The organism is Flavobacteriales bacterium, assembly GCA_016712535.1.
In the GTDB taxonomy this organism is placed as follows: Bacteria; Bacteroidota; Bacteroidia; order Flavobacteriales_F; family PHOS-HE28; genus PHOS-HE28.
In genome coordinates this window covers 1,730,148-1,787,818 of sequence record JADJQW010000002.1, presented here as the reverse complement: position 1 = coordinate 1,787,818, position 57,671 = coordinate 1,730,148, and the positions used below count along the sequence as shown (strand labels likewise).

General features: G+C 61.7%; 54 protein-coding genes (2 of these 54 cut by a window edge). 24 read left to right on the top strand and 30 right to left on the bottom strand.

Annotated elements, in window-relative coordinates; translation table 11 throughout:
* From IPK70_07345 to IPK70_07325, 5 genes are all read right to left on the bottom strand, one after another.
* A protein-coding gene (locus IPK70_07345; protein MBK8226975.1) for a tetratricopeptide repeat protein crosses the window boundary here: on the bottom strand, positions 1-429 show its beginning. It extends 495 nt beyond the left edge of the window; only the first 429 of its 924 coding nucleotides appear in the window; it begins with the start codon at positions 427-429; the stop codon falls past the left edge of the window.
* Positions 430-473: 44 nt separating this feature from the next.
* Positions 474-1,184, bottom strand: coding sequence for a TPM domain-containing protein (locus tag IPK70_07340; GenBank protein MBK8226974.1), 711 nt, complete (start codon positions 1,182-1,184; stop codon positions 474-476).
* Positions 1,185-1,309: 125 nt separating this feature from the next.
* Entirely contained in the window at positions 1,310-1,729 is a 420-nt protein-coding gene (locus tag IPK70_07335) for a TPM domain-containing protein (GenBank protein MBK8226973.1), read from the bottom strand.
* 23 nt (positions 1,730-1,752) lie between these two features.
* Entirely contained in the window at positions 1,753-2,343 is a 591-nt protein-coding gene (locus IPK70_07330) for a LemA family protein (protein MBK8226972.1), read from the bottom strand.
* A gap of 108 nt (positions 2,344-2,451) precedes the next feature.
* Positions 2,452-3,495, bottom strand: a complete 1,044-nt coding sequence (locus IPK70_07325) for a hypothetical protein (GenBank protein MBK8226971.1) — start codon at positions 3,493-3,495, stop codon at positions 2,452-2,454.
* A 100-nt stretch (positions 3,496-3,595) separates the two neighbouring features.
* Between IPK70_07325 and IPK70_07320 the strand changes: the two genes are divergently transcribed.
* Complete coding sequence (locus IPK70_07320; protein ID MBK8226970.1) at positions 3,596-4,216, top strand: carboxypeptidase-like regulatory domain-containing protein; 621 nt, start codon at positions 3,596-3,598, stop codon at positions 4,214-4,216.
* A 4-nt stretch (positions 4,217-4,220) separates the two neighbouring features.
* Here IPK70_07320 and IPK70_07315 read toward each other — a convergent pair whose 3' ends face one another.
* From IPK70_07315 to IPK70_07295, 5 genes are all read right to left on the bottom strand, one after another.
* The gene (locus IPK70_07315; GenBank protein MBK8226969.1) at positions 4,221-4,901 is read right to left on the bottom strand and encodes a hypothetical protein; all 681 of its coding nucleotides are present in this window, start codon (positions 4,899-4,901) and stop codon (positions 4,221-4,223) included.
* A 233-nt stretch (positions 4,902-5,134) separates the two neighbouring features.
* Entirely contained in the window at positions 5,135-7,102 is a 1,968-nt protein-coding gene (locus IPK70_07310) for a VCBS repeat-containing protein (GenBank protein MBK8226968.1), read from the bottom strand.
* A 104-nt stretch (positions 7,103-7,206) separates the two neighbouring features.
* The gene (locus IPK70_07305) at positions 7,207-8,070 is read right to left on the bottom strand and encodes a hypothetical protein (protein MBK8226967.1); all 864 of its coding nucleotides are present in this window, start codon (positions 8,068-8,070) and stop codon (positions 7,207-7,209) included.
* The gene (locus IPK70_07300) at positions 8,067-9,947 is read right to left on the bottom strand and encodes a sulfatase-like hydrolase/transferase (protein MBK8226966.1); all 1,881 of its coding nucleotides are present in this window, start codon (positions 9,945-9,947) and stop codon (positions 8,067-8,069) included. Before IPK70_07300 ends, IPK70_07305 begins: the two co-directional genes overlap by 4 nt.
* 23 nt (positions 9,948-9,970) lie before the next feature.
* Positions 9,971-11,437, bottom strand: coding sequence for a DUF2029 domain-containing protein (locus tag IPK70_07295; GenBank protein MBK8226965.1), 1,467 nt, complete (start codon positions 11,435-11,437; stop codon positions 9,971-9,973).
* A 134-nt stretch (positions 11,438-11,571) separates the two neighbouring features.
* On the opposite strand from IPK70_07295, the gene IPK70_07290 reads away from it, so the two are divergent.
* The 3 genes from IPK70_07290 (at position 11,572) to IPK70_07280 (ending at position 15,121) form a co-directional block, all read left to right on the top strand.
* A complete protein-coding gene (locus IPK70_07290) occupies positions 11,572-13,608 on the top strand; it encodes a dehydrogenase E1 component subunit alpha/beta (protein ID MBK8226964.1) in 2,037 nt (678 codons plus the stop codon).
* A 218-nt stretch (positions 13,609-13,826) separates the two neighbouring features.
* Positions 13,827-14,711: a T9SS type A sorting domain-containing protein gene (locus IPK70_07285; GenBank protein MBK8226963.1), complete on the top strand. Its 885-nt coding sequence runs from the start codon at positions 13,827-13,829 to the stop codon at positions 14,709-14,711.
* 32 nt (positions 14,712-14,743) lie between these two features.
* A complete protein-coding gene (locus tag IPK70_07280) occupies positions 14,744-15,121 on the top strand; it encodes a hypothetical protein (protein ID MBK8226962.1) in 378 nt (125 codons plus the stop codon).
* A gap of 327 nt (positions 15,122-15,448) precedes the next feature.
* On the opposite strand, the gene IPK70_07275 is transcribed toward IPK70_07280, so the two are convergent.
* The gene (locus IPK70_07275) at positions 15,449-16,258 is read right to left on the bottom strand and encodes a hypothetical protein (protein MBK8226961.1); all 810 of its coding nucleotides are present in this window, start codon (positions 16,256-16,258) and stop codon (positions 15,449-15,451) included.
* A gap of 20 nt (positions 16,259-16,278) precedes the next feature.
* Positions 16,279-16,506: a hypothetical protein gene (locus IPK70_07270; GenBank protein MBK8226960.1), complete on the bottom strand. Its 228-nt coding sequence runs from the start codon at positions 16,504-16,506 to the stop codon at positions 16,279-16,281.
* A 130-nt stretch (positions 16,507-16,636) separates the two neighbouring features.
* Here IPK70_07270 and IPK70_07265 point away from each other — a divergent pair, with 130 nt between their 5' ends.
* The 8 genes from IPK70_07265 (at position 16,637) to IPK70_07230 (ending at position 24,218) form a co-directional block, all read left to right on the top strand.
* A complete protein-coding gene (locus IPK70_07265; protein ID MBK8226959.1) occupies positions 16,637-19,219 on the top strand; it encodes a metallophosphoesterase family protein in 2,583 nt (860 codons plus the stop codon).
* A 63-nt stretch (positions 19,220-19,282) separates the two neighbouring features.
* On the top strand, positions 19,283-19,687 hold the full coding sequence (locus IPK70_07260; GenBank protein MBK8226958.1) for a TfoX/Sxy family protein: 405 nt from the start codon (positions 19,283-19,285) through the stop codon (positions 19,685-19,687).
* Between the two features lie 14 nt (positions 19,688-19,701).
* The gene (locus IPK70_07255; protein MBK8226957.1) at positions 19,702-20,565 is read left to right on the top strand and encodes a lamin tail domain-containing protein; all 864 of its coding nucleotides are present in this window, start codon (positions 19,702-19,704) and stop codon (positions 20,563-20,565) included.
* A gap of 74 nt (positions 20,566-20,639) precedes the next feature.
* Complete coding sequence (locus tag IPK70_07250) at positions 20,640-21,416, top strand: beta-lactamase family protein (GenBank protein MBK8226956.1); 777 nt, start codon at positions 20,640-20,642, stop codon at positions 21,414-21,416.
* Positions 21,359-22,144 carry a DUF3471 domain-containing protein gene (locus tag IPK70_07245; GenBank protein ID MBK8226955.1) on the top strand — a complete coding sequence of 262 codons (786 nt, stop codon included), beginning with the start codon at positions 21,359-21,361 and terminating at the stop codon, positions 22,142-22,144. The genes IPK70_07250 and IPK70_07245 overlap by 58 nt, the downstream gene beginning before the upstream one ends.
* A 58-nt stretch (positions 22,145-22,202) precedes the next feature.
* A complete protein-coding gene (locus IPK70_07240) occupies positions 22,203-22,517 on the top strand; it encodes a hypothetical protein (protein ID MBK8226954.1) in 315 nt (104 codons plus the stop codon).
* A gap of 4 nt (positions 22,518-22,521) precedes the next feature.
* Complete coding sequence (locus IPK70_07235; protein MBK8226953.1) at positions 22,522-23,487, top strand: DUF368 domain-containing protein; 966 nt, start codon at positions 22,522-22,524, stop codon at positions 23,485-23,487.
* Positions 23,484-24,218, top strand: coding sequence for a shikimate dehydrogenase (locus IPK70_07230; GenBank protein MBK8226952.1), 735 nt, complete (start codon positions 23,484-23,486; stop codon positions 24,216-24,218). The genes IPK70_07235 and IPK70_07230 overlap by 4 nt, the downstream gene beginning before the upstream one ends.
* Here the strand turns inward: IPK70_07230 and IPK70_07225 are convergent.
* The 7 genes from IPK70_07225 to IPK70_07195 form a co-directional block, all read right to left on the bottom strand.
* The gene (locus tag IPK70_07225) at positions 24,215-24,685 is read right to left on the bottom strand and encodes a DUF2569 domain-containing protein (protein MBK8226951.1); all 471 of its coding nucleotides are present in this window, start codon (positions 24,683-24,685) and stop codon (positions 24,215-24,217) included. The genes IPK70_07230 and IPK70_07225 overlap by 4 nt on opposite strands.
* Complete coding sequence (locus tag IPK70_07220) at positions 24,570-26,621, bottom strand: DUF3857 domain-containing protein (protein ID MBK8226950.1); 2,052 nt, start codon at positions 26,619-26,621, stop codon at positions 24,570-24,572. Before IPK70_07220 ends, IPK70_07225 begins: the two co-directional genes overlap by 116 nt.
* A 216-nt stretch (positions 26,622-26,837) precedes the next feature.
* A complete protein-coding gene (locus IPK70_07215) occupies positions 26,838-27,080 on the bottom strand; it encodes a hypothetical protein (GenBank protein MBK8226949.1) in 243 nt (80 codons plus the stop codon).
* Positions 27,081-27,087: 7 nt separating this feature from the next.
* Complete coding sequence (locus IPK70_07210; GenBank protein MBK8226948.1) at positions 27,088-27,249, bottom strand: hypothetical protein; 162 nt, start codon at positions 27,247-27,249, stop codon at positions 27,088-27,090.
* Between the two features lie 226 nt (positions 27,250-27,475).
* The gene (locus tag IPK70_07205) at positions 27,476-28,864 is read right to left on the bottom strand and encodes an MATE family efflux transporter (GenBank protein ID MBK8226947.1); all 1,389 of its coding nucleotides are present in this window, start codon (positions 28,862-28,864) and stop codon (positions 27,476-27,478) included.
* A 114-nt stretch (positions 28,865-28,978) separates the two neighbouring features.
* Positions 28,979-29,944, bottom strand: a complete 966-nt coding sequence (locus tag IPK70_07200; GenBank protein MBK8226946.1) for a hypothetical protein — start codon at positions 29,942-29,944, stop codon at positions 28,979-28,981.
* Positions 29,919-31,355, bottom strand: a complete 1,437-nt coding sequence (locus tag IPK70_07195; GenBank protein MBK8226945.1) for an MBOAT family protein — start codon at positions 31,353-31,355, stop codon at positions 29,919-29,921. The genes IPK70_07200 and IPK70_07195 overlap by 26 nt, the downstream gene beginning before the upstream one ends.
* A 207-nt stretch (positions 31,356-31,562) precedes the next feature.
* Between IPK70_07195 and scpA the strand changes: the two genes are divergently transcribed.
* From scpA to IPK70_07175, 4 genes are all read left to right on the top strand, one after another.
* Complete coding sequence (scpA, locus tag IPK70_07190) at positions 31,563-34,817, top strand: methylmalonyl-CoA mutase (protein MBK8226944.1); 3,255 nt, start codon at positions 31,563-31,565, stop codon at positions 34,815-34,817.
* Positions 34,818-35,589: 772 nt separating this feature from the next.
* Positions 35,590-35,955, top strand: coding sequence for a helix-turn-helix transcriptional regulator (locus IPK70_07185; GenBank protein MBK8226943.1), 366 nt, complete (start codon positions 35,590-35,592; stop codon positions 35,953-35,955).
* Positions 35,949-37,259 (top strand): type II toxin-antitoxin system HipA family toxin, encoded by a 1,311-nt coding sequence (locus tag IPK70_07180; GenBank protein MBK8226942.1) that lies wholly within the window; start codon positions 35,949-35,951, stop codon positions 37,257-37,259. The genes IPK70_07185 and IPK70_07180 overlap by 7 nt, the downstream gene beginning before the upstream one ends.
* A 95-nt stretch (positions 37,260-37,354) precedes the next feature.
* Positions 37,355-37,909: a DUF523 domain-containing protein gene (locus tag IPK70_07175; GenBank protein MBK8226941.1), complete on the top strand. Its 555-nt coding sequence runs from the start codon at positions 37,355-37,357 to the stop codon at positions 37,907-37,909.
* A 156-nt stretch (positions 37,910-38,065) separates the two neighbouring features.
* Here the strand turns inward: IPK70_07175 and IPK70_07170 are convergent, their stop codons facing one another.
* The 8 genes from IPK70_07170 to IPK70_07135 form a co-directional block, all read right to left on the bottom strand.
* Positions 38,066-39,334 (bottom strand): hypothetical protein, encoded by a 1,269-nt coding sequence (locus IPK70_07170; protein ID MBK8226940.1) that lies wholly within the window; start codon positions 39,332-39,334, stop codon positions 38,066-38,068.
* A gap of 50 nt (positions 39,335-39,384) precedes the next feature.
* Entirely contained in the window at positions 39,385-39,819 is a 435-nt protein-coding gene (locus tag IPK70_07165) for a PIN domain-containing protein (GenBank protein MBK8226939.1), read from the bottom strand.
* A gap of 95 nt (positions 39,820-39,914) precedes the next feature.
* A complete protein-coding gene (locus IPK70_07160) occupies positions 39,915-40,178 on the bottom strand; it encodes a hypothetical protein (protein MBK8226938.1) in 264 nt (87 codons plus the stop codon).
* A 73-nt stretch (positions 40,179-40,251) separates the two neighbouring features.
* Complete coding sequence (locus tag IPK70_07155; protein ID MBK8226937.1) at positions 40,252-40,803, bottom strand: hypothetical protein; 552 nt, start codon at positions 40,801-40,803, stop codon at positions 40,252-40,254.
* A 33-nt stretch (positions 40,804-40,836) separates the two neighbouring features.
* Positions 40,837-42,177, bottom strand: coding sequence for a signal recognition particle protein (gene ffh / locus IPK70_07150; protein ID MBK8226936.1), 1,341 nt, complete (start codon positions 42,175-42,177; stop codon positions 40,837-40,839).
* A 189-nt stretch (positions 42,178-42,366) separates the two neighbouring features.
* Entirely contained in the window at positions 42,367-43,740 is a 1,374-nt protein-coding gene (locus IPK70_07145) for a hypothetical protein (GenBank protein MBK8226935.1), read from the bottom strand.
* Positions 43,737-44,606 carry a hypothetical protein gene (locus tag IPK70_07140; GenBank protein MBK8226934.1) on the bottom strand — a complete coding sequence of 290 codons (870 nt, stop codon included), beginning with the start codon at positions 44,604-44,606 and terminating at the stop codon, positions 43,737-43,739. Before IPK70_07140 ends, IPK70_07145 begins: the two co-directional genes overlap by 4 nt.
* The gene (locus IPK70_07135) at positions 44,603-45,358 is read right to left on the bottom strand and encodes a hypothetical protein (GenBank protein ID MBK8226933.1); all 756 of its coding nucleotides are present in this window, start codon (positions 45,356-45,358) and stop codon (positions 44,603-44,605) included. The genes IPK70_07140 and IPK70_07135 overlap by 4 nt, the downstream gene beginning before the upstream one ends.
* A 431-nt stretch (positions 45,359-45,789) precedes the next feature.
* Between IPK70_07135 and IPK70_07130 the strand changes: the two genes are divergently transcribed.
* The 6 genes from IPK70_07130 (at position 45,790) to IPK70_07105 (ending at position 51,646) form a co-directional block, all read left to right on the top strand.
* Positions 45,790-47,289, top strand: coding sequence for a beta-lactamase family protein (locus IPK70_07130; protein ID MBK8226932.1), 1,500 nt, complete (start codon positions 45,790-45,792; stop codon positions 47,287-47,289).
* Positions 47,290-47,534: 245 nt separating this feature from the next.
* On the top strand, positions 47,535-49,163 hold the full coding sequence (locus IPK70_07125) for a serine hydrolase (GenBank protein MBK8226931.1): 1,629 nt from the start codon (positions 47,535-47,537) through the stop codon (positions 49,161-49,163).
* 31 nt (positions 49,164-49,194) lie between these two features.
* Positions 49,195-49,689, top strand: coding sequence for a nuclear transport factor 2 family protein (locus IPK70_07120; protein ID MBK8226930.1), 495 nt, complete (start codon positions 49,195-49,197; stop codon positions 49,687-49,689).
* Positions 49,690-49,720: 31 nt separating this feature from the next.
* Positions 49,721-50,611, top strand: a complete 891-nt coding sequence (locus IPK70_07115; GenBank protein ID MBK8226929.1) for an SH3 domain-containing protein — start codon at positions 49,721-49,723, stop codon at positions 50,609-50,611.
* A 26-nt stretch (positions 50,612-50,637) separates the two neighbouring features.
* A complete protein-coding gene (locus tag IPK70_07110) occupies positions 50,638-50,838 on the top strand; it encodes a hypothetical protein (protein ID MBK8226928.1) in 201 nt (66 codons plus the stop codon).
* A 196-nt stretch (positions 50,839-51,034) separates the two neighbouring features.
* Entirely contained in the window at positions 51,035-51,646 is a 612-nt protein-coding gene (locus tag IPK70_07105; protein MBK8226927.1) for a GyrI-like domain-containing protein, read from the top strand.
* A gap of 124 nt (positions 51,647-51,770) precedes the next feature.
* Here IPK70_07105 and IPK70_07100 read toward each other — a convergent pair whose 3' ends face one another.
* Positions 51,771-52,235 carry a DUF1801 domain-containing protein gene (locus IPK70_07100; GenBank protein ID MBK8226926.1) on the bottom strand — a complete coding sequence of 155 codons (465 nt, stop codon included), beginning with the start codon at positions 52,233-52,235 and terminating at the stop codon, positions 51,771-51,773.
* 115 nt (positions 52,236-52,350) lie between these two features.
* Here IPK70_07100 and IPK70_07095 point away from each other — a divergent pair, with 115 nt between their 5' ends.
* Together IPK70_07095 and IPK70_07090 are read left to right on the top strand one after the other, a co-directional pair.
* Positions 52,351-53,313, top strand: a complete 963-nt coding sequence (locus tag IPK70_07095; protein MBK8226925.1) for an NAD(P)-dependent alcohol dehydrogenase — start codon at positions 52,351-52,353, stop codon at positions 53,311-53,313.
* A gap of 164 nt (positions 53,314-53,477) precedes the next feature.
* Positions 53,478-56,021 carry a glycoside hydrolase family 3 C-terminal domain-containing protein gene (locus IPK70_07090; protein ID MBK8226924.1) on the top strand — a complete coding sequence of 848 codons (2,544 nt, stop codon included), beginning with the start codon at positions 53,478-53,480 and terminating at the stop codon, positions 56,019-56,021.
* A gap of 5 nt (positions 56,022-56,026) precedes the next feature.
* Here the strand turns inward: IPK70_07090 and yaaA are convergent, their stop codons facing one another.
* On the bottom strand, positions 56,027-56,839 hold the full coding sequence (yaaA, locus tag IPK70_07085) for a peroxide stress protein YaaA (protein ID MBK8226923.1): 813 nt from the start codon (positions 56,837-56,839) through the stop codon (positions 56,027-56,029).
* A gap of 54 nt (positions 56,840-56,893) precedes the next feature.
* A protein-coding gene (locus IPK70_07080) for an O-antigen ligase family protein (GenBank protein ID MBK8226922.1) crosses the window boundary here: on the bottom strand, positions 56,894-57,671 show its 3' portion. It continues 572 nt past the right edge of the window; 778 of the gene's 1,350 nt are visible here — the last part of the coding sequence; its start codon lies off the right edge, out of view; the stop codon is at positions 56,894-56,896.

Sequence of the window (57,671 nt, the reverse complement as noted above, 5' to 3'; positions counted from 1 at the left end):
GTCGGCAGCGGCTTCCGCATAATGCTTCCGTTCTGCACGCGCCTCTCCGCGCACATTGAGCGCCTTGGCCTTGCTGCGGTCGTTTCGCGCATGCTCAATGGCCCGGGCGCCATGGAACTCGGCCCGGTCGCTATCATTGGCCTGCAACGAATAGATGCCGCGCTGGAAGTGCGCTTCACCATTGGTGCTGTCCATGCGGAGCACGCGGTCGATGTCCTGCACGAAGCGCTCCATGCGATCGAGCTTGTAATAGGCCCGGGAACGGGCAAGCAAGGTGGCAGGCGTAGCCTCGCGCTTCACGGCCTGATCGAAGATGTCGAGCGCGCGCTGGGGCTTATCGGCGTCCAAGAGCGAATCGCCGCGGATCAGCAGCAGCTGCACGCTCTGGGCGCCGGCAAGGTGCGAAAAGGCCACCGAAATGGCGAGCATGGAAGCCAGAAGAACAGGACGCGCGATTGAGCTGCCGTTGTGCATCATCCGGCGGCTAATGTACAGGAGGGAGCCGCCCGCCTCCGATGGATCACCAACTGCCGCCGGCCCCACCGCCGCCGAAGCTTCCCCCACCGAAGCCGCCGAAACCGCCACCGCCCCTGAAGCCACCGCCGGTGAACCCGCCCGAGCGATGCCCTCCACGACCGCGATTCATCTGGCTCAACAGCCACATCGCCGTCCAGAAATCGACCCTGTTGGTGCGGGCATAGCGCTTCACGCCGCTGCGCCAGGAGACCGCCATGATCACCAAGATCCCGATCACCACGAGCACGGCGCCCCATGGCACATGCTTGCGGCCATAGCTGGCGTGGTCGATCACCTTTGGCCAGCGGGAAGATCACGTTCAAGGCAGCATCGATTCCTTGCGCGAATTCACCTTGCTTGAATCGGGGGATCACCTCGTTATCGACGATCCTCCGGCAGGTCGCGTCTGGGATTGCGCCTTCGAGTCCGTAACCGGTAGCGATGAAGACCTTGCGGCTGCCTGCGCTGCCCGTGGGCTTGATCAGGATGACAATCCCATTGTCGAAGCCCTTCTGCCCGATGCCCCAGCGCTCGCCGATGCCGAATGCGAAGTCCGCAGGCTCTTCGCCGCAGAGGGTATCCACGATCAGCACGAGGACCTGATTGCTGGTCTCACGGGCGAACGCCACGAGCCGGTCGTTGATGCGCTGCTCCTCCTCGGCATCCAACAGCGGAGCATAGCTCCAGAGCAACTTGTCCTGTTGGCGCTTCCTAGGGACCTCTGCATCACAGGGAAAACGCGAGGCCTCCGCAACAAGGGATGCCAGCACCAGAACCGTTGCCAGAAATGCCCTCATCGCCCAATGCTCACTTCGTTGCTCAGTTCGTCGGCGTCGTTCCGCTGGTAAGGGTGATGGTCGCGGAGCTTCTCTCCCACCATGCTGGCGGCCTCGCACAGCCCATCGGCATGGCGGCCTGCGGCAAAGTGGATCTGCATCACGCTCAGCACGTCGTGCCAGAATCTCGGCGGCACACGGTCGTTGATGCCGCTATCGCCGATCACGGCAGCCTTGCGGTCTGCGACGCTCACGTATATGAGAACGCCGTTGCGGTCCTTGGTTCGCTGCATGCCGAGCTCATTGAAGATGAAGGCTGCATGCTCGAGCACATCCTCTTCGATGTGGTCCTCGATATGCACGCGGATCTCGCCGCTGGTGCGCTGCTCAGCCATGCGAATGGCCTCCGCAACGCGCTTGCGGTCCGCTTCGGGCAGGAACTCCTCGGCGGTGCGCGCGCTCACTTGAAGGAGATGTCGGGGGCGTTCTCGGTGCCTTCCGCGGCTTGGAAATAGCCCTTCTCAGCGAACCCGAAGAAGCCCGCAAGCATATTGCCCGGGAAGCGCTTCACGCGCAGGTTGTACAGCCGTACTGCGTCATTGAATTTGCGCCGTTCCACGCTGATGCGGTTCTCCATCCCTTCATATTGCGCTTGGAAGTCGCGGAAGGCAGCCACGGCCTTCAGGTCCGGGTAGCGCTCAACGGTGACCATGAGCCTGGAGAGCGCACCAGTGAATTGGGCTTGCGCTTCTTCGAAGGCCTTGAGGTTCTCCGGCGTGAGCTGATCCGCTGTGAGGTTGATGGACGAGGCCTTGCTGCGGGCCTCGATCACCTCGCGCAGGGTCTCCTGCTCGAAGTCGGCAGCGCCCTTCACGATCTCTAGCAGGTTCTTGGTCTTATCCGCCCTTTCCTGATAGCGAACGAGGACGTCGCCCCATGTCTTCTCCACCGCTTCAGAAGCAGTGATCGTTCCGTTGTAGTAGGACATCAGCCACAGCGCCACAGCGCCGATGATGCCGAGTCCGATGATCAATCCCAGGTATTTCCTCATGGTTGGTTGGTGATGACGGCGCGAAAATACCCGCACTCGCCTGCGCGGCGCGGATCACATGGCATGCCAATGACCAACGGACTGCAAAGCTGACAGCCGGGAATCCGCTTATTGCACGCACAGCCGCGTCGAAACCCGGCCGGAAGCGCCGATTAACCCCAAGGAATAGGTGCCAGCCGACAGGCCGCTCAGATCCAAGTCCAACAAGGCGCCTCCACCTACGCTCACGGCACGAACTGATCGGCCGGACGCATCACGCACTTCCAGCAGCCGCCATTCGCCTTCGGGAATCCGCAGCCATACGGTGCCTTCTGCAGGGTTCGGGTATGCTTCGAGTCCGATCGCCCTCGCCTGCCCCATTCCGGTCGTGATATCCACCGGGGAATAATGGAAACGCGCCGTCGCGGCTTGGCCTGCAACGACGGTGATCTGCAGAACAGGCAGGTCCATGCCCTGCGCGATCCATTTATACTCGATGGTCTCCGGCTCCGGGAAGGTGAATCCTTGGCCGAACTGCTCCACATATGCGCTATCCGTGCGCTCCAAGGTGCTCTTTACGCGCAGCACCTCGAAGGTGTCAGCAGGCAGGTAAAGGGTTCCCCAGCCGTCGACCTCGTTGTAGCGCCATTGCCGTTGGGTGAAGCTGAAGAGCGTCGGCACCATGACCGTGAATTCACTGAAACTGGTGTCCATGTCCCCGAACTCCATGGGGAAACGGTGGATCCAATCCACCGGGATGCGCCGTGTGCTGGTGGGCACGCCATTCACGTTGGCGCCGAAGCCCACGTTGCGGAAACCCGCTGCGTCGCGCTTGAAGTAGTCACGAACATCACTCACCGTGAGCACTTGGAAATCGAAGTCCTGGCCGCGCACCGCATAATCGGCACGGTGCTCCGGATAAAGGATGGGATTGTTGAAGAAGAACTGGTAGGCGAAGGGCGTGCTCCCTACGGTAACGCAGGTATCGGCGCCTTCAGGACCGATAGGGAGCGCGCTGAAGTCCCATATGAAACCCGCCTCGGTCTCAGCCGGATCGAATCCGTCGGCGGATGATGTGACGTAGCGCACCGTGTCGCCAGCACTGGGCATGTCGGCCATGCCAATGGTGATCTGAGCGGAAGCGCCGATCGGAAGAAGGCCGGCAATGAGCATGGCTGAGCGCATGGTTCTGTTTCAGGCCGGCTAAACTACCGGAATGCGGCATTGACCTGGCTCAGCCCAATGCCCTCCCACGGTTCTACCTTTGGCGTCCATGCGATTCCTACTCGTGCTCCTGCTCGCAGCTTCTGCGATACCGGCCTTCGCCCAACCCGAAAAGCCACGGCTGGTCCAGTTCAGCGGCGTGGTGGTCACCGATAGCCTTCTCCCGGTGCCCTTCACGAACATCATGGTGAAGGACACCTATCGCGGCACCATGAGCGATGTGTACGGCTACTTCAGCTTTGTCGCGCAAGAAGGCGATACCGTGCTCTTCAGCGCGCTGGGTTTCACGCGATCGAACTACGTGATCCCCAGGGACCTGCCGGAGAACCGCTATTCCATGATCCATGTGATGGGACGCGATACCATTTGGCTCAAAGAGCAGGTGGTGGTGCCATGGCCATCAAAAGAGCAGTTCGCCGATGCATTCCTGAACCTGAGGCTACCCGCTGACGACTACCAATTGACCATGCGGAACCTATCTCCGGCTGAAATGATGCAGCGCCTGGAGAATCTCCCGCCCGACGGCGCATCGAGCTACCAGTACCAGATGGCCATGGACCAGACGCGGTTGTACTACAGCGGCGGCACACCAGCGATCAACCTCTTCAACCCGATCGCTTGGGCGCAGTTCATCCAAGCCTGGAAGAGCGGGAAGCTGAAGAAGCAGTGAGGCGCTAAGGCAGCTCGCACCAATAGGCCGCGCGCTCCGGATCACAGCGCTCGAAGAGCGGCAATTCCATGCCGGGCCTCACGAGGAGCAGTTCCCAAGGGTTGCGCACGTGCAAAAAGCGCTGTCCTTCTTTCGTGAGCTCGAATGCAAGTGCATTCTCATGCGGCCGCTCGCTGCGCGGCTTAGCCAGTTCGAGCCTCAGCAGCACGCCTTCGCCGACGCCGGTGCGCACGGTGAAAGCCTTGAAGTCCATGAACCCTTGATACAGCGCTTCGTGCAATTGCTCAGTGCGCTGGGTGCGCCACACATCGCGGCCAGCCTGATCCCGCTGGGCACGCCATGAATCGAACTGCGCCTTGGTCGGTTCCGCATAGGTGGGCTTGAATACGGCTTTCGGTGCGGGATCCTTCTTCATTGCGGCGAACAAGGCCGCCGACATGCCGGGTTTCACCAGGATCAGCTCCTTCTCCGCGATGTAGAGGAGGAACTCCTCGCCGGCAAGCGTAGGCACGTAACCGTGATAACGCTGGAACTCATTGTTCACTTCACGTCGCCGCAAGAGTCCAAGCCTCACGAGCGGCCCTAAATCGGATCGTCTGCCGAGGAAATCGGAGAGTTCCTCGTAGCCCTGCTCGCGCGAACGCAGGATCCTGTTGTAGCGCGCCTCGAACACCGCCGCTGTCATGCCGCCAAGGTCCGATGGGGCCAAACGCCGCGACGAACGGGGTTGAACGGATCACCAACGATGGCGTGTTGATCGGCGCACATGCCGTACCCGAAGCCCTGTCTGGCCGCGGCTTCCCGGAAGGATGAGCGGGTGAACGCAGGTTATGAACAGAATAGGGAGGCGTTGCTCGCCTCCCTATTCCATGACCTAACTGACCGAAGGCAGATGCCCTGGCCAATTGCCTGCAAAGGTCACTTCACCATGAAGCGGGCGGCCCGTGCAATGCCTGCTTCGGTGACCCGTGCCACGTAGGCGCCGGCTTGCAGAGCGCCGATCGAGATCGAGCCATTGAGCAGACGGCCGGAGAGCACCAGCTTGCCAGCGGCGTCCATCACCTCCACTTGGGCATTGGCTGCCGTGCCGGTGAGCGTGATGCGGTCGTGAGCCGGGTTCGGGTAGAGACCGAATGATTCCGCAGCGGCCTCAGCGACCTCGGTGAAGGTGCCTTGCACCACGGTATGCGTGGTGTTGATCGCCGGGTTCTTGATGATCTCGATATCGCCGTTGGGCCAGCGGATGCTCACTTGATCCACCTGCGTGTCTTCGCCGAGCCCGAAGTGCGCACCGATGAAGCTCATGTACCGGAAGCCGTCGCCGCTCTTGATGTCGCGGATCTGCGTGCCCAGCGCGCTGGTGATGGTGACGCGAGCACCGATGGCGTCGCGGTTGCTGATGGTGCCTTGCGGCTTGACCACGATCCAGTTGTTCCCATTGCCTTCGTTGCGATAGTACCCGCTGGTGCGGCCAACATCGAGGAAACCGTCGCTGTTGAAATCGCCGATGCAATGGTTGGCCGGAGCGGCCACGTCGTGCCCGAAGGTCCAGTCGCCGTTGTTGTAGTGGATGGCGCCGCCTCCCATGATGTCGATCCAGCCGTCGTTGTTGAAGTCGTGCGCGGTCCACTCGATGCTCTGGCCGGTGAAGGAGTCCATGCCGCTCCCGGCGGTGGCCGCCACGAAGATGCCGTCGCCGTTGTTGCGCATGAGCTTGTGCACCACTCCGCTGCTCGCGCCGATGAGCACATCCATGTCGCCGTCATTATCGAAGTCGCCCCAGGCGCTGCTCCAGCTCTGGTGGCCATCGGCGAGGCCCAGCCCCGGAGCCACATTGGTGTATGCGCCGGTACCGTTGTTCAGCATGAGCAGGTCCAGCGGGTCGCAACCGCATTTGGCCACGAAGAGGTCCATGCTGCCGTCGTTGTTGATGTCGGTGAAGATGCTGCCGTAATTGCCGCAGGTGGTCCCGTAGCCGCCCTGCGTGAAGGTGAGCAGCCCGGCCCCGTTGTTCATGAAGCCGACGTTCGCATCCACATCATGGCAGGTGAACGCATCGAGGTTCCCGTCGTTGTCGAGGTCAACGAAATTGGTGCGCTGGCAGAAGATGTAGTTGGGCGGGCTCCATTCCGTGTACTGCGAACCATCGGCATTCGCGCTCATGAAGGTGGCGCCGCTGCCGCCGCCATAGAGCAGGTCGCGATGGCCATTGCTGTCCCAATCGCCCACGGCGAAGCTCCATGAAGCCGTGTTATCGGCGTTGGTGGTGGGGTAGTTCACCACGTTGTATGCTGCGCCATTGCCTTGGTAGGCCACATTGAAGCTAGCGGAGCCAGGCATCACTGCGTCGTCCTTGCCGTCGTCGTTCATATCAACAGCGCCTTGGATGCCGCTGGCGCCGGGGATGGTGGTGCTGGTGAACAGCACCATGTTCCCCGGGGGAGGCGGGATCACGGTCTCGAGCACGGTGAAGGTGAATCCATTCGCGGTCCAGAAGCTGTCCCAAACGAAGAGATAGGTGGTGCCTGCGATCGCATTGAAGGAGTAGATCGAGGTGTAGCCGGGGCCGGTATCGTCATCCCCGCCAATGCAAGTGAGCGACCCGCAGGATCCGGCGAACACGTTCAGCCGAGTATCCACGGTCGGGATGCCTTCCACGTAACTGCTCACCGTTACCGACATGGACGCGGGTGCCGTGAACTGATACCAGCGCGCAGCGGTGCCGGATGTCCCGCCGATGCACTGCGTTGCGGCGGGGGTTCCGTCAAGCGCAGGAGATACATGCGTGCCCAGGCCAATGGCCGGAGCGTTGCCGCAGTTGCTCTGGCCGAATGCCAATGCCGGAGCGAGCACGAGTGGAAGGACGAAGGGTCGTATCGCGTTCATGGGGCAGGTTTGGTGGTAAAGGAAAGGGTGCATTCGGCACCCGGATCGGCGGAGGTCAACTGGTTATTGACAGGATATGAAAGCCAAGGGTTGCTCAGCGGCCGCTAGCCCACGACCCATAGGCACTTCGGCGCAAGCCGGAATCGCAGTTCATGCCCCAATTCCATGGGCTCGCCGTCCAAATGGGCCCATGTGCCCTCCTGCCAGACCTGGGCTTCGGTTGAGGCGATTCCGAGGAGGTTCGGATTGCTGTCGGCGCGGTGGGTGTACACATCGAAGAGCGCTTTGAGCAACGGGAAGAAGGAAGGCTTGCGCACCACGCGCAGCTCCGCGATGCCATCATCGGGCCTGCTCCCCGGACTGATGTCCGCGCCATTGCCGAATTCACGCGTGTTGCAGAACACGAGCATCAGCACGCGGTGCTCAGTGGTCTCGCGGTTGGCCTTGAGCACCACGCGCATGGGCTTCGCGCTCAGGATCTCCATCGCCACGATTCGGGCATAACCGAGCATGCCACGGCTCTTGCTCCTATCGAATCGATGCGCCACGCGGGCGTCGAAGCCGATGCCGGCGTTGCCGAGGAAAAGCTCGTCGTTGAGGTAGCAAGCATCCATGGGCCTTGCTTCAGCGGTGAGCGCATGGCGCAGCGCCCGTTCGGGATCCAAGGGAAGGCCGATGCTGCGCGCGTATCCGTTGCCGCTGCCCATGGCCACGATGCCCAATGGAACCGGAGCGCCCACCAGTCCACGGGCCACGGCGTTGTTGGTGCCATCGCCGCCGACACTGATCACCCGTTGAGCGCCAGCGGCCGCGGCTCGCCGCGCCAATTGGGTGCCATGCCCCGGCCCTTCGACCTGGAGCAGTTCAAGGTCAGCGCCCAGTTCGGGCCCAAGCCGTTCCGCTATGCCCACGATGCGGTGCGCCGCCTTCTTCCCGGAGCGCGGGTTATAGATGATCGCCGCCTTCATGACCCCTCGCGCTTCATGGTGAGCTGATTGCGCGCCATGCGCCCCGTGAACTGCTGGATGGCGGCCTTCATGCGACGCAGTTCCGGAGCGTCAGGGTCCAAGGGCAGGGGGTGCTTCACAGCAGTTGGCACCAGGTGCTCGCCATTGAAGCAGAACACGCCTTCGGCGGTGATCCCGTACCAGAATCCCATGGACCGGAAGATCACCAGGCCGCGCCCGCCGCCATGAGCCAGGCTCGCGCCGAAACTAACGTGCGGTTCAGATTGCCCAGTGAGGTCAAGCACGGTAGGCAGGATATCGATGTGCTGGGCGATGCGCTCCTCCATGCGCGGCGCGATGGCAGCGGGCCAATAGAACAGGAGCGGCACCCAGTAATCAATGGCTTCGGAGTGCTGTTGGCCGGTGCGGTCCAGGTCGGCCGTATGATCCGCAGTGATTACGAACAGCGTGTTCCTGAACCACGGTTCACGGCGGGCGGTGTCGAAGAAGCCGCGCAGGGCATCATCCGTATAGCGCAAGGTGGCCTCGATCCGGTGATCGCCCCGCGGAAAGCGGGCCTCCTCCCCTTCCGGCAACGCGTACGGATGATGCGAGCTCAGGGTGAACACCACGCTGTGGAAGGGCTGCTGCTCTCGCCCAAGCTCCTTCGCGCAGAACTGCAGGAACGGCCGGTCCCAAATTCCCCAATGGCCGTCGTAGTCCTTCGCTTCCGGGTATTCATCCATGCCCACATAGCGCTGGTACCCGGCTGCATGGGCATAGGTATCGAAGCCCATGGTGCCATTGCGGCCGCCGTGGTAGAAGCTGGTGGCGTACCCGGCATCGGCGAGCACGCTGCCCAGTGCGGTGAACGGTGATTGCACATAGGGTGAGGTGATGAATGCTTCATCCATCCATTCGGGCAGCGATGCGGTGATGGCCGGGATGCCATCGATGCTGCGGCGCCCGTTAGCGTATCCGCGTGAGAAGGCCAGCCCTTGGCCCATGAGCGAGTCGAGGAAGGGCATGCAATCAGTTCCCCCGCTCAACCTGGCGCTATAGGCAGCCGAAAAGCTCTCCAGGATGATCACCACCACGTTCGGCTTCTGCACCAAGGTCGAATCGAGCAATTGCGCTCCTGGGCTCCCGGCAGTTGGCTCATGCACCACCGGCCAGAGCGCGTCGGCCTCCTCGTCCTCCATGTAGCGGCGCTCCACTATCACCGGCTTGCCGAAGCTGGTGAGCAGGGTGAATGGCGTGTTCAGAACTACGGGGGCGAAGCGGGGCTGGGCATGATCGGCAGCATTCATCGGTCCGATGGGGATCAGCTGCAGCCCACCGCGCGTGGTGATCACGAGCAGCCCGATCACGGCTAAGCGCCACCCCATTTGCCGGAACCAGCGCAGCTTCCCTTCATGGATGGCTCGCTTGCCCGATCGGTAACCGGCTTCGGCCAGCGCAATGCAAACCGCGAAGAGCAGCACGATATGCCAGTAATCCCAAGCGAACACCGTGGCCAGGCTCGCCACATCGCCGCCACCGGCCATGATGCCGAAGAGGTCAGCCGTGCTCCGCTTGAGCGTGAACTTGAAATACTCGATGTCGGCGCAGGCGAAGAAGAAGCCCGCCGCATTCGCCGCGTGGAACGCGATGCGCTTGGCGATCGCGAACCAGCCGCGCTCCACGGGGCTGATCAGGCACAGCACCAGCCATGGCAGGTTGAGCCAGGCGAGCGCACTTAGATCGAAGCGCACGCCGCCCAGGTAGGCGGAGAAGGGAACATCGGGGAAGCTGCCGCGATTGAGGAGCACGAAGGCCACCCGCAAGAGCGAGTAGATCGCCACGAGCGCACCGAAGCGCATGAGCAGGACAGCGAGCGGGCCGCGCAGGGAAGGCACGGTGCCAAAGATGCGCACGGGCATCAGTTGGGCTTGATGGCAAAGACCCAGCGGCCGTCCACTTTAGCCGTCGGCACGAGCGCATGGCGCCACGAAAGCAGCCGGAGCGTATCCGCAGGAGCATCGGTTACCACCGCGCGCACTTGCCCCTGATCGAGCATCTCCTTCAGGCGATGCAGGTCGAAGGGCGGCGCGATGCTCCATTGGATAATGTCCTTCTGGGGCAGCAGGCCCTGGCCGTTGAGCAGCAGCTCCAAGTGGCCGCGATACGTGATCATGACAAGATCTCCGGCACCCAGCTGAAGCGAATCGCGGAGGAAGGCTGCGGTTCGCCGGTCAGAATCGCGCGCCGTTGCATGGATGGCCCGTTGCTCATCGTCGCCCGCGCGCGTATCGAGCAAGCAGAAACGGTGCTGCATGAACAGCAGCCCGTAACCCAGTAATGCCAAGTGCGCCCACGGCTGCCAATGCACAGGCGCCTGCCTGATCAGAATCACCGCGGCAACGAGCGCAAGAAGCTGCCCATCGACGATGTAATTCAAGCTGCTGCCGCTCTTCAATCCGCCAAGCGCGCCAGCGACAAAGACCAGACCCGCTGCCAGGCCGAACATTGAGGCAATCGGCCGTCCACGGCGAACCAACAGCATCGGGGCAAGCAGGGCGATCGCATGCCAGCCCGCATGGTACTTGTACACCCCGCGGTCGAACAGCTCCCTGTACATCGATGGTTCGATGCCGTTGCGCACCGCCACCACCAGATTCTTCCAAAGGACATCCGGCGAGGCCATCCACAGCAGGAGCCCCATGGCAAGCACTGCGGTTCCAGCGCCAACGATCGCGAATCGCGCAAGGGAACGCCAATCGCGCTGCACCATGAAATGCACGGCGATGAAAAGCGGAAGGATGATCGCCGTCTGCTTGGTCAGCGTGGCCAGAGCTGCTAGCACAGCGACAGCGGACGATCGCCGCCACGACAACGAGCGACCATCGACCTGTGCCATCACGAGGCAGGCAGCGAGCATCAGGGGCGTGGACAGCGCATCGGAGCGGCCGTAGAAATGCTCGGTGAGCATGGCGAAACCGATGCACGCCAACGCGATGGACAGGCCAACGCTGGCACCGGCCTTTCGGCAGAGCATGAGGACGAGCATGGCCGTGAGCACGTTCAGCGCAAGGGCCAGCACGCGACTCACGTAGAAGAGGCCCTGCGTATCGAGGTGATCGATGCGGCTGCCCCGTGCCGCGCCGGCCACCAGCATGTGATAGAGCGGCGCCAACTGGATCGCCTCGAACGGCGGCTGCTCCGGATCGGAATAGAGCGGACGGCCATCAACGAGCTTCTGCACGCCGTACACCACATTGATCTCGGCACCGCCCAGGTCCACGCGCGGATCGTTCAGCAGTCCAGCCCGGAGAACCAAATGAGCAAGCGTACCGAGCAGCAGCAACGCCACGGCTATACGTCGCACCCAGGTCTCCACGGCTTGCATGGCGCCGAAAGTACCGGGCGCGATCGCACTTGACCGTGCTGGTGTTGGCAACCTTCAACACGCCGTCCACCGCTACCCGCAGCCCCAAAATACCTTCGCGCCCGCCTGCAGCAGGCAGGCCCGCAACCGCAACCATGTCACAGCTCACCACCGAGGACCGCCAGCTCCGTTTCGAGCGCGGCTCCCACAGCGACGCCTTCCTGATCGAGACCTACGAGAAGCTCGTCCTTCCGCGCATCATCGAGGAGAAGATGCTGAGCCTGTTGCGCCAAGGCAAGATCAGCAAGTGGTTCAGTGGCATCGGGCAGGAGGCGATCAGCGTGGGCGCCACGCTTGCACTACGCGACGACGAGTACATACTGCCGATGCACCGCAACCTCGGTGTGTTCACCACGCGCGGGATGCCCTTCGCGAAGCTCTTCGCGCAATGGCAGGGCAAGGCCACCGGATACAGCAAGGGCCGCGAGCGCAGCTTCCACTTCGGCAGCCAGGAGCACAAAGTGGTGGGCATGATCAGCCACCTCGGTCCGCAGATGGGCATCGCCGATGGCATCGCGCTGGCGCATAAGCTGAAGAAGGAGAACCGCTGCACGATCGTCTTCACCGGCGATGGCGCCACCAGCGAAGGCGACTTCCACGAGAGCGTGAACGTGGCGGCGGTGTGGGACCTGCCCGTGCTCTTCATCATCGAGAACAACGGCTATGGGCTGAGCACGCCCAGCAGCGAGCAGTTCCGGATGAAGAGCTTCGTGGACAAGGCCATCGGCTACGGCATCGAGGGCGTGCAGATCGCCGGCAACAACATCCTGGAGGTGTACGACAACCTCGCGAGGCTGGCCGACAGCGTGCGTGAGAACCCGCGGCCGATCCTGGTGGAGTGCATGACCTTCCGGATGCGCGGGCACGAGGAAGCGAGCGGAACGAAGTACGTGCCCAAGGAACTCTTCGAGGTGTGGGGCAAGAAGGACCCCGTGATGAACTACGAGGCGTGGCTGCTGAAGCAAGGCATCCTCAGCATCCAAAAACGGGACGAGATCCGCACCCGATTGAAGGACGGCATCGAGGCGGACCTGAAGCACGCGTTCGAGGAACCGGAACCCACCCCGGTCGAGAGCATTGAAGTAGGTGACGTTTACGCTCCGGCTGACGCGGGCCTCAAGCCGCTGGCCACGAGCCACGAGCTAGAAGCTGGTGGCACGCAGCTAGCGGCTCGCGAGATCCGGATGATCGATGCGATAAGCGAGGGCCTCGCGCAAAGCATGGAGCGGCACCCGCAGCTCGTGCTCATGGGCCAGGACATCGCGGAGTATGGTGGTGCGTTCAAGATCACCGAAGGTTTCGTGGAGAAGTTCGGCAAGGACCGTGTGCGCAACACGCCGCTGTGCGAGAGCGCCATCCTCGGTGCATCGCTCGGTCTCAGCATCAAGGGCATGAAGGCCATGATGGAGATGCAGTTCGCCGATTTCGTCAGCGAGGGCATCACACAGATCTGCAACAACCTGGCCAAGATACACTACCGCTGGGGGCAGAACGCCGACGTGGTGGTGCGCATGCCCACCGGCGCAGGCGTAGGCGCGGGGCCCTTCCACAGCCAGAGCAACGAGATGTGGTTCGTGAAGACGCCCGGGCTGAAAGTGGTGTACCCGAGCAACCCCTACGATGCGAAGGGCTTGCTCATGACCGCCTTCGACGATCCGAACCCGGTGATGTTCTTCGAGCACAAGGCCATGTACCGCAGCATCAGCGGCGCCGTGCCCGAGCAGCCCTACAGCATCCCGTTCGGCAAGGCGCGCGTGGTGCGCGAAGGCTCAGCGCTCAGCATCATCACCTACGGCATGGGCGTGCATTGGGCCACGGAGATGCAGAAGGAAACCGGTGTAGATGCCGAGATCATAGACCTGCGCACACTGGTGCCGCTGGATGTGGACACCATCCTCGCCAGCGTGAAGAAGACCGGCAAGGTGCTGCTACTGCACGAGGACACCCTCACCGCCGGTTTCGGTGGCGAGCTCGCTGCCATCATCGCGGAGCGGGCTTTCGAGTACCTGGATGCCCCCATCGTGCGCGTGGCGAGTTGGGATACGCCGGTGCCTTTCGCCATCCCTTTGGAACAAGGCTCCCTGCCGAAGGGGAGGTTGAAGGAGGCGGTGGAGAGGTTGGCGCAGTACTGAAGAGCAAGGACATCTACGGTCGCACACGAAGGGTTCCTTCTACGCTGTCACGCCCATCCTGCCTGTTGTCGTTGCTGAGGTGGGTCCTTCGGCCACCGTACTCTAAGCGGTCTTCACCAGTCCCTGCTCCACGCACGATAGCCGGTGCGACCCTGCCGGCAGATCGATCCGGGCAGCGCAACCCGTCTTTCCTTTGTCCTATTCGTAAACCCCACCCCATGCGCCACGCTACACTGCTGCTTTCCGCTCTGGTCGCTTCAGCCACTGCTGCCCAGGATTACCTGGCCAACGATCCCGTGTGGCGCGTGCAATCGGTCTGTGCGGTACCGGTGCCCTGCATCGCCACGGACAGCTACAACTACTTGATCGCAGGCGATTCGGTGATCGGCAACGTGACCTGGACCAAGGTGCGTCGCGAGGGCATGGTCACCTACAACTGGCAGTCCGCGCCGCCGGCGCCGCAGGGTTGCCAGGGCATGAACGTTCCATACGCCGAGGCATACACGCGCTTGATCAGGCAGGAAGGGCGACAACTGCGTATCTGGACCAACGACAACGATGAATTGCTCCACGAGTTCGACCTCGTCGTGGGGCAGACGCTGCCCCTGAGCTACACCAACTGGAATGAGGACATCACGGTGGTGGCCGTGGATAGCGTTCTCATCGGCACGGAGATGCGCGCGCGCTACGAGCTCAGCAACAGCTGGGCCGTGTACTTGATCGAAGGCGTCGGAAGCGTTCACGGCCTGTTCGAGCCCCTCTCCAACTTCCTCGAGTGCGGCTACGCGCTGGAGTGCTTCGGCCTTGGCGCAGAGAGCTACTATCCGAGCTCCGGGGGAAGTTGCTGGCTCCCGTTGGCCATCGAGCATCCCCGTCCCATCCCGGAACGGTCCTTCTCACCGAACCCGGCGGGCGCCATGGTCTTCTTCAAGCCTGGTCCCCATCCATCGGAGCGGATACACGTGCGAGACGTGAGCGGCAGGGTCGTTCTGCAGCTACAAGCATCGGGCAATGCCGCGTTGGATGTGAGCGGTCTGCCGGAAGGCTGTTACGCCGTTTCCATCGGGGACGCTGCGCCGCAACGCTTGATCGTGGCGCGTTGAGGGGTGCCGGCACCGTTCGCCAACTTCGCGTGATGACCAGGCCGCTCGTCCTTTCCGCCGGAATCCTCCTTGCGGCATCCTGCCACAAGCCGAAGGAACCCATTTCCCGTGGCGCGTACCATGTAGAGAACCGCACAAGCGATGTGCTCCGCATCGATGCGACCGGGCACCATGGCGATGTCGACCTGCTCACGGACAGCATCCAATCGGAAGCGAACGCACTGATCATGATCGTGACCGAGGGGTCGGGCGGGCATATCATGCCCAGCAATTTCCTGCGAGAGCTGATGATCAGTTCAATTGATAGCACCGGTGCTTCCATACTGGTCTATAGCGGCGTGCGGGACGCGGATTGGCAGCGCACGGGCCAGAGCCAGGACCGCACGGACCTATTGCTCGTGATTGAATGAGGGCCCAGTCCCCATTCGCCCTGATCGTCCAGGCGCCATTCTCGGCGCGTGGAAACACCTCGGCAACGGCAGTGGCAAAGCCCGCGATCAGGCTTTGGTGAACAACGGAAGCACGGTGCCTTCGCGAAGCGCGTGGAGGACTATCCATGAATAGATCTTGAATGGCCTTCCGTTCCTAGGGACTCTGCAATTGGAACCTCCGGGGCTGTTCATGGACGTGAGTGTTGCCCCTTGGGACGGAAGAGGCCGTTGCCCCAGCATAGGCCGTACTCCTACTTTGGTGCTCCTGCTGGCTACCCGCTCCTGCGGATCTGCAATCCGTGGCTTCTATTGCTGCGCCTTCTTCCGCTCCTCTAGAGCTATCCGAGCAACGTCAGCAAAGAGCGGATTGCCGCTAGCAAGAAGGTAGTGCTTGATGAACCAATCGGGGATAGCCTTGAGGTTCCAGGACCACACCCTCGCCTCCGCTAGTTGTTTAACCTCGGCAAAGACAACAGGTTCAGTGCCCGAATTATCGAAGACGAACCCGTGATAGCAAGTATTCAGCGCTGGCAGCATCTGTTTCAACGCAAGCGCATAGCGCTTCTCGATGCGGTCCTCTGGGACATCATGCCCGCCCTGAAGCACACGTGTGCGAACACGGTCCTTATTGATCTCAGGCGAGTTGGTGGCGATGAAGTACAAGTAGGTCTTGAAACCGAGCTTCGCAGCGGTGTTCATCAGTGTCAGTTTCGAAGGGTGGCTGAACACCGTCTCAAACGAGAACTTCTTCCTGTGCTTCAACATCAATTCGCACAGGTATGCTGTAAGCAGTTGAGCGTACTGATCGGCCAATGCCGCATCCTTCAGCACGATGGTGTGCCTGATGAATCGGCACCCGCTCTTGAAGGCATTCAAGTCGAACTCCCCCTGCAGCAGGCCAGATCGAACGGCGAAGGAACTCCAACCCATCCGGCTCCCTCTGACCTTGAAGGTCCGAGCCAAGTCTATCTCACCTGCCGTTCGGAGAGTCTTCGCGATATCGTCGGGGTTGATATAGATGCCCAGGTCTACGGGCCTACCTGCGATCACCGTGTCCTTAACCTGCTGGTACATGGTGCTCTTCCCTGAACCATTTGGTCCGGCGAATACGCGCATCCGAAGGTTCCGAGCCATGCTCAGGCAGCCGGGACCACGAGTCGCTCCAACCGCTTCACGCGCTTCACGACCTGGCCCTCCTTGTTCACCATCACCAACCAACCATCTTTCTCGATCATGATGGTTTTGCGAACAGCGAACGCCTGACGTGCGGCCTTCTTTGTCGCTTTCTTGAAGGCAACGTTCATCGCCTCTCCTTCGGAGGAGAGCTTCTTTCGTGTGATGACTTTCTCTTTAGCGGCCGCCATGAGCCAAAGATAGGTTCATCAATGAGCCTGTTCCTTGCTCGTCGGCAATCTGGCGAGACGCCCACCGCCCATTTCCCTCAGCCCGGCAATCCCCCTACTTTGGTGCTCCCGCCTTTCCTAGTTGCACCGCATGCACGCTCAAGTTCTCATTCGTTCGCTCTGCCTGGCCTCGATCATCTGCTCGGCATCCGCCCCCGCCAACATCGTCCTCGTCCAATTCAACAGCGCGTGGAAGTACCTCGACGATGGCAGCAACCAGGGCACGGCCTGGCGCGCTTCGGTGTTCCCGGCGGAGAGCACCTGGGCCACGGGCTTCGGCGAGTTCGGCTATGGCGATGACGACGAGCGCACCGTGGTGAGCTACGGCCCCAATGCTTCCGCCAAGCACATCACCACCTACTTCCGCAAGAGCTTCAACCTGGCGAATGCTGCGGCCTTCTCCGGCTACCAACTGCAGTTCCGCCGCGATGATGGCCTGGTGATCTACGTGAATGGCGTTGAGGTGGCGCGCAACAACATGCCCACCGGGACCATCGGCTACACCACGTTGGCCTCGACCTCAATCTCCAGCCCGGCCGAATCCGCGAACAATACCGTCACCATAGCATCGTCGTTCTTCCAATCCGGCACGAACGTGATCGCCGTGGAGGTGCACCAGAACGCAGCGAGCAGCAGCGACCTCACCTTCGACCTGAAGGTGGTCGGCGTGGATACGGGACCGAGCCTCACGCGCGGCCCTTACCAGCACATCGTGACCTCGAACAGCTTCGTGCTGAAGTGGAGGACCGCCACCGAAACCAATGCGCGCGTGCGTTACGGCACCACGACCGGCGCGCTCGATCAAGTCACCAATGTCTCGGCCAGCACCTTGGATCATGAAGTCACCGTGACCGGCCTTCAGCCTTCGACCACCTACTACTACGCCATCGGCACCAGCAGCGGCGACCTCGAAGGCGACGACGTGGAGCATTTCGTGCGCACAACGCCATTGCCTGGCGTGGCCGAGCCGATCCGCATCTGGGTGCTCGGCGATCACGGCACGGCCAACGCGGATCAGCGCCGCGTGCGCGATGCCTACCTGAACCACATGGGCAGCACCACGGCGCAGGCGTGGCTCTGGCTCGGCGACAACGCCTACGAATCGGGCACCGAAGCCGAGCACCAGCCCGCAGTGTTCGAGAACATGTACGAAGCCACGCTCCGCACCACTCCCTTGTACCCAGCACCGGGCAATCACGATTATTACTCCGGAGCGGATGCCACCACGGGGACGGGTCCGTATTTCGATCTCTTCGCCCTGCCGAGGAATGGGCAGGCCGGTGGAGTCGCATCGAATAGCGAGGCCTACTTCTCCTACGATGTGGGGAACGTGCACTTCATCTCCTTGGACAGCTACGACAGCCCACGCTCACCGACCGGGGCGCAGGCCGTCTGGCTCACGAATGACCTCATCGAAGCCCGCAAGCGCAGCGAATGGATCATCGCGTACTGGCACCATCCGCCTTACAGCAAGGGTGCGGATGATTCGGACGACCCGGCCGCGAGTGGCGGCCTGCTCAAGGACATGCGCGAGAACTTCCTGCCGGTACTGGAAGCCGGCGGAGTGGACCTGGTGCTCGGCGGGCACACGCACAACTACCAGCGCTCGTTCCTCATCAACGGGCACCACGGCATCTCCACCACCTACAACACGGCCACCATGGGCCTGAACACCACCAGCGGCAGCGCGCTGGGGCCGGGTGCGTACCAGAAGCCCGGAGATCTTGCACCACAGACAGGCACGGTGTACACGGTGTGCGGGGTCTCTGGGAAGAAGGAATCAGGTGGCACGCTGAACCACCCTGTCATGCACATGAGCACCGCCGCTCACTTGGGATCGATGGTGATCGACGTGAACGGCACCTCTTTGCAGGCCATCTTCCTCAACGACCACGGTACCATCGTCGACCGCTTCGATATCGTGAAAGACCCCACGCACGTGAAGCTTGCCGCCAAGGTCATGCTCGAAGGCGCGTACGACGCGGGCTCCGGATTGATGCGCGATGACCTGCGCGCTGCCTCGCTGATCCCGCTCTCGCAGCCGCACACCGGCATCTTCCCGCTCGTAGGCGAAGGTGGCCTGGGCACCGTTGCGGCACCGGTGCTCGCCGTCTCCGGGCCGAACGCGATCGTGGACTGGGTCTTCGTGGAGCTGCGCGATAAGGCCGCGCCATCCACCGTGCTCGCCTCCCGATCCGCGCTGGTGCAGCGCGACGGGGACATCGTGGATACGGACGGCGTCTCGCCGCTGCTATTCACGGCTCCTGTCAATCAGTACCATGTGGCCGTGCGGCATCGCAACCACCTCGGAGCGATGACAGAGCAGCCCGTGTTCCTGAACCGCGATGCGTTGACGCTGGATTTCCAGAGCAGCACAATGGCCACGTGGGGAACGGATGCGCGCAAATCCGTCAATGGTGCCATGGTATTGTGGGCCGGCAACAGCGCGGTGGATGGCCTGTTGAAGTACACCGGAGAAGGGAACGACCGCGACCCGGTGCTGTTCCGCATCGGAGGCTCGGTTCCCACGAACACGGCGCAAGGCTATGAGGCCACTGATATAAACCTGAACGGTGAGGTGAAGTACACCGGCGAGGCCAACGACCGAGACCCGATCCTGGTGAACATCGGCGGATCGGTGCCCACGGCGACGCGGGTGGAGCAATTGCCGTGATCGGACGAATACGATATTCGTTGCAGAATAGGCTGTTCCGTCATCACTCTATCCGCTGGCTGCATGGCACCTGACCCCCTCTTCGAGCAACGGATCCACGATGCCCTTATCGCCGAAGGCGCCAAGCCCGAGCACAAGAAGATGTTCGGCGGCGTGGCCTTCATGGTGAAGGGGCACATGAGCGTGGGCATCACCAACAAGGGCGATTTCATGGCGCGCTTCAACCCGGAGCGCCACGATGAGGTGCTGCAATGGCCGGGCGCCAAGCCCATGACCTTCGGGCATAAGAACATGAAGGGCTTCGTGTTCGTGGACGCCGATGCCGTTGGTGACAAGCGCTCGCTGGGCCGGTGGGTGAAACTCAGCCTCGCGCACATCGGCACCTTGCCCGCCAAAGGCGCCAAGAAGCCGATGAAGAAGACCGTGAAGGCCGCGCCGAAGAAGACCATCCGCTCCCGATCGAAGTAGAATCCGACAAGACCATGAGCAAGCCAATCGCCCCACTCCTACTCGGGCTCCTGACCTTCCCTTCGAGCGCCCAACTGGTGATCAACGAAGTGGACTACGACCAGCCCGGCACCGACAACGCCGAGTTCATCGAGATCCTGAACACCGGCCCTTCCGTGCTCGATCTCTCGAACCTGAGCGTCGTGATGCACAACGGCGCATCGGGCAGTGCGGCCGAATACGCAAGCCTGAGCAACGGGGCTTGGCCCGTGCTCGCCTCAGGCTCATTCTTCGTGATCTGCGCCAATGCCAGCACGACGAATTGCAACGCCGTCGTGAGCCCCGCCACGAACCTGATCCAGAACGGTCCCATGGACGCCATCGCATTGGTGTGGACCGAGAATCCAACTCCGCTGGTGATGGACGTGCTCAGCTACGCTGGAACACTGCCGGGCCAGGCAGAGGGTGCAGGCTCTACCAACGAGGACACCAACCTCGCGAACGGCATCAGCATCGGCCGCTATCCTGATGGAACGGATACGCAGGACAACAACACCGACTTCCAGCGCATGTGCAGCACACCGGGCACGACCAACGTGATCGATCCCTTGGCCTGCGACATCGACATATCAGTGCTCGAGAACAGCTCGGAGAACTCGACCTTCATCGTTATGCCAACGCCCGATGGCCAAGGCTTGCTCGCCTTCGACAGCAACCACGCATCGGAACCGATCACCTTCCAGTTGCTCACGGCCCATGGCGCGCTCATCGCAGAGCGCGAAGCCGATTCACCCCGCGCCTCGTGGCACATGGACCTCAGCGGGCTGCACGGGCGTTTGCTCTTGGTGCGCCTCAGCACACCCACGCGCCAGGAGCTGCGCCGCTTCATCCTGCCCTGACCGCACCGGTGCAGCGCGAACCGGGCAGCACTTCCTGCTGCGCTGGGCTGAAGCGCGATGGCTACACTTGTCCCATGATCCGCCACGCACTCCTCTCCTTCCTCGCACTGCCGCTTCTGCTGCATGCCCAGCAACCTGACCTGAAGGCCCTCGACGCCTATATCGCCGATGCCCTCATCAGCTTCGATCAACCCGGCCTCGCGGTGGGCATCGTGAAGGACGGGCAATTGGTGTTCGCCAAGGGCTACGGCAAGCTCGACATCGACAAGCCCGAGCCCGTCACCCCGAACAGCGTGTTCTATTGCGCAAGCATCAGCAAGGCGTTCACGGCGTGCGCCATCGGACTGCTCGCCGATGAAGGCAAGCTGAGCTTCGATGATCCCGTGCGCAAGCACTTGCCCGCCTTCAGGACGCCCGACCCCTTCATCACGGAGCAGATGACCATCTCGGACCTGCTCTGCCACCGCGCCGGTTGGGGCACCTTCGATGGCGACCTGCTCTGGTACGGCACGGCTTACACGCCCGATGAGATCCTCGCCCGTCATTCAAGCGAGCCCTTCACCTATCCCTTCCGCACGCAGTTCGGGTACAGCAACCTCATGTACATCGCAGCTGCGCGCGTGGTGGAGCAGGTGAGCGGCATGAGCTGGGACCAGTTCATCACCACGCGCATCTTCAAGCCGCTGGGCATGGAGCGCAGCCGCGTGGAGACCGCCGACCTGGCCGGCATGAGCGATGTGGCCTTGCCGCACGTGCGCAAGGGACAAGGGATCCGACATCGCCGCAGAAGAGCATGCCTTACCAGGCGCTGCGCGGAGCCGATGGCGCCTGCGGGGTGCTCAGCACGGTGAACGACCTCGCCAAGTGGGATGCGATGTGGGCCGATGAGGGCAAGGCGAAAGACAAGGCGTTCCTCAGTCAGGCCAGCTACAACCGCATCACGGCCATGCACCTGCCCATGGGCGGGCGACGCGATGGCGCTGCGCTCGGCTGGTTCCTTGAATCGGACCACAACGAAACGGTGATCACGCACAGCGGCGGCATGCCGGGCTTCATCCTCAACCATGCGGTGGCGCCCGATAAGGACCTCGCGGTGATCTGCCTCGGCAACGGCGAATCGTACAGCGTGTTCGCCATCACCGCCGAGATCCTCGACCTCTACCTGGGCGATGGCAAGGCCGATCCGGTGGCCGACATGCTGCCTCGGCTCGCCAAGCGCCAGGAGCGCGAAGCCAAGCGCGTTGCCGATCGCCTCTCAGCGCGCACGCCGAAGACGAAGCCCTCGCTGCCCGCTGCGGCATTCACGGGCACCTACACCGACAAGATCTACGGCGATGCGGTGATCACCGAGAAGGACGGCAAGCTCTCCCTCTCGCTGAAGCCCGCGCCCGAGCTCTTCACCGGCGGGCTCTCGCATTGGCACTTCGACACCTTCCAGTGGCAGCACCAGGACCCCTTCCTCGAGCCCGGCTACATCACCTTCAGCTTCGATGCCGACCACAAGGTCAGCGGATTCCGGATCGAATTGCACAGCCCCGATTTCCATTTCCACAAGCTCGATTTCAAACGGAAGGGCTAGTGGGCAACCGGCGGGAGTGCCGCTGGACACTATCCTTGCGCAAGCGAAGAATCACGGCATGATCGAGATCGATTGCTCGGAACTGAAGCGGATGCGCGCGAGCGGGACACCGCACCAGCTCATTGATGTACGCGAGCCCTATGAAGCCGAGGCGTGCAGCATCGGCGGCACGCTGATCCCTATGGGCGAGGTGGTGGAGCGGCTGGATGAGATCCGGCGCGATGTGCCCGTGATCCTCCATTGCAGGAGCGGCAATCGTTCGGCCGCTGTGATCCAGGCCCTTGAATCGCGCTACGGCTTCAGCGGACTGATGAGCCTCAAGGGCGGCATACAGGCGTGGAGCGCGGAGGTGGAACCGTTGAATTGCGATTGACATGATGAATCTCCGCGAGCGGGTGAAGCTCTTCTTGAAAGGGATGTCGATGGGCGCTGCCGATGTGGTGCCCGGGGTCTCCGGCGGCACCATCGCCTTCATCTCCGGCATCTATGAGGAACTGCTGCGCTCGATCAAGGGCATCGGCCCGGATACGCTCAAGGCCTTGCGGCAAGGCGGGCTCAAAGGCGCGTGGCAGCAGGCCAACGCCGACTTCCTGGTCACGCTCGTCGCAGGCATCGGCACCAGCATCCTCCTGCTCGTGCGCCCCATCACTTGGGCACTGACGGAGCATCCCGTGCTCATCTGGGGCTTCTTCTTCGGATTGATCGCGGCCAGCGTTTGGCTTTGCGGCATCCTGGTGAAGCGCTGGGGTGCTGGGCCTGTCGTTGGCCTCCTGATAGGCGCGGGCATCGCGCTCTACATCGGGTTGGCTGAGCCGGGCACCGCGAGCGACACCTTGCCTTACTACTTCATGGCCGGCGCCATCGCCATCTGCGCCATGATCCTGCCGGGCATCAGTGGGTCGTTCATCCTGCTGCTCATGGGCGCCTACCTGCCCGTGATGACGGCCGTGAAGACCTTCGATCTACCGGTGATCGCTGTCTTCGGAGCGGGCTGCCTGTTCGGGCTCATGGCCTTCTCACGCCTGCTCAATTGGATGTTCCAGCGCCACCACGACCTTACCGTGGCCACCCTCACCGGCTTCCTGCTCGGTTCGCTCTACATCGTTTGGCCGTGGAAGCAGGTGCTCAGCACGCGCGTGGTGCACGCTGGCAGACCCGATGAGCACCTGGAGCCCTTCATCACGCGCAGCGTTTGGCCGGGCGACTACGCCACCATCACCGAGATCGACACCGCCTTGGGCATCACCGCGAAGGACCCGCACATACTAGGCGCCGTGGTGCTCGCGTTGGTCGGCGCATCGCTGCTGCTCGTGCTCGAGCGATTCGCCCCTCCGCGCGCATGATCCGATACGGCCTCATCGGCAAGCCCCTCTCCCACTCCTTCAGCCAGCGCTACTTCACGGAGAAATTCCAGCGCGCGGGACTCGCCGATCACCGCTACGACCTCTTCGGGATCGAGCGCGCTGAAGACCTGCGCACGCTCATCGCCGCCACGCCGGGATTGCGCGGATTGAATGTCACCATCCCATACAAGCAGGCCGTTATGCCGTTGCTCGATGCCATCGACCCCTTAGCGGCCGCAGTGGGCGCCGTGAACACCATCAAGATCGAAGGCGACCGGCTCACCGGATTCAACACCGACGTGGAGGGATTCCGCCAGACGCTGCTCCCGCTCCTGAACAAGAAGAAGCCGCGCGCACTGGTGCTGGGCAGTGGCGGAGCGAGCCGCGCGGTGGCTTTCGCGCTGCGCGAGCAAGGCATCAAGTTCCGGGTGGTGAGCCGCAGCCGGGAACGCGGTGACATGACCTATGACCTGCTGGAGCCCATCGTGGTGGATGTATGCACGCTCATCATCAACACCACGCCGCTGGGCATGCACCCGGATGTAGAATCGATGCCGCCGATTCCGTACGAAGCCATAGGGAGAAAGCACGTGCTGATCGATCTGGTGTACAATCCGGTCGAGACGGGATTCCTGAAAGAAGGGAGGAATCGCGGCGCCGTGATCGCTAATGGGCTCGACATGCTGCATGCTCAGGCTGAAGCGAGCTGGCGGATCTGGAACGGGGTCTAGATCTGCCCGGGAGCCTGACCATCGAAGCTGCCATCGTAGCGCTTGCGGAAGGTGGTATGCACGCGGGATGAGACCAGGAAGTACGGAATCCAGATGGCAGCACCGATGAATGCGCGCACCACATCCTTCGCACCATAAGCCTCACCAGTAACCGCCCGTAGATCGAAAAAGTCGTAGGCCATAAGGTCGATGAACAGATTGAGGAAGTTCATCGCATAGAACAGCACCATGATACGGGGCAAGCTCGTCCGTCGGCTCCAGAAGAGAAGGTTAGCCAGTATGCACACGGTAAGAACACCGATGTTCATAGCCTGCGAGAAGTAGCAATAGAGCTGATACAGGCTCGGATCTTCAACCGCCACATAGCTCGCATACACGGGGCTGTAGATGAAGTCGGGCCAATCGCTCAGCAAGTCGAACATCACCCTGAAAGGGCTCAGGATCAATCCGATCGCAGGCAGCACCATCCACCCGCCAATGGCTGTCGTCGGCATGCCAAGTGCGTCGGCTTTGCCTGGGGGGATCGAACCGATATAGCACGATAGCGCCCCAGATCGCCAGGGCGACGAAGAGGAGGATCGCGGCGATTGCCCAGCGTTGGCGCACGATCAGCCCGTCAACCTCGCCGCCATAGGTCAGCACGAATCCCAGATCATCCATGATCTGCTCTTGCTGGTCATGGAAAGCTGGAGAATCCTCTGCAGCTACGCTCAGGCTATCCGAGCTGTAATAGAACTCGGCGAGAACGGTATCAGCAAAGGCCCGCGTTGCCTGAGTGTATTGTATTCCGAATCCGTTGATCTCCTTCGGCTGGATTTCAACGGACCACGGCTCCGGCATCTTGAGGATGATTCGCTGCCTCACCTCGAATGGGTAGCTGAGTGCAATTGGGGTGGCCCGGAACCGGACGTTGCTCGTGAACACGACGTCGCGCAGGTAGGTGGCCTCCGCATTGAGCACGTAAACCCCTGTGCTATCGGGGCCTTCCCACAGGTCCATCAGCGAATAGCGCTCAGCGACCTTCAAGATGTTCGCAGTCGGATCATCCGTGACTTTAATCGGACCCAAGGCGGTGGCCCCGCCGTACTGCCTGCTGTAGAAGTCGAGGTAGCTCTTGCCGACCTGCGCCAGGCTGTTGCCGGCCAAGTGCGCACGTTGCATGTCGGCCTGCTGGCCACGGTAAACAGTGAGTACATCCAGAATGGCCCCGCCTCCGATCGAGTCCAAGGTGAAGCGCTCTTCCAATTCCACCGCACCCCGGCGCAGGTACGGCAGGGCCGACCATCCGCTTCGCTTCTCATCAAGTACCAATCCGTATGCGAAGTCCGGTACGGTGCGCTCCTTCAGCGATCCCATGCCATGGGTTCGAGTTGGATCGATCCAGTACTCCTGGCCGGCATGCCTGAGGAGCACGACGCAGTGATCGAAGAGGCCGGGTCTGGGAAGGCTTTGCGGCAATCGACGGCCTTCGTTGGTGTTCACCAGTGCAGGCCACGCTTCAACGCCGATTGCATTGAGCAGCGTGACCAGTAGGAGCGACTGGTCCTTGCAATCACCGAAGCGCTGGTGGAGCACCTGAGCGGGCGGATGCGGCCTGTATGCGCTGATGCCGTCCTCGAGGCCGAGATAGCGAACCTCACGCTGCACCAGGTGCACCGCGCTATCAATCCGCGCGAGCGGGTCGCGTACGGACTTCAATTCCCTGACAACATCGGCCAACTGCCCGCTAAGGCTGCGGTCGATGTCATAGAGGCCGATGGCCCATTGACGCAGGTCCTCCAGCGTCCCAAACTCACTCACTTCGAGCGATGGGAAGGTCCGGTGCCAGCCCGGCGTCCGGTCTTCCGACCGGGTGCATGGCACCTGCGCTCGGTCCCACATCCATTCCTCCGCCCCAGCAAGCGAGAGCACTTTGCGCAGGCCCGCAACATCATGCTCCCTGTAGTCGACTGATCGATCAGTGGGAATGACCAGTCGAACGCGATCGCGGCCGATAGGCACACCGTACCCCATCTGGTAATGGGCACTGAACCTGCCTTGGTGCGCAGGGTTCTCGCCCTTGGTCGTGTATAGTTGGTCAATCAAATCCCCTTTCCGTACACCAGGCAGGTCAACCACTATCGTCCGATTCTCATCATAGAGGTGCATCGCAAGATCGGGCTCCTGTTGCAGTACCCGAACGCTTGATGGCGTTGCGTGCAGAATCACCGCCCCGTCGCGTATCACAGCGATGTGATGGATGACTAAGCGCTGGTAAGAAGGGTCGATCCGTATCGACACCTGCGACCCATTCTGCACCCCTTCTGACGAGGTCAGCCGCGTAACCAATCGGAAGCAGAACTCATCTCGGCCAAGATGCGATTGCCTGTCCTGTAGCAGGAACTCCTCTCCCCGCTCGTGCAAGAAGTATCCGAGATGGCTAGTCCATCAATGTTGAGCAAGTCCACCCAATCAGGTGGCGGCCCGAACCGATAGATCTGCGCCGAAACGCTCAATATCGATAGGCAGGCCAAGGAAGCGACCCAACGCAAATTGATCATGGCGGAAGGTAGAATTCCAAGTGATCGAGAACGTTGCATCCGTTCCGTGCAAGCGTTCTGGTGGAGGAATCCGGTTGAATCAACGCAGGTCCTTCAGGTCAAGCCTCACGTACTCGCTGAGCACCTCGGTGTTGCGGGCCACTTCGATCCACTCCACCTGGTCCCAGCCCAGGCGCATCCACACTTCGCAGAAGAAGCCATCCATGCGGTACAGATGGACGCGATGGCCCCCATGAACCCGCGATCCGAGGTACTCGCCCTCCGCACGCACCGCATCCAAGCGGCGCACGCGATCCAGTCTGATGAATTCGGCCTCCAGCATGATCGAGTCACTTACTGAGCGCGCGAACCACCATGACCGTCACGCACAACAGGAAGAGCAGGATGCTGATCCGGTTGATGCCATGCATGAAGCGGAGGCTGTAGTCCGGGTTGGACTTACCGAAGAGCGTGAGCGGATTCAGGTAGTAGAACAGGCGCTTGAGGAACATGTTTGGCCGGGGTTGGAGGTTCGGGGTTGCAGCCTGAAGGTTGAGCAGGTTCGGGCTTGCAGGTTGAAACAACGAAAGGCTGAGGGTTGTTCCGATGCTCGAAAGTAGCGTCTCCGGTGGCTGAAGCGATCATGAACACCAACTGACTCCTGCATGCGCGAAGGGCCAACCCTCAACCGTCCTTCTGGAAGAAGGCTCAATTCTCAACCCGCGCAACCCACATCGCTCACACCCGCGCCAGCTTCCACCGGCCGCGCTGGAAGAGCATGCCGCTGAGCACCGCGAGGATGCTCTCGCTGATGGCCACTGAAGCGAAGACGCCCGCTGGACCCAAACCAGCGATGATGGCGAGCAGGTAGGCCAGCGGTATCTCGATGGCCCAGAAGCAGATGGCATTCAGCCAAGTGGGCGTGAGGCTGTCGCCAGCGCCATTGAACGCTTGCGCGAGCACCATGCCGTAGCCGTAGAAGAAGTAGCCGCAACTCACGATGCGAAGGGCCGTGATCGCCGTGGCATCGGCTTCCGGGCTCTGCGCGAAGAACGAGACGATCCACGGTGCACCGATCCAGAAGAACAAAGTGACCAGCACCATGAACACCATGTTGTAGTGCCCGCAGAGCCATACGCTGCGCTGCGCGCGGTCTGGCTGCTGGGCGCCAAGGTTCTGACCCACGAGCGTAGCGGCTGCATTGGCCATGCCCCAGGCGGGCAACAGCGCGACAATGATCACGCGCACAGCCACGGTATAGCCGCCCACGGCAGCCGTCCCGAAATCGGCCACGATGCGCACGAGGAAGATCCAGCTCGCACTGGCAATGAGGAATTGCCCGATGCCGCCGAGGGAGACTTTGATGATGTTGCCCAGGATCGCAGCAACAGGTCGCAGATCGGGCAGGACCACGGCAAAGGCACCGCCTGCCTTGAAGAGGTTCCAGAGCAGGTAGCACACACCGATGCCTCGGCCGATGGTGGTGGCCACGGCGGCGCCTTGGACGCCGAGATCGGGGAACGGACCAATGCCGAAGATGAAGAGCGGGTCGAGGATGCAATTGATGCCGTTGGCGAGCAGCAGTGTTCGCAAAGCGATGCCCGCATTGCCCGCACCGCGGAACACGGCATTCATGGCAAAGAGCAAGGTGACGACAAGGTTGCTGGCGAGCATCAACCGCGCGTAGGGCACCGCGCTCTCCATCACCTCGGGAGCGGCCCCCATGAGATGCAGCAGCTCCGGTGCGAGCAACGCCGATGGCAAGGCCAGCGCGACGCCGATCATGAGTGCCAGGAACAGGCTCTGCCCGGCCGCCACGCGCGCGGCCTCCTTGTCCTTCTCACCGCTGCGCCTCGCCACCACCGCCGTGATGCCCATCCCCAATCCCCAGGCGATCGAGTATACCGGCACCATCAATGTCTCGGTGAGCCCTACAGTGGCCGTTGCCACGTCGCCGAGCTTGCTCACGAAGAAAGTATCGACCAAGGCGAACAGCGCTTCCATGCCCATCTCCAGGATCATCGGGATGCTCAGCAGCACGATGGCGCGGCGCACGCCCATGGCCGTATAGTCGCGCTCCTCGCTGTTGAGGGACTCAAGGAAGATCTTGATAAGCCTGCGGAGCATGAACCGAGAACCGGATGCTCACCGAAGTCGGTGCAGCGAACGGGCGGCGAAGATGGTCAAGGAACCCAAGAGGATGCGCAACAGGATTCGCTCCTATCCGATGCAGGCGCCATTTCACGGCTCGACACGACCCAAGCCAGAAGCCCGCAGATCTTCGATCAGCCGATCGGTGCGAAGGCGCCTGCCCCCGGCGGAGAGATGGTAAGGCGTATCGAAGACCAAGCTATCCGGAACCGCGCAGGCCTCAGGATCGCCGATCACATCAATGCCTTCCGCTATGAGCGCCCGGTGGAGCAGATCGGCCTTCTCACCAGGGAAAACCGAAACCGCCACACCGGGCCAGGTGAGCACCACGCGTGCACCGGCGGATTCAGCAGCAACCTGCAGCCGATTGACCGCTTGCATGAAATCGGGCCCAAGCTCGCCGCTCACAGCCGCGTGCTTCATCTCCGCATCCGCCTTGCGCGGCAAACCCAAGTGGCTGATCAGATCGCCGCGCTCGCTGAAACCGCTCATCCTGTAAACGTCATCCTCGGAAGTGGAATCCCGTCCGATCAAGCTGCGGACCAAGGCCCGCCAGCGCATCACCAAGGCAGAGGCCAGCACCTTCGGCCGCTGCCACCAGGCCATATGCCTTAGCGCTGACGGATATCGATCAACGGCCTGGTAGAGCACATCGTCGATCACCTCTTTACGGTCGAACAGGGTGTATTCCGGGACCACCACCACCAGGTCGCCCTTGCCCAATTGACCCACTACTTCCTCTGTCATGAAGCGCAAACCGAGGCTCGCGTGCACGCCCATGTTCACCACCGGCTTGCAAGCGGCGCGCTCAAGCTCTCCGCTATCGATACTGAAGGCCGCATGGCTGCCACCAACCACCACGAGCTTGGGCGAACCTAGTGCGGCAAGGCGCTGCTCCTTCGCACGCAGCGCCCCGAGGTAATCAACGCGCGTGCCCGGTACTCCCGCCAGCCAGCCCAGCACGAGTGCACAGAGCACCAGGAGGGCGAAAGCCGCCATGCGCAGGAGCAGGTGCAGCGCGATACGCCCCTCAGAACTGGAAATAGATGAAGGCATGTTGCGTGCGCAGGTCGAACCGCGACAAAGTGATGAGCGTGATGAAGAGGTAAAGCGCCCAGCGCACGATGGCGCTATGAGGCAAGGCGGCCAAGGCATGCTCCTGGGTGCGCGCGCGCCACTCAATGGCAATCATGGCGATCAACAGGATCATCTCCTCACGGCCCAAGTGCAGCATGAGCGCTCCTGGGCTTTGCAGCGCATTCGACGCAATGCTCCATAGGTATTGCCCCCCTTCGCTCAAGCTGCTCGAGCGGAAGAGCACCCAAGTGAGCGTGACGATCAGGAAGGTCGACATGATCGCTGGCAGGTCGCGAAGCCCGGGCACTTCAGATAGGGTTCGATTCCTGCCCGTCATCCTTGGCGCACGGGATCCCCCAGGATGCAGCATCCCATGCGCGATGCCCCAACCAACGAAGCTCCAGTTGGCACCATGCCAGAAGCCGCTCACAGCGAAGGTGACCAGCCTGTTCAAGAAGGTCCTGGTGCGCCCTCCCCTGTTGCCGCCCAGCGGGATATACAGGTAGTCCCTGAACCAGGTGCTGAGGCTGATATGCCAGCGGCGCCAGAACTCACCAAGGCTCCTGCTGAAATAGGGATAGTTGAAATTCCGGCTGAGGCTGAAACCGAACAGGCGCGCGCAGCCGATCGCGATATCGCTGTAACCGCTGAAGTCGCAATAGATCTGGAACGCGAAGAAGAAGGCTCCGAAGAAGAGCGTGATGCCCGGCGTCGTGGCCGTCTCACCGCTGAAGATGCCATCGACGACAGGTGCCAGGCCATCGGCCACAGCGATCTTCTTGAAGAAACCCCAGAGCATCTGCCGAAGGCCATCCTTGGCGCGATCAAGCTGCAATGCACGCGGATGCTGGAACTGGGGCAGCAGGTTGGCCGCGCGCTCGATGGGCCCGGCCACCAGTTGCGGGAAGAAGGAAACGAAAGCCGCGAACGCGACGAAATCGCCAGTGGGCGCCAATCGCCTGTGGTAGATATCGATGGTGTAGCTGAGCGTCTGGAAGGTGTAGAAGCTGATGCCCACGGGAAGCACAATGCTGAGCACCGGCAGGTGCGGCTGCATCCCGAAAGCGGCGATCACGTCCGCCAGGCCCTCGATGAAGAAATCGAAGTACTTGAAGAAGCCCAGCAAACCCAGGTTGAGCCCGATGCTCGCACCGAGCAGCCACTTGCGGTGAATTCCCCGTTCCGTGCGGGATATCGCCAGGCCCAGGAAGAAATCGACGGCCGTGCTCAGGATGAGCAGCCCGAGGAAACGCCAATCCCACCATGCGTAAAAGAACCAGCTGGCGAGCAGCACAAGGCCATTCCGCGATCGCAGCGACCGGCAGGCCCACCAGTACACCGCGAACACGATGGGCAGGAAGAGCGCGAAGGCGAACGAGTTGAAGAGCATGGACCGCAGCGAAGGAAAGGCGGAAGGCGCTAGGGCATCATGGCCACTGTTCTTTCCGCCCGATGCGCCGGCGGCCGCGGCACGCATCACGCTTGTTTCCCACCCCGCATCCCAACGGCGCACCACCGGTTGCTTGCCTGAACCAGAATGGACGAATCCGTGGCCTATGCGGTCCCACGTTCGAGCCGCACCGCGATCTTCGCGCCGATGCCTCACGACAAACTCTTCGGCGCCTTCCCGCCCGTCACGCGGGAGCATTGGGAAGCCGTGATCAAGAAGGAACTCAAGGATAAGGACCCATCAACGCTCAATGTGAGCGTGGAGGGCGCCCTGCTCCCACCCTTCCACGTGGCATCCGATGGCGAACCTGCTGGCATTCGGCGGCGTGGCGGGAAGCGCTCGGGAAATGCTTGGCGCGCCGGGATCGAAGCCGGCCCGTGGGAGCCGGATGCCAACGCCCGCCTGCTCGAGGCCCTGATGGGCGGCGCGGATGCCGTGCGCATCACCGGCGACGACATGACCGGCCTGCGCGAAATGCTGAAGGGCGTGCTGCTCGGTGCGATCGACCTGCAGATCCCGCTGGGCTCGCGAGAAGACCTGGAGTGGCTGCTGGCCGAGGCCAAGAAGCAGGGCGTGCCGGATGCGGAGCTGAGCCTTTACCTCTCCTGTCGGACCGATGAACTGGTCGCGGTGAATGAGCGACTTCGTGGTTATCCGCGCGTTCGGCTGGACGAAGTGGATGATCAGCGGCATGGCAACTCCATGACCGCCCTGGCGATCGAGCGTGGCCGCGAGCGCTTGCAGGAGATGATCGGCGCGGGGCTTTCTGTCGATGACGCCTGCGCACGCCTCCAGTTCCGGTTGGTGCTCGGCGACGACCTTTTCGTTGAGGCCGCTCGCTTGCGCGCTTTCCGCGAAGCCTGGGCAGGCGTGGTGGCCGATTTCCATCCCGCGCACGACTGCTCGCACAACACCTGGGTGCAGGCCGTTGTGAGTTACCCCTACCCCGAACCGGAAGGACATTCACCCTACCACAATGTGATCCGCGCCACTCTGCAAGCGACCTCCGGCATTCTCGGTGGCTGCGATGGCCTCACCATCCGCACGCCGAAGCTGCCTGAAGGAGATGCACTAGCCCGCCGCGTGGTGCGCAACATCCACAACCTGCTGCGCGACGAGAGCTTCCTGGGGCGTGTGGCCGATCCCATCGGTGGATCCTACACCGTCGAACAGATCACCTCCACATTGGTCAAAGCGCTGACCGATCGGGAAAGCGCTGCCCAGCCAGCAGCCAGCAGCCAAGAGCCAGTGGCTGGGCTCCCGAACAGAGAAGAGATCCCCCTCAAGTCCTTCTACACGCCCGTCGACACCGAGGGATTCGAGCATTTGAACTACGCCGCCGGCATCCCGCCCTATTTGCGTGGACCCTACGGCAGCATGTACGCCATCCGTCCGTGGACCATCCGCCAATACGCGGGATTCAGTACCGCCGAAGCGAGCAACGCCTTCTACCGCCGCAACCTCGCCGCTGGGCAGATGGGCCTTAGCGTCGCCTTCGACCTGGCCACGCACCGTGGCTACGACAGCGACCACCCGCGGGTGAAGGGCGATGTGGGCAAGGCCGGCGTGGCCATCAGCAGCGTGGAGGACATGAAGATCCTCTTCGACAGTATCCCGTTGGACAAGATGAGCGTGAGCATGACCATGAACGGCGCTGTGCTGCCCATCATGGCCTTCTTCATCGTGGCGGCCGAGGAACAGGGCGTTCCGCCGGAACAGTTGCAGGGCACCATCCAGAACGACATCCTGAAGGAGTTCATGGTGCGCAACACCTACATCTATCCGCCGGGCCCCAGCATGCGCATCGTGGGCGACATCTTCAGCTACTGCGCGAAGAAGATGCCCAAGTTCAACAGCATCAGCATCAGCGGTTACCACATGCACGAAGCCGGTGCACCTGCTGACCTGGAGCTCGCCTACACGCTCGCCGACGGCATCGAGTATGTGCGCACAGGCATCGCGGCTGGCATGCAGGTGGACGAGTTCGCCAACCGCCTCAGCTTCTTCTGGGGCATCGGCATGGACCTCTTCATGGAAGTGGCCAAGATGCGCGCGGGCCGTCTGCTGTGGGCCAAGCTGCTGAAAGAGATCGGCGCCACCAGTCCGAAGAGCCTCGCGCTGCGCACCCACTGCCAGACCAGCGGCTGGAGTCTCACCGCGCAGGATCCGTTCAACAACGTGGCGCGCACCACGGTGGAAGCGCTCGCGGCCGTGCTCGGCGGCACGCAATCGCTCCACACTAACTCGCTCGACGAGGCCATCGCGCTGCCCACCGACTTCAGCGCCAAGATCGCGCGCGACACGCAGCTCTACCTGCAGAAGAACAGCGGCATCACCAAGTGGATCGACCCGCTCGGCGGCAGCTACTACGTGGAATGCCTCACGCACGAGTTGGTGCACAAGGCTTGGGCGCGGATCAAAGAAGTGGAAGAACTCGGCGGCATGAGCAAGGCCATCGAGACCGGTCTGCCCAAGATGCGCATCGAGGAAGCCGCCGCGAAACGCCAGGCCCGCATCGACACCGGCAAGGACAGGATCATCGGCGTGAACTCCTTCGTGACGGAGGATGAGACGAAGATGGAATTGCTCGAAGTGGACAATAGCGCGGTGCGGGAGTCGCAGATCGCGAGGTTGAAGAAGATGAAGGAAGTGAGGGATGAGGGGAAGGTGAAGGAGGCCTTGGAAGCGTTGACGGAAGCGGCCAAGGGTACGAGGTCTATGGTCCAAGGTCCAGGGCCTGATGGTGATTCCCCATCAGGCCTTGGACCTAAGACCTCGGACCAAAGACCTGAGTTCTACAACAACCTCCTCGAACTCGCCGTCATCGCCGCCCGCCACAGAGCCACCCTCGGAGAGATCTCCGACGCTCTTGAGAAAGCCTACGGACGATACAGCGCCACCATCCGCAGCATCAGCGGTGTTTACTCAGCCGAAAGCATGCAGGACCCCGAGATGAAGGAGGCCATGCGCCTCGCCGATGAATTCGCCAAGCAAGAAGGCCGCCGCCCACGCATCCTCGTGGCCAAGATGGGCCAGGACGGTCACGACCGTGGCGCCAAGGTGATCGCCACCAGCTTCGCGGACATCGGCTTCGACGTGGACATCGGTCCGCTGTTCCAGACCCCGCAGGAAGTGGCCAAGCAGGCGATCGAGAACGACGTGCACGTGCTGGGCATCAGCAGCCTGGCCGGGGGCCACAAGACCCTGGTGCCCGAAGTGATCAAAGAGCTGCGCGAGACCTACAAGCGCCCCGACATCCTCGTAGTGGCCGGTGGGGTGATCCCGCCGAACGACTACGACCTCCTCAAACAGGCCGGCTGCTTCGATGTGTACGGGCCGGGGACGCGGATACCGGTGGCGGCGAAGGGGATCATTGAGGCGCTTTCTGCTACGAGGAAATGACTAAACGCCGAATTGCATTCGCTATACTGATCTTCTCTCTTGGATTGGGAGGATCGCTACTATGGCAGATGGGTGTCTTGTCAACCAATACAGTAGTTCTGAAAGCCCTCGCATGCACTTGCCCTGACTATCGCGTTGTTCTCGGGTCGTGGAAACTCAATAGTCCACTTCTCGACACCCTCGATCGATTGGATCGAAGTGAGATATACGTTACTGGCGAACACAACAAGTGGAACGATGACTACCGAACGATGTATGACTACATGGTAGCCAAAGGAGAGGTTGTTGGCATCGACCGCGTATCGGAAGGTGATCGATGGAACCCGAAGGTCAATGTTGCCAAATGGGGGCACATCAGTGAGGTGGATTACTTCATCAGGAAGTGGATATCCCTGATCGGCTTAACCGTTTCCATTCTTTGGCTCTGGACATTACGTAGGGGATAACAGTAGGCTCGCGCATTTCGCGTTAGGGACAGCAGTGGAAAGCCCACAGCGAGGAACGAGCGAGGACTTGTAGCGAATGGCCCGACGGCGCGCATTTGGCGCCGGAACGCCCACCCTCGCACCCTCTCACTCTCTCACCCTTCGGTCCCTCGGCTCCGCCCAAGGCAAGCTCAGGGCGGCACATATAGTGATGCTCTAAGGCATCACTGTTAGCAACTTGTTGCCTATATGATGCTCATGGGCATCATTTAGATGTAACGGAACCAGAGAAAAGGCGTATCATTGTGGGGTGAAAGCCGCGTTATTGAACTGAAACACCGTTTACGATGGCTGCAAGCAACATCAACTGGAAGGGCATGAAGGACGCCGCCGTGGTGGCGCAACTGGGCAAGGAGCTGCGGCGCATGCGGCTGGAGCGCAACCAGAGCCAGGCCGAGGTGGCCGAGCGCGCGGGCTTGGACCGCACCACCGTGGTGAAGCTGGAGGCTGGTCGCGCCGCCACCTTGCAAACCCTGGTGCAGGTGATGCGCGCCATGGATCGGCTGGAACTGCTCGATGCCTTCCACCAGGAGCCGCAGCCCACGCCCTACATGCTGGTGGAGGCCCAGGAGAAGTACCTGAAGAAGCAACGCAAACGCGCGGGGCGCAAGCAGCCGGATGTCCGCCCGCCCAAACCGAAGAGCACATGGTAACGCACGCGACCGTGAAGCTGTGGGGCAAGCCCGTGGGCCTGGTGGTGTGGAACGACCAGCAGCACCGTGCGGAGTTCCAGTACGACCGCACCTTCTCGCGCGGCCGGCTGGACGTGGCCCCGCTGATGATGCCGCTGCGCGAGGCGAACGGCGGCGAGCACGTCTTCGCCTTCGGCAATCTGCGCGACGAGACCTTCCGCGGATTGCCAGGCCTGTTGGCCGACAGTCTGCCCGACCGATTCGGCGATCAGCTGATGAACGCATGGCTGATGAGCCAGGGCCGCCAGCCGGGCACGGCGAACCCCGTGGAGCGCCTGTGCTACACCGGTGTGCGGGGCATGGGTGCGCTGGAATTCGAGCCGGCGCACCACGAGTTGGAGGCCCCGGGCGAATCGTTGGAAGTGGAGGAACTGGTAAAAGTGGCCGGTCAGGTGCTGGACACGCGAAAGCAGTTCGCCACGCGCAAGTCGAAGGGCAAGGAGGAGGCACTGCTGGACATCATCCGCGTGGGCACCTCGGCGGGTGGCGCGCGGGCAAAGGCGATCGTGGCCTACAACGCGAAGACGGGCGAGGTGCGCAGCGGGCAGATCGAAGGGCTGGAGGGCTTCACCTACTGCTTGATCAAGTTCGATGGCGTGACCGCTGACGAGCTTCGTGATCCCAAAGGCTTCGGTCGGATCGAATACGCGTACCACCTGATGGCCGTGGCCTGCGGCGTGGAGATGATGCCTTGTCGGCTGCTGGAAGAGCACGGCCGCGCGCACTTCCTCACCCAGCGTTTCGATCGGGTGCGCGACGCCAAGGGCAAGGTCCACAAGCTGCACATGGCCACGCTCTGCGGCATTGCGCACATGGATTACAACGATCCGGTGTCGTACAGTTACGAGCAGGCGTTCGGGGTGATGCGCCAACTGGGCCTGCCCTACCCGGATGCCGCGCAATTGTTCCGTCGCATGTGCTTCAACGCCATTGCCCGCAACCACGACGACCACACGAAGAACATCTCCTTTCTGATGGACCCGCAGGGCGAGTGGCACCTGGCCCCCGCTTACGACGTGACCTTCGCCTACAATCCCGACAGCCTATGGCTGAAGCAGCACCAGCTGAGCATCAACGGCAAGCGGCTGGGCATCACGCGCGCCGATCTGCTTGTCGTGGCGAAGGAGATGAACATCAAGAAGGCCGATGCGATCATCGACGAGGTGAAGGCGGGCGTGCGAAAGTGGAGGACCTTCGCGAAGAAGGCCGAGGTGAACGCCAAGCAGGTGGAAGTGATCGGGAAGCTGCACTTGACCAAACTTTGACCATCATCGGTTCAAACATGGAACGCCCGGCACATCTTCCGCCTTCATCATTCTTCAAGCGACCGCGGCCAACGGTTGAAGATCCCTTGGTGGTGATGATGAGCGCCTGCCTTGGCGGCATCCATTGCGGGGTGGACGGCAGCACCAACGGCGACCACGCACCCCTGCGTTCGTGGCTGGTGCGTCCGGAAGTGCGGCTGGTGAGGTTCTGCCCGGAGGACTTCTCCTTCGGAACACCACGGATGACGCCCGACAGCCATGGCGGCAACGGCTTCGACGTATTGGACGGCAAGGCCCGTTCGCTAGCGGAGGACGGCACCGACTGGACCGAGGGCATGGTGAAGGCCGCGTACGAGATGCGCGAACGTGCCATTCGCGAAAAAGTGGACCTGGCAGTACTTATGGATGTGAGCGGCGCCTGCGGCAGCACGGTGACCTACCTGGGTTCGCGCTTCGCGACGGACAAGGTTTACCAGCAAGGTCCGGGTGTGGCGGCGGCGGCGTTGATCCGTGCGGGCATCCCGGTGATCTCGCAGCGCGACGACCGCTCCCTACGGATGTTCCGCGACCTGCTCGACGGCACGCACACCCTCTCCGATGAGCGCGACCATTGGGAGAAGGAGTGGTACCAGAGCTACTTCAATTCCTAGGCAGCACCTAGGCCCGGCTTCTATCGGTGGGCCACTGCCGCGGCGGCCAGATTCGCTACGTGCATAGTTCAACCCTCGTTAAGTCATGCTGAAGTGGCCACCACGAAATCGCGGTGGCCTCTAACTGTTCATTGACCAGCGATACGCTCTCGATCACTACTCTTCCATTTGCATCGGTTTCCAATTCTGGTCCTGGAACGCCGAGCTGGGATCGAAATTCGGGCTGTTGCTGAGGATGTAGCTCCCGTCGCCGCGGCTCCAAGCATGATCATATCCGCTGCTGAGCTCCACGCGGCCATTGCTTCCATCGTTCCAGGTCTCCACCTCGCGGATGGCCTTGACGAACTGCGTGTGCTGCCGGTCCTGCGAAGACTGCTGCTGTTCCCAGCTGCGCATCTGCTGGTCCATGGCGCCCATGCGCTCGTTGTAACGCGCGGTGCTGGCAGCCCCCTGGGCCTGGATGTCAGCCATGCGCTGGTTGTGAGCGCGTGTGTTGGCGGCCGTCTGCGCATCGATGGCGGCCATGCGCTGATGATGCATTCGGTCCTGATGCTGGCGCAACTGCGCGAAATAGCCCTCCACGGCCTGTTTCCATTGGGGATTGGTGCGGTAGCTCGATTTGATCGAAGCCAGCACGCGCTCGGCCTCATCTCGGCGGTCGGCCGGAAAGCGAAGGATGCTCCGCTCGCTGGCATTGCTGTTGGTGAGCTGCTGATACTCGCCGGTGTACATGTTCTGCGACACGTTGATCACGTTCAGCACCGAGACGAGCGCGAGCCCTTCGGTGCCATCGCTCCACTTCAGCCGGGCGATGATCGCGCTGGGCTGCAAGGTGGCCTGGCCGCCCCATTGCTCAAAGGCCGCCTTGGTCTGCGCGGCCATGCGCTCCATCTCCCGAGCCACCTCGACGTTCTCCTTCACCTCAGTGATCGTAGCGCCTTGCAGTTCGCGCGTGACCATCACCTCACGCAGGTAGCCGGCGGCATCCATGAGACCGCCCACTTCGCAGCCGCCCTGCTGCGCCTGCATCTGCAGGCTCTGCATCATCATCATATCACTGGCCGAGGACCAGCTGTGATTCGGCAGCACGGTGTAAGAGATGGCACCATCGGGCGACCGCACGCTCCACTTCGCAGCGATCATCTCGCCACGGCACTCGTTCAGTCCCTTCCACGTCACGCCGCCCTCGTAGGCCCAGCCCTTGGGCAGCAGGATGCTGAAGGCCTCGGCGGGCTGCTCGAAACCTTGCGTATCCATGAAGCGCACGCGCTCCAGCACCAAGTAGTCCTTGCCTTCGGTGAAATCCTGCGCTTGGCCTGCTTCGTCGTCCATGGCACTCGTGTTCGTGGCATCCGACCCTGAACCGGCAGAGCAACCGACCAGCACAAGCAAGGAGAAGAGGATGGTGGTACGGACGAGGATCATGTCGGGCGCTTTCGGCAACATCGGGGAGGACCCATGGATGTGAACGGACTTCACAACTTCTTCAAGGCGTACTTCAGCAGGAAGTCCTCCGGCGCCAGCACAGGTTCCTTGGCGAACGACCAGTCGCGCTTGTCGTAGGTGACGATGCAGGTGCAGCCCGCATCGACCGCCGAGAAATACTGGAAGCCATCCTCGATGTCCGTGATCCGCGCATCGGCCATACTGCGCTCCACGGCCCTCGGTCCCATGGTGGTGACCCTCAGTTTCTCCGCCAGCAACGCGATCTTCTTCCGCGCCGGTTTCTTCCCGTTCTTCTTCTCCGCGAAGTAGGCACCGATGGCCAGGCACAGCGGTGACGTGTAGACCTCGAAACGCTTGTCGTCGGCCAGGCTCAGCACGCGGGCGCACGCACCGAATCGCGGGTACTCATTGCAGAGCACCGTGATGAGGACGTTGGCGTCGAGGAAGATGCGCTTGGGGGGCATGGGGGAAATGCTGTCTCACGCAGAGGCGCAGAGAACGCGGAGAAATACAGCCAAGGAACCAACTCTGCGTCCTCTGCGCCCCTGTGTGAGTCTCTCTATCTCTTTCTCCGGCTCGCCAGGGAATCCTTCTTCACATCCCTATCCGCGGCGTTCTTGCGCACATAGGTCGCTTCGCCCTCGGCCACCTGGCTGATCCAATCGCTCACGGGCAGCGCATCCAGACTGCGGTAGCGCTGGTCGGTCACCTTGCTCAGCATGAACTCGATGAGCCGCGAGAGGCTGATGTTGTTCGCCTCGGCGAAGGCCTTGGCCCGTTCGGCCACGTCCGCATCGAAACTGAGGGTGAGCTTGGCGTCCATGGCACGATTGGTTTATACGGCAAACATACGTTCGTATTACGTATGAACAGTAGAGCCTACCAGTCGGAACCAACTACCTCGCCTTCCAGAGAGTGGGCTCGGTGATTAGCCCGCCACCCACGGCGGCTATGTTCCCATTATTCAGAACCTTGTACCAGTGCGTCGCAAACGGAATCAACTCATCCCATTCATCTGAACCATCAGGGTAATGGGCCTTTGATGAAATCACCTCGACCGTGCTGGAAGTCAGAACGCGATGGTCCTCGTAAATCTCGTCACGGTTTGACTGGTCGACATCACACGCGGAATGGATCTCACGGTAGTCCATGATCCGGCCACTGTGCGGATCCAGGGTCATCAGGGAGCTGAACGCGCACACGCCGCCCATCTGAAACCAGCCCTGGTCCGTTTGAATACTATCGGCATCACCTATCAATAGCAAAGCCGCCCAGACCGAATCGCTCATTGCCCAAGTCGTGTCCACGCTGATCTCATTGCGGTCGTATCGCGTGGCTAAGGTGTCGAAGGCCGGATTCTCCCCAATCGTCGGCGCAATATTCACTTGACCACGACCTTGTATGGTGAGCATGAGAAGCCCAACAATTGCAGCGATGGGCTTCATCATCAGATCATCTCATTTTCTGATCTTCTGATCGACCTACCTCCTCATCCCCTGCATCGCCTGCATCTGCTTCATCATGTTGGCCATCTTGCTCTTGTCCCCCATCATCTTCATCATCTTCCGCATCTCCTCGAACTGCTTCATCAGCTTGTTCACCTCTTCGATGCCGCGGCCGCTGCCCTTCGCCAGTCGCGCACGGCGTGAGCCGTTGATCACCGATGGGTTCTTGCGCTCCTCCGGCGTCATGCTCTTGATGATGGCTTCGATGCCCTTGAAGGCATCGTCCGGGATGTCGATGTTCTTCATCGCCTTGCCCACGCCGGGGATCATGCCCATGAGGTCCTTCATGTTCCCCATCTTCTTGATCTGCCCGATCTGCTCCAGGAAATCGTCGAAGCCGAACTGGTCCTTCGCGATCTTCTTGTTCAGCTCGCGCGCGGCCTTCTCGTCGAACTGTTCCTGCGCCTTCTCCACCAACGAGACCACGTCGCCCATGCCGAGGATGCGGCCGGCCATACGGTCCGGGTGGAACTCGTCCAGCGCCTCCATCTTCTCGCCGGTTCCGATGAACTTGATCGGCTTGTCCACCACGCTGCGGATGGAGAGCGCTGCACCGCCGCGCGCATCGCCGTCGAGCTTGGTGAGCACCACGCCGTCGATGTTCAGGCGTTCGTTGAAGGCCTTGGCCGTGTTCACCGCGTCCTGACCGGTCATGGCGTCCACCACGAAGAGCGTCTCCTGCGGGTTGATCGCCTTCTTCACGCGGGCGATCTCATCCATCATCTGCTCATCGATCGCTAGGCGGCCGGCGGTGTCCACGATCACAGCAGTGAAGCCGTGCTGCTTGGCGTGCGCGATCGCGTTCTGCGCGATGCGGACGGGGTCCTTGCTTTCCACCTCGCTGTACACGGCCACGTCCAGTTGCTTGCCGAGTGTCTGCAACTGGTCGATGGCCGCCGGGCGGTACACGTCGCAGGCCACCAGCAGCGGGCGCTTGCCCTTCTTGCGGATGTAGTTGGCCAGCTTGCCGCTGAAGGTGGTCTTACCCGAGCCCTGCAGGCCGCTCATGAGCACCACCGTGGGGTTGCCGCCCATGTTCATGCCGGCGCTCTGCCCGCCCATCAGCTCGGCGAGCTCGTCGTGGGTGATCTTGGTGAGCAGCTGCCCCGGGCTGATGCTCGTGAGCACGTTCTGCCCCAGCGCCTTGGCCTTCACCCGATCGGTGAAATCCTTGGCGGTCTTGTAGTTGACGTCGGCATCCAGCAGCGCCTTGCGGATCTCCTTGGTGGTCTCCGCCACGTTGATCTCCGTGATCTGCCCCTGGCCCTTGAGGACCTTGAAGGCGCGCTCCAGCTTGTCGTTGAGATTCTCGAACATCGAAAAGGAATTGAGGAGCGCGAAGGTAGCGGCAGAGCGGAGCTTCAAGGCTGAAGGCCCAAGCCTCAAGGCTCAAGCCTCGCGCCGTTGAAGCTTGGGACTTCAGCCTTGTGACTTGAAGCTCGTCCTGGGCGTGTCACTTGTTCGCCTTGGATCGGGATATCCGCTCTAATCCTGTTATGGTCCTTGCTATTCGCGATACACCCGGAAACCGAATTTCTCGAAGAACCACCGGTTGAAATCGGCCTGTATTGCCGAGATCGGCTCACGGAGGACGGCCATGATCATTTCTCTGTCCGCACGGAAGATGGGCCCTTCCGATGTCTCCGGCACTTCAGCGTTCCTGTATTCCTCCAGCACAGCCTTCATGACGCCTCGATCCTGGAGATAGAATACGAAGTGCTTTGACAGCGCGTAGTGATAACCCGAAACGCATTCCGGTTCATTGGGCAATCCTCTGAAACGCTCCCAACTCATGCTTATCAGCGTATCGAGCGGCGGTACCGACCAGCCATGGCCCATAGAGCGTCCTGCCCGCAGCGCATCCAACCGGAAGTTGCCCGCATAGTCCTGCACGCCCTTCAGGTCCTCGCCTTTCCACTTGGCATTCTCGAAGCTGGATGCCATGCCTTCATCCAACCAGGCCGGCACGTCACCGATCGTCGTGCGCACCATCAGATGGAACAGCTCATGCTGCATGGTGCCTGTTCGGCCGGGTGTGGCCCGCGCGAACATGGTCATATCGCCGGTGGAGGAATAACCCAGGTTCTCGTTCGGGACCTTCAGGCCGTGAACGTGCAGCGCCAATTTGCGGAGCGAAGCGAGCTCCGGCATGGAACCGACCACGATGTAATACGGCGGATCCTCCAGACCAAAGGCGCGACGATAGTAGGCCGCCACACGTTCCAATTCGGCGTCGATGCTGTCGATCGCGGTCTTCCGCGTATTAAGCGGTGCAACATGTATGAAGCGCTCGCGCACCGTGATCTTGTATCGTCCGGCCATGACCCTGCGCAAGGTGTCCATGCCCGCTGTGGAATCGCCGCGCTGCACGGGTATCAACTTGCTCACCACATCCGTGAGCCGCTCGCTCATGCTGGCTGCTCCTGCCGCATCCCGCTCGGCAACGGTGCGTGAGCATTTGTTGGACCGTCCTTCCTTGCCTTGCACAGAAGCGGGTTCGATCTCCATACGGATGGCGGCCAAGGCCAAGCCTCTGCCCTGATCAGCCACGGTGCGACCGCTCGACCAGCTCGCCTTAGTTTGCAAGAATGATGTCCGAAGCCTGACGGGCATCGCATAACTGTCCAGCAAGTGGTCCAGCCAGGTCATGGCCTTCTCATGGAGACCCGATCCATGCAGCGCAGACGCGATCAAATAGTCGATCGCATAGTTTTTCCCGTAGGCCTCGTTCTTGCGAATGTCTATCGCTTCTTTATACAGCTCACCGTACTGCTTATTCTTATGGAGCGTGAGCAGCCTGTTCATCGGAATACGCAGTTGCGCCTCTGAGCGCAGCGACGCAAACACAAGAACGCCATAGAGCATCCAGCGCGCCTTCATGGTTCAGCGATTTCCTCCACAGCGACGCTACCAGGAGCGATGGCGCGTGTCATCCAGCGGGCGTGCTCCATCGCGTCCATCTTCACTACAGTGGCCGGTTCGCCTTCTACAGCGGGTTCGACCGGAATCAGGTACGGAAGTGGCTTGACCTGCCCGTCTTCGGAAAATGCCGTACCGGTCAATGACCCGAGGGATTGCACTTCCTCATTGCGCCTGCGGATCTCCTCATTCTCCTCCTTGATCCCACGTGCACTAGGATCCATGTATACATCGCGCAAGGAATCCACTGCACTCGTGTGCCTTTTGTTCTCGAATTCGATCTCCGCTTCGATGGCCTTTGAGCGGCGCGGATCATCCGCGACGGATAGTCGACCCAGCACCTCCAAGATGATCGCGTGGCTCGCCTTCTCCTGTTCGATCAAGAGCATCTTCTCTCTGACCCTGTTCTGGTCCGGAGTGCCGTTACCTCGAACACCAGACTCGATCCTTATGCCGGAAAGCGCAGTGATCATCGTTTCGCTTTCAGGCTGCCCTGTCCTACAGGAGTTGCGACTTCGCTCGAAGAGAGCCCGGATGCCGGGCGGTGGTGAATGCTCATCAAGCAGATGCGCCCACCATTTGTTTCGCTTCTCCTCGCAACACTGCGACTTACAGAGGGCCATGGCGATGTAGTAATCGAGGATATAATGATCGCCGATCGATGTGCCATCGCGAAGCGCCTTCGCGCTATCGTGAAGCGCACTGTACTGCCCCGCCTCCAACATGGCTTGGAACGTGTAAACCGGAATGATCGACTTCCCAACCTGCGCTGCGACGGGCAGACAGCCAAGGAAAAGGATCGCGATCAGCAGCGAACGCGGGCTCATGGGTCCTCAACTTCATCTGGATCCACCATGTTGCTTGGGGCCGTTCGGTCCGCTGGTGCAATGGGGCCTGGCTGCACGTTGCTGTCCGCCCCCTCGGATTCCTCTTCGCTTCCCGCGCCACGAGACATCTCTTGTTGAAGCATGGATGCGATATCAAGGCCTCCTCCCTGCCCTTGACCGCTGGTGAGGTAGGTGTTCAGCGGATGCAGGTACAAGGGCCGATCGGTGATGCCGATGTCCGTGTGCTGCATGATCGTCATGCCCATCAGCGCGGTGCCGAGCACACCGAAGATGATCCCCGGCGAACTCGACTTCAGGCTCGCCGTCTTGTCGCCCGTGCCGATGGCCAGGTCACTTTGATCCTCCTTGATGCGGCCGATGATGAACACCGCACCCGCAATGGCCATGATCATGCCGGTGAGGAAGCCGAGATACTTGGTGAAGATGCGCGTGATGATCAGCAGCCCCCCTTGCTGGTAGCGCTTGGTCATGGCCATGTTCTCCATGGCGGTTAGGGCACGCCAGCGCTGCAGGTTCATGTAATCCGCGCCGGTGAGCACGGAGTCATCCGGCTGCTTCTGCCATAGAAGGTGCAGATCCATGGTCTCGGAGCTCGTGATCCGCTCGTTCATGTCACTCACCTGCAGGTAGCTCACTACCGTGAAGATGCCGATCAACAAGACCGGAATGGCGATCATCACGGGCTGTAGCCGACGCAGGAAGGGCTCGGTAGCTCCTTGTTCGCTGCTCATTATCGGTTCGTTCTGTTCCAAGGCCGGTTGTTCAGGCCCTAAGGATAGGCATCTTCCGCGCAACTGCAAGCGGACATCACCGAACTGATTCGTGGTGACATCGAATCAAGAACAGCGAACAACGGCCGCGACCTGGGTCCTATTCGTCCATCAATTCCCATTTCAGACCGGGAATTCGGCTCGCGCGCTGCGCTCGGTCCAACAGTGCCATCAGCCCACCCCTAAGGGCGCGATCACCGGCCATGCTTCTGCCGTGCCTTTGGCGATCAGAACCAGGAGACGAGGCTTGGCTTCCAAGAGGCCACGCCCGGGACTCACCCTTTCGCGCGTCCTATGCCGTCCAGTTCATCATCCTCATCCAGGCTGAACGTCCCGCACCATATCCGTAACCGGGGTTCCAAAGCCGGTGTCCCATCGGAAAACCGCTGCCCATGCCGCGCATCATGACCTGCTGCCTTCTCCCGTTCGCGCTATTGATCGCCCCGCTCGCCAATGGCCAGGGTCACGTGGCCGATCCGTTCAAGACCGAAGCGGACGCCTTCCTGCGATCCATGGTCAAGGAACTCGGCATCCCTGGTCTTGCGGTGACCGTAGTGAAGGATGGCAAGGCCTTGATCGCCGAGGGCTACGGCATGGCCGATCTGGAGAACAAGCGATCGGCCGACGGGGCCACGTGCTACTACATCGCATCCGCCACCAAGCCCTTCACAGCGCTGCTGGCCGCGATCCTCGATGCCGAAGGCACGCTCAAGCTGGACGACCCGCTCGGCAAGTACTACCCGGCCTTGGTGCTCGACAGCATCGACTTGAACCAGGTCCACCTTCGGGATCTGCTCACCCACACCTCCGGCCTGGACAACGCCGCCATCAGTTGGCGCCTGGCGTTCTCCGGTGATCATGCCCCGGCCCTGCTCGATGACCTCATGAAGCACTGCACCCCCAACGAAGCGGGGTACGGTAACTACGAGTACACGAACGTGGGCTACAACATCTATGGGATGGTGGTGCAGCGCGCTACCGGCCGCTCATGGAAGGACCTGCTGAAGGAAAAGGTGTTCGACCCTGCGGGCATGACGCGCACCACCGCGTACATCTCGCTCGCCCAGAAGAACGGATGGACGATCGCGAAGCCGTACTCGGTGCTGTCCACCACGCAACCCGTACCGCTGGAGAAGCAGGACAACACCATGCAATCGGCGGGCGGGCTCATCACCACGGCGCAGGACATGGCGCGCTGGCTGCAGTTGCATGTGAACGAAGGCATGCTCGATGGGAAGCAGGTGATCCCGGCGGTGGTCATGCGATCCACCTCAGTGCCTTTGGTGATAGTCCCTGGCCGGGAACAGCGCCTGTTCGCAGCCGACCAGAGCGGAGCCGGGTGGATGATCGGATCGTACAAGGGGGAACCGGTGGCCCACCACTCCGGCGGCTTCGCAGGGCATGCGGCGCTCGCCTCGTTCATGCCTGGCAAACGCATGGCGGTCGCGGTGATGGTGAATGAGGACGTGAGCGGTGGCCGGTTGGCGGACATGTTGGCTGGCGCGCTGTACGACCATCTCCTGATCGACGGGCATGCATTCGACATGTCCCAAGTGGATGCCTTCGCGGAGCAACTGAAAGGGATCCGTACGCGGATCGAAGCGGGCATCGCGCAACGGGCGCAGCGGCCTTGGACCCTGAGCAAGGAGCGCTCAGCCTATGCCGGCCGCTACACCTCGGCGAAGCTGGGCACCATGGAGGTGCGCACGGATGGCTCGGCACTGCAGGTGTCCATCGGCAATCTGCGTTGCACGGCGACCGCGTTCACCGAGCCGGAGACCATCCGCGTGGAACTGATCCCCGGTCGCGGTGAGGTGATCGGCTTCCGGCTGAGCGACGGGCGCGCGAGCGGCCTTCGGTACAATGACAATGACTTCATCCGTATCGATTAGCCGTCTGACCCTTCATTCCATGTCGGAGTTGGATCGAGCCGGATACTGCAGCTTGACCCGATGACGATCACGTTCAACATGCCTTGCTGGATCAGCGACAGGCGTTCAATGGGCATCGCGATCCGGCGGTACTGCGGAACCTGAGCGAAGGCGGCTTTCCGTCCACCCCATTGCTCGTCCGCTCCTCACCGTCTGTAACGCGATTCGCGATGCTTGCGTCACATTCGCCGAACCAACCACCGATCATGCCACGCCATCTCACGCTATTCGCTTCACTGCTTATCGCCGCTGCGCTGCAGGCGCAAACGAACAAGGCCGCCTACGATGCGGAAATGCAAGCCCATTTCACCGCTGACGCGCCCGGTGGCGCCGTGCTGGTCGCAAAAGGCGGCAAGGTGCTCTATGAGCGTGCGCTGGGCCTGGCCGATGTCCCCACGAAGACGCCGCTCACCACGGACCATCAGTTCCGCATCGGCAGCGTGACCAAGCAATTCGCGGCCGTTTCCATCCTTCAACTGGCGGAGGCCGGCAAGCTGAAGCTCCACGACGAGATCCAGACGTACGTGGACTTCCCCAGGAAAGAGCAGCCGATCACCATCCGGCATCTGCTCACGCATACCTCGGGCATTCCCAATTTCACTGACGGGCCCCACTACACACCGGACGCCTATGCCAAGGACATCGATCTGAAAAGCCTGATCGCGCTCTTCGCCGACCTGCCGCTGGAGTTCGCGCCGGGAACGAAATGGAGCTACAGCAACAGCGGCTACATCCTGCTCAGTGCGATCCTCGAGAAGGCCAGCGGGCAAACCTGGGCGGACTACGCGAACGAACACCTCTTCACCCCTGCGGGCATGCGCCACACCACCGCGTCCATGGTCCAGGGCACGCCTGCCGAAGCCCACGGCTATGCGGAGGACACGCAAGGCTGGAAACCCGCGGCCGCGATCAGCATGAGCTGGCCGCTCGCCGCAGGCAACATCCGCAGCACGGTAGGCGATCTGTGGAATTGGAATACGAGCGTGTTCGCCGGGAAACTGGTGCCGGTGGCGCGGCTCGCGCAGGCGCATCAGCCGGTGACGCTGGCGGATGGAACAACGAACCCGTACGGATTCGGCTGGGGGTTCCAGAACGTGCAGGGCAGCCCCACAATCGAGCACAACGGCGGCATCGATGGCTTCGTGAGCGCGAGCCTGTACCTGCCCAAGGAGGACATCTATGTGGCGGTGCTGGTGAACCGCGAAAGCGATGATGCCAACAACCTTGCGCCGAAACTCGCTGCGATCGCCCTGGGCAAACCCTACGGCGGACCTGAAATGCCGCTCACCGAAGCAGAAGCGATGGCGTACACCGGAGTGTACGTGAACCCCGAGGGCGTCGAGCGCTACCTCACCGCCGAAGGGAACAAGCTGAGTTCCATGCGTCAGGGCAGCTCGCCCAAGCCCCTGCGCTACCTGGGCAACGACCGCTTCCTGTTCGAGGGGGATGTGATCACCCTGGCCTTCCAGCGCACCGATGGCAAGGTGACCGGTGCCCGGTTCCTCTCGCGCAGCGGCGATGAGCAGCTCACCCGTTCGGACAAGCCGCTGCCGAAGCCGCGTGTGGCGATTCCGCTGAAGAACGCCGACCTGCAAGCCTATGCGGGCGAGTTCGAGTTGATGCCCGGCTTCACCCTCACTTTCCGCGCCGATGGCGATCGCCTCTTCGCATTGCCCACGCGCCAGAGCGAACTGGAAGTGTTCGGCGAGGCACCGCACAAGTTCTTCCTGAAAGAGGTGGATGCCACGATCGAATTCCACCCGGAAACGGACGGCACGGTGAAGCGCCTCACCTTCAACCAGGGCGGTGCCATGGAAGGCAAGCGCATCAAGTAGGGTCGTACGACCAGTCTCCATCGTGTCCATCATGCGCCCCCGGTCGTCCGGCCTGCTCCTCCCTTGCGCAGCATTGATCGTACTCCTGCATCCCACGGAAGCACAATCGACTTCGCAGCACGTGCCTTCCACCTCGGAAGTCGAGCTGGTGGCCACCATCGCCGCGCTCGATAGCGCGATGTTCTGCGCCTTCAATGCCCATGATGCCGATCGCCTCGGCACTTGGTTCACCCCGGACCTCGAGTTCTACCACGACAAGACCGGCCTTGCGGGCTACGACAGCACCATGGCCAACTTCCGCGGCCTCTTCACGCGCAATGCGGACACCGGTCTGCACCGCGAGATGGTGCCGGGCAGCTTGGAAGTGTATCCGCTCGGGGACTTCGGCCTACTGGAAGTGTGCCAACACCGCTTCTGCCACACGGAGAACGGGAAAGAGGACTGCGGCACCTTCAAGAACATCATGGTGTGGCGGCGGGACAGTACCGGCTACAAAGTCTGCCGGGTGATCAGCTACGATCACTGAGCGATCAGCCTGATCTTTGTAGCGGGTAGTCATGCGCGCACTCATTCTGCTGTTCCTTCTCGCTTGCAACGGCCTCCTCGCGCAGGATCCGGCCTTCGTTGTCCACACTCCGCGCAACCAATACTTGTTCCCGGAGGAGGCGCCGCCAGCGTACGTGTTCCGCGATGAAGCTCCGCTCCGTTCGGCGCCCAGCACATCTGCGGCGATCGTCGCGCGGCTATCGCCAGGTACGGCGGTAATCCTGGACAGCCTGGTGCGGGATACGCTGGAGGTGGACGGCGTACGCAGCTACTGGTACCAGGTGAGCACGGGCAAACTCACGGGCTATCTCTGGGGCGGCTCCATCGCGCAGTTCGCTTTCGGCAGCCACGGCGACCCCAACGTGAAATTCCTTGCGGGCCTCGACCACATCACTCCACCAGGAGACACCACGCGCATCGACTACAGCTACCGGATCACAGCGGTCCGCCATGGCGATGTTCTCGACCGCATTGTCGTGCGCTCGTTCGCGTGGAGTTTCGAGCAGGTCACCAGCATCGGCGACCGCGGGATGATGGGCCTGGACGACATCATCACGCTCGCTGTGCCTTGTGTTGGTGGTTGTGGTTGCGCGACCGGCGAGGTCGTGGTGTTCTGGAGCGGCGGTCATTTTCATCACGTGGCCGACCTGATGGGATCACCGGACGGAGAGTACAGCACCAATACGATGTTCCTCTACCCTTCCGATATGGAGGGCGCACCCGATGCGATCATCCGCGTTGTATCGGACTATGAAGAGCCCAAGGAGGCCGATATGGAGGAAGGCACAGCGCCATACGTCATCCGCACGGTACTACGTGAGCGCTTGTGGTGGAACGGCACTGAACTGGAATCTCTTGGAATGTTGGATGAGAAGCGTTTCCGTGTGGTGGTGGACTATTGAGGTCGTGTGTCGGTTCCGCGGCCAGCATGGCCAATTCCTGCGGTCTTTTCGCTCGTAACGCGAGCACTGGCCTGCAGCGTGAGCTGGTGCCCGGCACACTGGAGGTCTACCCCCTCGGCAAGGACGGCTTGCTGGAGATCTGCCAGCACCGCTTCTGCCACACGGAGAACGGGAAAGAGGACTGCGGCACTCCCGGCCAACGAGCCGGGACAAGAACAACATGGTGAGGCGGAAGGAAGGCACGGACTACAAAGTGAGCCGGGCGATCAGCTACGATCATTGAGGCACGATTCCACTTTCTCCGTGGTTCCGTATGTGCAGCACTGAGACAAGTCCGCACAAGAGGACCAGCACCTATCTCGAGGCTCAGCGGAGGCTGATGCCCGTCATATCAGGGACCGCAGTGATCAGTACTTTTCCTTCATCATGAAGACCGACCTGAAGAAGGAATTCGCCGCGTTGTACAAAGCCACGACCAAGCCAGCGGTGATCAAGGTGCCCAAGCTGCGCTACCTGATGATCGATGGCCACGGCGATCCGAACACCAGCAAGGCCTTCGCCGATGCCATCACCACGCTCTATGGTCTTTCTTACACGATGAAGTTCATGCTGAAGAAAGGGCCCGAGGCCATCGACTACCCGGTGATGCCGCTCGAAGCCATCTGGTGGGCCGATGACATGAGCGACTTCATGACGGCGAACAAGTCCAGATGGAAGTGGACGGCCATGATCATGCAGCCGTCCGTCATCAATACGAGGACCTTGAAGGCCGCGAAAGCCGAGCTGGAGCGCAAGAAAAAGGTGCTGCCCGCGATCGGGCTGGTACGCCTGGAGGACATGACCGAAGGCGCTTGCGCGCAGATCCTGCATGTTGGACCCTACGCCACCGAAGGTCCCACGATCGAGAAGCTGCATGCCTTCATCAAAGAACAGGGCAAAGCCCCGCGCGGCAAGCACCGCGAGATCTACTTGAGCGATGCGCGGCGCGTGGCGCCGGAAAAACTGCGGACGATTATCCGACAACCCATGGGGTAATCTCACGCACGGGTGATGGAATTGCCCGATTGTGCTTCGAAAGAAGGCCTGACTATCCGGTCATTCCCACAGAATCAACCCCGCAATCCTGGTGCTTCCTAGAGTTGCGGCCGAGACCGGTCGTTCAACGCAAACCCACACCGCGCTCCTGATCGATCGCCGCGGCCTGCGCCAGCAATTGCCGCAACATGCGCTCATCGGTCTTGGTGAAGGATTGAAGGTCGCGCCACAGCACCTGCTTGCGCGCACCTCGCTCAAGATAGGCTGAGGGATCGGAGAGAAGCACGCCATAGCTGAATCCGAACCGCACGCCCTCATAGGTCTTCTTGCCGCCCCAAAGCACCGATGCCGGCCAGATGAAGCAGACATCGCGGCGCCCTTTGTAGGCAAGGATGTTGTAGGAGACCCGCTCCTTCAGCTCAGGCGCTTCGCTGATGATGAACTCGCGCAACCGCTCCATGAGCGCGCGCTCATCGGCGGGGAGGAAGTCGAAGAGTTCCTGCGCCGATGCGAAGCGGATGCCGCCGGAGAGCATGGAGGATGGCTTTCGCTCCTTGTCCTGAGGCTTCGATGCGGCGCGCTTAGCCATGCGGTAAAGGAAGGATGGCGCCTTCCTTCCCGCAAGATCGCCGCTTAACCATGCGCGCCGCTGCTTCGGCTTGCGTATCGCTTGTTTAGCGGTCCCGAACGACGGGATGAAACACATGAAGGCCATCGTCTGCCACCGCTTCGGTCCACCTGAGCAACTGCGCATGGAGGAAGTGCCGGTGCCCGCGCCGAAGCAGGACCAGGTGCTCGTGCGCGTTCGCGCCACCACGGTGAACGATTACGACTGGAGCATGGTGACCGGTCGGCCGCGGATCTACCGTCTCTTCTTCGGATTGCTCCGTCCTCGACGGCCCGTACCAGGCATGGAGCTCGCGGGAACCATCGAAGCTCTTGGGCCAGGCGCATCGCAGTGGAAGGTGGGCGATGCGGTCTTCGGCGATGTCTCCAACGGCGGGCTCGGCACCTTCGCTGAGTTCGTTGCTGTTCCGGCGACCGAATTGCGGCGCATCCCCGATGGCCTCTCCTTCGAGCAAGCCGCAGCGGTGCCGCACGCCTTGGAACTCGCCTATCAGGGCCTCTTCGACGTGGGCCGACTGCAGCATGGCGAGCGCGTCCTGCTTAACGGCGGCGGCGGTGGCGTGGGCACGTTCGCGCTTCAACTCGCCAAGCAATGCGGTTGCACCGTGTGGGGCGTGGACACCGGGCCCAAGCTGGAGGCCATGACCGCGCTCGGCTTCGACCGCGTGATCGACTACAAGCAGCAGGACTTCACCCGCATCGGCGAGCGCTTCGATCTGGTGCTGGACACACGGACCAAGCGCTCGTCGAGCGAACTCGATCGGGCACTGACACCGAATGGTCGCTATGTGACCGTGGGCGGCGACCCCGGCCGTTTGATCGCGCTGCTCTTCGCACGCTGGTTCGGCCGCAGCAACATGCGCATCCTCGCCCTGAAGTCGAACAAGGACCTGGACGAGCTTGCTCCGATGCTCAGCTCAGGCGCGCTGAAGCCCGTGATCGACGGTCCCTACCCGCTGAGCGAAGCGCCGCGTTTGATCCGCTACTTCGGCGAGGGCAGGCACACCGGCAAGGTGGTGATGGTCGTTTCGCCGTCCTGAACGACGATGGCTACTTTGCCTCCGTGTTCGATCGCGCACGGACCAGCAAACTCTTCGTCGCCTGCCTCGGCGCCCTGCTCTCCTGCTTTGCGGCACTAGCGCAGTTACCCTATCAGGATCCGACCCGTCCTGTCGAAACCCGTGTCGCCGACCTGCTCGCGCGCATGACGCCCGATGAGAAATTCCGGCAGCTCTTCATGGTGGCCGGTGATCTGGGAACGGACAGTGCACGGTACAACTCCGGCATCCTCGGCTTCCAATTGCACGCTGCGTCGCAAGGCGGCGATGCGGCGGGGCAGCTCCTCTCCTATGGCGCCGGACCGGATGCCGAACGCACGCTGGAGAAGGTGAACGCCACGCAACGCTTCTTCATGGAGCGCACGCGGCTGAGGATCCCCATGCTGCCCTTCGATGAAGCCTTGCACGGGCTGGTGCGCAGCGGCGCCACGGCCTTCCCGCAGAGCATCGCCATGGCGGCTTCGTTCGATACGACCTTGATGGCACAAGTGAGCGCGGCGATCGCCAATGAGACCAAGGCGCGCGGCATCCGCATGGTGCTAAGCCCCGTGGTGAACCTCGCCACGGATGTGCGTTGGGGGCGTGTGGAAGAGACCTATGGCGAGGATCCCTACCTCGCATCGCTCATGGGCAGCACTTACGTGAAAGCCTTCGAGAGCCGGGGCATCATCACCACGCCCAAGCACTTCGTGGCCAACCACGGTGAAGGTGGCCGGGACAGCTATCCGGCTTTCCACAGCGAAAGGCTGCTGCGCGAGACCTACTTCAAACCCTTCAAGGCGGCGATCCAACTCGGCGGCGCGCGCTCGATCATGACGGCCTACAACTCGCTGGATGGTCGTCCGTGCAGCGCGAACAGCTGGCTTTTGAACGATCTGCTCCGCACCGACTGGGGCTTCCGCGGCTTCGTGATCAGCGATGCGGCAGCGACCGGTGGCGCCAACGTGCTGCACTTCACCGCGCGCGATTATGAGGACGCCGGACGACAGAGCGTGGAGAACGGCCAGGACGTGATCTTCCAGACCGACATCGCGCACTACGAGCTCTTCAAGAAGCCTTTCCTCAATGGGACGGTGCGGCAGGGCGCCATCGACAGCGCCGTGGCGAACGTGCTGCGCATGAAGTTCGAGCTGGGTCTGTTCGATACGCCGTACCAGAGCGATTCATTGCTGAACGCGCTGGATCTGAAGAAGCATCGCGACCTCGCTTACGAGATGGCGGTGAAGAGTGCGGTACTCCTGAAGAATAGCAACGGGACATTGCCATTGCCACCCACGACCAAGCGCATCCTGGTTATCGGACCCGATGCAATGGAGGCGCGGCTCGGAGGATATAGCGGACCTGGCAATGCCCCGGTGTCCATCTGGGCGGGGCTTTGGAATCGTGCAAGCGGCCGAATGGAATTCCAGGTCGGCGGTGAGTCGCCGCGTGTCGAACCGCGCTACGTGACGGTCCCCGAGGCGATGCTGTTCCACACGGAGGACGGGAAGCGGGCTCCAGGACTGAGCGCTCGCTACTTCAGCGGCATCGATGTCACCACCAAGCCTGCGTTCAATCGGATCGACCCGAAGATCGACTTCCAATGGACGCTGTACGGCCCGGACCAGCGCGTTCCGTTCGATCACTTCGCCGTGGTATGGGAAGGCGCGATCGTTCCGGATGTGAACGGCACCTGGAACATCGGCATCGAAGGCAACGATGGCTACCGGCTCTACCTGAACGATTCGCTGGTGATCGACCGCTGGAATGACCAGAGCTTCCATACCACGTTGGTGCAGTACACCTTCACAGCCGCTGTGCCTCACAAACTGCGGATCGAGTATCGCGAGCGCTCCGGGAATGCGCGCTTCCGGCTCATCCATGACCTTGGGGTAGAGAACGACTGGATCCATCGGAGCATCCGTGACACGGAGGAACAAGCTCGCACCTGCGATGCGATCATCGTCGTCGCCGGCATCGAAGAGGGCGAATTCCGTGACCGAAGCAGCTTGAGGCTGCCCGGCACGCAGGAAGAGCTGATCAAGCACGCCGCTACGCTGGGCAAACCAGTGATCGTGCTGCTACAGGCCGGCAGCGCGATCACCATGGACCCCTGGATCGACGAAGTGGACGCCGTGCTCATGGCCTGGTACCCCGGCGAAGCAGGCGGCCTGGCCATCGCCGACCTGTTGCTCGGCACACGTAACCCAAGCGGCAAATTGCCCATCACCTTCCCGCGCAACGAAGGCCAGCTCCCGCTCAACTACAACCACTTCCCCACCGGCCGCGGCGATGACTACGTGGACGGCACCGGGCATCCGCTCTTCCCCTTCGGCTACGGGCTGAGCTACACCAGCTTCGAGTACAGTGACCTGAAGATGAGCCGATCGACCTTCAACGCCAAGGACACTGTCGTCGTCTCCTTCAAGCTGAAGAACACGGGCGCAGTTGCAGGTGAAGAGATCGTGCAGCTCTACACCCACGATGAGCTCGCCAGCGTGGCGCGGCCCGTGAAGGAGCTGAAGGGCTTCCAGCGAGTGGCGCTGAATCTGGGCGAGACGAGGACCGTTTCGTTCAAGCTCGACGCGAGCATGCTCACGCTCTTCAACGAAGCGATGGAGGAAGTGACCGAGCCCGGGATGTACCGCGTGATGATCGGCGGATCAAGCAAGGACATCCGCCTGCGGGCGATGGTGGAATACAGGAGGTGATCACACTACCGGATCCTCCCTCCCACCAGCTTCTTCGTCACCAAGGGGGGGCGCTTGTCACGCAGGAAAACGAAACGCTCACCTGTGCTCTCCTCCGCAGAGAAACGATAACCATCGCCGTCGTAGGCCTTGATCCGGTCGTGATCAAGCAAGCGGTGCTGCACGATGTACCGCGCCAGCGCACCGCGCTGGTTCTTCACATAGGTCTGCAACGGCTTGTAAGCGCCCCCGACCTTGTCCTTGAATTCCGGGGTGATCACGCGGGACTTCAGCGCTTTCGTGTTCACCGCCTTGAAGTACTCGCTGCTCGCGCAATTGATCACCACATCGCTCTTCGTCGCCTTCAGGTCCGCGTTCAGCGCCTCCGTGATGCGGTCGCCCCAGTAAGCATAGAGGTTCTTCGCTTTGCCCACAGCGAAGGGTGTGCCCATCATGAGGCGATAGTCCTGCATGAGGTCCAATGGACGCAGCACACCATAGAGTCCGCTGAGAATGCGGAGGTGGCGCTGCGCGAAGTTCAGATCATCGTTGCTGAGCGTCCGTGCGTCGAGGCCTCGATACACTTCGCCATTGAAGGTGAAGACGGCCGGCCGTGCGTTCTTCGCAGTGAAGGGCGTGGACCATTGAGCGTAGCGCACGCGATTCAGTTCACCAAGCTTCGGGCTCAGGTCCATGAGCGCCGAGAGCTTCTTGGCGCTAAGGGCCTTCAGCTCATCCACCAGGATGGCGGCGTGCTCCAGGAGCGCAGGCTGCGACGCCTCCTTCACCGTTGGCGTTTCCACGGCGAGGTCCTTGGCAGGGGAAAGCAATATGAGCATGGGGGGAAATTAGCGCCGACCTCAATTCACCAGCAGCGGGCAGGCCCGGAGCGATCATGCCAGCGATGCAGCAGGATCCAACCGCGCCTCCGGCTCCGGGCTCGACCGCAGCTCTCGCCATTGGACGATCTCAGGCTCCGTCACCACCGTCATGATCATGAGCAGCACGATGGTGTAGGGGTTCAGCGACCCGATGAGCCAGCTCTCGTACATGAGGCTGAAGAAAACGGAGAACATGATGGCCAGGCTCATCGGCACCAGCTTGCTGGCCTTGAAGAAGAGCAGGAATAAGCTGCGCAGGAAGATGATCAGGCCGACGAGGCCGGTGTTCAGCCACATGCTCAGGTAGGTATTGTGCACGCCGCCCTGATGCCCTTCACGCTCAAGGAAGAGGCGGTAGCGCCTCATGATGGTCTCATCATTGGCGAAGCCTCCGCCGAAAACGAAGTACTTCTGGATGTGCCCCCATGCGAAATCCCAGGCGAAATAGCGGCCGCTGCCCTCTTCGAGCGTCTCAAGCCTGAAGTAGGCCTGAAGGCCCAATGCGACGATGACCGCCTCGAGGTTCGAGCTCACCACCTCGACCGCGAGGATCATGGCCACCAACCCGACGAAGCCCATCAGCGCGGAATACGCGAAGAACCTGTGGAAGACGATGAAGATGACCGAGGAGGCCAACGAGGCCCTTGACCCGCTCATGACCAGGAAGTACAGGATGACCCCGAAGATCACGACGCGCTCCCTCCATTGAAAGAGCTTCGGGTTCACGGCGTTCACCACCCCGGCCAGCATGAGCAGCAGGTAGCAGTAGATCGCCATGCCGTTCGGATTA

Coding starts and splice junctions, on each gene's coding strand:
- IPK70_07295 (MBK8226965.1), bottom strand. CDS start 11,437: ATGCAAGCCGTGGAGACCTGGGTGCGACGTATAGCCGTGGCGTTGCTG.
- IPK70_07310 (MBK8226968.1), bottom strand. CDS start 7,102: ATGAACGCGATACGACCCTTCGTCCTTCCACTCGTGCTCGCTCCGGCA.
- IPK70_07260 (MBK8226958.1), top strand. CDS start 19,283: ATGGCACCTGACCCCCTCTTCGAGCAACGGATCCACGATGCCCTTATC.
- IPK70_07315 (MBK8226969.1), bottom strand. CDS start 4,901: ATGACAGCGGCGGTGTTCGAGGCGCGCTACAACAGGATCCTGCGTTCG.
- yaaA (MBK8226923.1), bottom strand. CDS start 56,839: ATGCTCATATTGCTTTCCCCTGCCAAGGACCTCGCCGTGGAAACGCCA.
- IPK70_07240 (MBK8226954.1), top strand. CDS start 22,203: ATGATCGAGATCGATTGCTCGGAACTGAAGCGGATGCGCGCGAGCGGG.
- IPK70_07280 (MBK8226962.1), top strand. CDS start 14,744: ATGACCAGGCCGCTCGTCCTTTCCGCCGGAATCCTCCTTGCGGCATCC.
- ffh (MBK8226936.1), bottom strand. CDS start 42,177: ATGTTCGAGAATCTCAACGACAAGCTGGAGCGCGCCTTCAAGGTCCTC.
- IPK70_07330 (MBK8226972.1), bottom strand. CDS start 2,343: ATGAGGAAATACCTGGGATTGATCATCGGACTCGGCATCATCGGCGCT.
- IPK70_07325 (MBK8226971.1), bottom strand. CDS start 3,495: ATGCTCATTGCCGGCCTTCTTCCGATCGGCGCTTCCGCTCAGATCACC.
- IPK70_07320 (MBK8226970.1), top strand. CDS start 3,596: ATGCGATTCCTACTCGTGCTCCTGCTCGCAGCTTCTGCGATACCGGCC.
- IPK70_07100 (MBK8226926.1), bottom strand. CDS start 52,235: ATGGCTAAGCGCGCCGCATCGAAGCCTCAGGACAAGGAGCGAAAGCCA.
- IPK70_07195 (MBK8226945.1), bottom strand. CDS start 31,355: ATGCTCTTCAACTCGTTCGCCTTCGCGCTCTTCCTGCCCATCGTGTTC.
- IPK70_07155 (MBK8226937.1), bottom strand. CDS start 40,803: ATGATGAAGCCCATCGCTGCAATTGTTGGGCTTCTCATGCTCACCATA.
- IPK70_07215 (MBK8226949.1), bottom strand. CDS start 27,080: ATGCTGGAGGCCGAATTCATCAGACTGGATCGCGTGCGCCGCTTGGAT.
- IPK70_07200 (MBK8226946.1), bottom strand. CDS start 29,944: ATGCCTTCATCTATTTCCAGTTCTGAGGGGCGTATCGCGCTGCACCTG.
- IPK70_07140 (MBK8226934.1), bottom strand. CDS start 44,606: ATGAGCCCGCGTTCGCTGCTGATCGCGATCCTTTTCCTTGGCTGTCTG.
- IPK70_07145 (MBK8226935.1), bottom strand. CDS start 43,740: ATGAAGGCGCGCTGGATGCTCTATGGCGTTCTTGTGTTTGCGTCGCTG.
- IPK70_07095 (MBK8226925.1), top strand. CDS start 52,351: ATGAAGGCCATCGTCTGCCACCGCTTCGGTCCACCTGAGCAACTGCGC.
- IPK70_07110 (MBK8226928.1), top strand. CDS start 50,638: ATGGCCAATTCCTGCGGTCTTTTCGCTCGTAACGCGAGCACTGGCCTG.
- IPK70_07270 (MBK8226960.1), bottom strand. CDS start 16,506: ATGGCGGCCGCTAAAGAGAAAGTCATCACACGAAAGAAGCTCTCCTCC.
- IPK70_07115 (MBK8226929.1), top strand. CDS start 49,721: ATGCGCGCACTCATTCTGCTGTTCCTTCTCGCTTGCAACGGCCTCCTC.
- IPK70_07230 (MBK8226952.1), top strand. CDS start 23,484: ATGATCCGATACGGCCTCATCGGCAAGCCCCTCTCCCACTCCTTCAGC.
- IPK70_07225 (MBK8226951.1), bottom strand. CDS start 24,685: ATGGTGCTGCCTGCGATCGGATTGATCCTGAGCCCTTTCAGGGTGATG.
- IPK70_07165 (MBK8226939.1), bottom strand. CDS start 39,819: ATGCCCCCCAAGCGCATCTTCCTCGACGCCAACGTCCTCATCACGGTG.
- IPK70_07180 (MBK8226942.1), top strand. CDS start 35,949: ATGGTAACGCACGCGACCGTGAAGCTGTGGGGCAAGCCCGTGGGCCTG.
- IPK70_07210 (MBK8226948.1), bottom strand. CDS start 27,249: ATGTTCCTCAAGCGCCTGTTCTACTACCTGAATCCGCTCACGCTCTTC.
- IPK70_07170 (MBK8226940.1), bottom strand. CDS start 39,334: ATGATCCTCGTCCGTACCACCATCCTCTTCTCCTTGCTTGTGCTGGTC.
- IPK70_07120 (MBK8226930.1), top strand. CDS start 49,195: ATGCGCCCCCGGTCGTCCGGCCTGCTCCTCCCTTGCGCAGCATTGATC.
- IPK70_07305 (MBK8226967.1), bottom strand. CDS start 8,070: ATGAAGGCGGCGATCATCTATAACCCGCGCTCCGGGAAGAAGGCGGCG.
- IPK70_07255 (MBK8226957.1), top strand. CDS start 19,702: ATGAGCAAGCCAATCGCCCCACTCCTACTCGGGCTCCTGACCTTCCCT.
- IPK70_07125 (MBK8226931.1), top strand. CDS start 47,535: ATGCCACGCCATCTCACGCTATTCGCTTCACTGCTTATCGCCGCTGCG.
- IPK70_07275 (MBK8226961.1), bottom strand. CDS start 16,258: ATGCGCGTATTCGCCGGACCAAATGGTTCAGGGAAGAGCACCATGTAC.
- IPK70_07205 (MBK8226947.1), bottom strand. CDS start 28,864: ATGCTCCGCAGGCTTATCAAGATCTTCCTTGAGTCCCTCAACAGCGAG.
- IPK70_07135 (MBK8226933.1), bottom strand. CDS start 45,358: ATGAGCAGCGAACAAGGAGCTACCGAGCCCTTCCTGCGTCGGCTACAG.
- IPK70_07185 (MBK8226943.1), top strand. CDS start 35,590: ATGGCTGCAAGCAACATCAACTGGAAGGGCATGAAGGACGCCGCCGTG.
- IPK70_07250 (MBK8226956.1), top strand. CDS start 20,640: ATGATCCGCCACGCACTCCTCTCCTTCCTCGCACTGCCGCTTCTGCTG.
- IPK70_07265 (MBK8226959.1), top strand. CDS start 16,637: ATGCACGCTCAAGTTCTCATTCGTTCGCTCTGCCTGGCCTCGATCATC.
- IPK70_07130 (MBK8226932.1), top strand. CDS start 45,790: ATGCCGCGCATCATGACCTGCTGCCTTCTCCCGTTCGCGCTATTGATC.
- IPK70_07245 (MBK8226955.1), top strand. CDS start 21,359: ATGCCTTACCAGGCGCTGCGCGGAGCCGATGGCGCCTGCGGGGTGCTC.
- IPK70_07160 (MBK8226938.1), bottom strand. CDS start 40,178: ATGGACGCCAAGCTCACCCTCAGTTTCGATGCGGACGTGGCCGAACGG.
- IPK70_07090 (MBK8226924.1), top strand. CDS start 53,478: ATGACGCCCGATGAGAAATTCCGGCAGCTCTTCATGGTGGCCGGTGAT.
- IPK70_07235 (MBK8226953.1), top strand. CDS start 22,522: ATGAATCTCCGCGAGCGGGTGAAGCTCTTCTTGAAAGGGATGTCGATG.
- scpA (MBK8226944.1), top strand. CDS start 31,563: ATGCCTCACGACAAACTCTTCGGCGCCTTCCCGCCCGTCACGCGGGAG.
- IPK70_07290 (MBK8226964.1), top strand. CDS start 11,572: ATGTCACAGCTCACCACCGAGGACCGCCAGCTCCGTTTCGAGCGCGGC.
- IPK70_07175 (MBK8226941.1), top strand. CDS start 37,355: ATGATGAGCGCCTGCCTTGGCGGCATCCATTGCGGGGTGGACGGCAGC.
- IPK70_07285 (MBK8226963.1), top strand. CDS start 13,827: ATGCGCCACGCTACACTGCTGCTTTCCGCTCTGGTCGCTTCAGCCACT.